This window comes from Coprococcus sp. AM100_B19A, from assembly GCF_027662015.1.
GTDB classification, from domain to species: domain Bacteria; phylum Bacillota; class Clostridia; order Lachnospirales; family Lachnospiraceae; genus Allocoprococcus; species Allocoprococcus comes.
In genome coordinates this window covers 287,143-344,025 of record NZ_JAQDKN010000001.1, presented here as the reverse complement: position 1 = coordinate 344,025, position 56,883 = coordinate 287,143, and the positions used below count along the sequence as shown (strand labels likewise).

Here is a 56,883-nt window from a genome sequence, read left to right as displayed (position 1 = left end):
CGGCGAGAGCATTGAGAGTACGGGTGACCAGCCGGAAAACACAGAGCCGACTGAAAACTTGGCAGAGGAGCCTGTGGCCGAAGCAGAGCCGGATGACACGGCAGAGGATGAGCCGGATGCAGAGGAATCGGAAAGCGAAGAGCAGCCGGAAGCAGAAGAGCAGCCGGAAGAAGTGCCGCTGGATCTGGAACTTGCTTTCCCCACCAGCCAGCATAACGGCGTGAGCCTTCGCAATCTGGTCAACCTCATCTACAGCCGGGGCCGACTCATCAGCAAGGCAACGGGCGGGCACTTCCATGTGGAAACCGATCTGGTCGAAACACTGCGGGATGATAGCTGTACTTACACGGTGGCAAACTTCATCGAGACGCTTAAGAGTTACGAAGCACAGTGCGGAACTGCGATGGAAGGTCTGGTGATCACAGAAGAAAAGGTTTCCTTCACAGGATTCCCGACGGCTTCCGACTATGATCACCTGACGGCTTTTGGCCACCTTGCCATCCTGATGAACCAGCAGGCCATCAGCCAGAAGCGTATCCAGGCAAAGGATGTCAACGATGAGAATGAGAAATACGCACTCCGCACATGGCTCCTGCGGCTGGGGATGAACGGTCCGGATTTCAAAGAGACCCGCAAGATCCTCATGGAGAATCTTTCCGGCCATGCGGCTTTCCGCACGGATGAGGAAGCACAGAAGTTCCTCGCAAGGGAAAAGGCAAAGCGGGATGCCCTGAAAGCCGCGAAACAGGCGGCACAGAACGGCAATCCTGCCACTGGGGAAACGGCCGCACAGGATGCAGCCCAGCCGACACAGCCCGACTGTGGGGCGGATACGGCGCAGATGCTGGAGGCGGGAGCGTAAGCTCCCAAGCCCCAAATGGGGGCCGGAAAATAAGTGATACCCTCTTCCATTATACCGATATTAACTCTGAAAATGTACATTATCAAGCGGATAAACCGCAGAAATGTACACGATCATTCCACCTCATATTTGTCGAATATATGTTCTTTTATATCCTTGCTATTATCCGCACCTGACGGTAATATGCACATACCGAAAGGGAAAACAAGGAAAAAACAAAGGAGAACATACCATGAACGATAAAACAAGAGAGCAGATTGAAGCCATGAAAAACCAGACCATCGGAGTTGAGATCGAGATGAACAACATCACCAGAGAAAAAGCGGCAAGAAAGGTTGCCGAGTACTTCGGAACCAGAGCATGGAATGCCGCCAGCGAGTACGGATATTACAGCTGGGCTTGCAAGGACGGACAGGGCAGGGTTTGGAAATTCCAGAGGGATGTGAGCATCTACGGACCGGACATAGAAAAATGCGAACTGGTCACCCCGATCCTAACCTACGACGACATCGAATCCCTGCAGGAGATTATCCGGCTGCTCCGCAAGGCAGGAGCAAAGAGCAGCCCAAGCCGCGGATGCGGGGTCCACATCCACATCGGCAAGGGCGACCACACCGCAAAGACCATCCGCAACCTTGTGAACATCATGGCGGCGCACGAACAGCAGATCGGCAGAGCCATCCGGATTGACGCGGGGCGCACCGGACATTATTGCCAGGTGGTCAACCACCGCTTCCTTGACCGGCTGAACCGCGAGAAGCCGACCACCATGCGCAAGCTGGAAGACATCTGGTACGAAGGCAACGGTTCAAGCTGGGAAAACCGGAATGCCCACTACAATTCAAGCCGGTACCATATGCTTTATGCGCAGAAAAAAGTTATGCTGAGAATCTTTTAGAACAGACGTTACTTCGAGACTGTTCACCAGAAATCTCAGCATAATTTTCTACAAGGTCTTTAAAAACGCCTTTAAGTCAGGGTCGTCGTTCCAATCCGGCATGGCAGGCGTATTCATCCTCGTGTCCATTGTTTCTAATGCCTTGCGCCGGGCTTCGGGATTAGCTTTTGCGTAAACCTGTGTTGTCTCAATAGATTCGTGCCCTAAAAAGTCACGAATATAAATGAGATTTTTGCCTGCCTCAACAAGATGCATTGCTTTAGAATGCCGGAGACAATGCGGTGTAATCTGCGGAAAAAATGAATCCACCGCAGTATTTGCTTTGTGGCTATATTTTGCTAGCACGTAGGAAACACCGCTGCGAGTCAACTTTTTTCCTTGCGGATTTGTAAACAGCTGGTCATTGCGGCGTTCTGGTATATCAAGATGGTTCTCACAAATGTATTGGCGCAATACCTGTGCACACGGTTTGGTAAGCGGAACATCTCGACTTTTTCGCCCCTTCCCTAATAAATGTACAACCGGTAGTGAATCTATTCGGATATCGCAGATTCTTAAATCGCAAAGTTCCTGCACTCGTGCAGCTGAATCGTAAAGGAGAAGAATCATCGCCAAGTCTCTGCGACCTTTTGGCGTGGAAATATCAGGCTGTTCCATTAGAATATCGATTTGCTGGTTACTCAAATATTGAACCGTCGGCTTTGCTGCTTTTTTGCTGTCAATTGAAAGAATGCGCTGACACAGAATCATTTCATCCGGGCATTCAATTTGTACATATTTTGCAAATGACTTCAGCGCAGCAAGTCGTTGGTTTCGAGAAGATATACTGTATTTGCGTTCAGTTTCAAGATATTGTAGAAATTCAAGAATCAGTTCGCGGGAAAGGTCGTTAAAAAGCATTTTCTCTAATTTAAAGCCACAATACTTTTCAAGGTAGCCATGAAAAATAACAAAGGTGTCCCGGTAAGAGTAAATTGTATTTGTACTGACATTTTTAGTTCCTGCCAGATACACGCTAAAGTATGCGGAGACTAAACCGGCGTAGCTGCATCTATTCCTCATTGCAAAGTACCTCTGTAATGGTATGGAATCGGTCATTGAATGGTTCGGTGACTTCCATGTAGGCTTCCGGGACAAGCCTCAAGTATTTTTCGGTTGTTGTAATTCGGTCATGCCCAAGAGCAGTGCGGAGAATCGGCAAACAGGTATATATGTCTTTTCCTTCGGAACTCCATTTGTTTAGAATGTGGACCGCAAAGGAATGCCTGAGATCATGGAGACGAGGCCCTTTTCCTCGACCTCGGTGTGGAATCCCGGCATCAAATAAGCATTTTCGAAAAATATCGTAAATTGTACTTGTATCATAGAATCCGCCATCAGGAGCAGGGAAAAAGTAAATACTTTTTGCATTTGCCACTAATGGATTACTGCGGTAGGATTTCATGTATGCAAGCATTGAGTCCGAAATTCCTACCAGCCGTTCTTTGTCTCCTTTTGCACCGTATATGGCTAAAACTCCAGCATCCAAATCAACATCTGCAACCTTAAGGTGCAGAGCCTCTGACACGCGCAGCCCACATGTATAAAGCAGGCGAAACAGAACCGGCATAACTAAATGTCGTAGTGGAGATTCTGAAGATTCTTTGGTACAATCCACCGCAGAAAACAATCTCTCGATTTCGTCTTTCGTAAAAATGTAGGGAACGAAACATTTATTTACATGAGGTGCAGGGTGGAATGCACATGGAGCATCATAGCCATTGCTGTGCAAATACTTACAAAGAATTCGCACATACGAAATCCGAAAACATTGCGTGGTTTCGTTTTCGTGAGGTCTCTTTTTCTCCCACTTTTGCAGCAGTTCTTTCGAAATGGCAGGTATACGCAATTGTTGCTCATTGCAAAAGTCATCGAATGCACTGAGTGCCTCAACACCGGCGTTGTATTTATTGCCAAGGGCACGTTTTTGCTCCACAACATCCAGCATATATGGTGCAAGCACACTGGTAAAATGGGGTTCAAGAAATTTTTCCTCAAACACTAATCAGTCACCTCCAATGCGCAGCTGCGAAGCTGACGTACATTTACACCAATATATTTTTGAGTAGAATCGGCATTTATGTGTCCTAATACACTCTGAATCGAGGTAATGGGGATTCCTTCATCTAACATATGTGTTGCGAGGCTGTGTCGGAGCGAGTGAAGCCCGTGGTGCTTTATTGAATCCAAAGGAATGCCCGCTTTTCGCATATGCTTAATAAGAATGTTGTCAAAATTTTGCAGAGAGACGTATGGAGCGACTGCGCGGAGAAAAATTTCCGGGGCATCGCTTACAGGCCTTCCATTTTTCAGATAGTCTATTACAGCCCATCCAACGTCTGTGGGAAGTGGTAAAGTTATCGGCTCTCCTGTTTTGACTTGGGTGAAAGACACCAAATGCTGTTCCCAATTAAAATTGGCAGGGCGAAGATTACGTATATCGCTGGTTCTAATGCCGAGCTTTACTGCAATCATTAAAACTGCATAATCGCGTTTCCCTTGTGGACTTTCACGGTCAACAGATGCAAGGATACTTTCGATTTGGCTAATATCTAATGTTGTAGGAATTCGCGCGGAAGCGGATACTTTTACAATTGGCATCATTTTCAAAGACAAATCTGTTTCCTTGTAGCCACTATGCGCAAGGTACTGAAAAAAGCGTAAAAGGATACTGTAATGGAGCCTTACAACCGAATTGCTGTAATTGCACGAAACAACTTTGACGTATCGATTTACAATATCTGCTGAAAGTAATTTGTAATCCGTGACTCCAACGCTGAACAAATAATCTGTAAAGCGAAGAAGAACATTTCTGTGGCTGCGCAGCGTATTCTCCCTGCGTCCGTGGAGAGATAGCTTTTGCAAGTAGTTGACCGCACCTTCTTGCAGTCCTGCAGGGAACTCTCGATTCAACCTCCGCCGAAGCATAACCGCGTTGAAATGTTGGTAGTCTGACAACAAATCCATTGCACGGTGAACTCGTGAGCATCGCCGTTCTACTGTTCCCGGCTGCACACCGTAGCAATCCAGCATGAACTGCTGAGCCAATTCCGCTGTAAAATATTTCTTTTCATTTTTATTGCAGTACGCTAACAGGTTCCTAAACGTCGAACGAAAGCCTTGAATATAGTTTTCGCTATAGTGCTTTGCAATGATGCAGGGGATAACTCTTTCCACAAGTTCATACACGGTCAGTCGATTTCCATCATCCACAATAACAACCTCCATCATATCTGGAATACTCAAATTATATAGTTATTATGTAGAGAAAAACAGACTGTTTTTATAATTTTTGCCGCTGTACAATTAAAGTTTGGAACGTGGGATACATAATCGCTTTCTTGCCATAAAAAGCATTATGTTGAGCTCAACATAATGCTTTGAACCTCCATGCCACCTTTACAAAAGGAACCATTGAATTCCGCCTTTTCCAATTCGCAGACCCAGCGGACGGAAAGCGTAACGGACTGCATGCCGGTGAGATGAAAGCCTACATCCAGCTTTGCCTCGCAATGAGCCAGCTTGCCAAGATGGTCAGGACAGCAAGCCCAAAGCCCCAGCAGACCGACAACGACAAATACGCAATGCGGTGCTGGATGCTCCGGCTGGGATTCATTGGTGAGGAGTTCGCAACGGCAAGGGAAATCCTTCTGCGGAATATGGAGGGCAACGCAGCATGGCGCAACAAATAAGCGCCAGCTGTACGGGCACCTTTTGGGCGGGCAACCGCCCTTGAGGTGGTAGAAGGAGGTGCAGGTTTATGAAAAGCACGTTAAAAAATGAAAGCACACCGGGCGGCAGGACCTTTAAGGTGACCATCACCGAGACCTACCAGAGAACGGTGACCATTTATGAATCCGAAATGAAAGAGCCGACCGTGGAGGAAGCCCAGCGAGTGGCAGAGGACTGGTGGCAGGACAGCCAGATTGAGCTTGGGACAGATGATTTTCAGGGCGTGGAATTCACTGGCAGGGAGGACGGTGAGGCGGATGTTTGAATTGATCAGCCGAAGCCCATCCAGATATTATCTTGCCTACGGAAGCAACCTCGACATGGAGCGGATGGGAAAGAGATGCCCCTATGCTGTGGTGGTCGGCACGACCGAGATCAAGGGCTACCGGCTTCTGTTCAAAAAGAGCAAGACCGGCTGCTATGCCACCATTGAGCAGGACGCCAATGAAAGCGTACCGGCAGTGGTCTGGAAGCTCTCGGAATATGATGAACTCCTGCTTGACCGGTACGAGGGCTGCCCAAGATATTACTACAAGAAGCAGTTCCAGCTTCCGGTCTGGAACCTGAACGGGAACCGCATGAAAAAGGCAAAGCCCTGCATCGCTTATGTGATGCACGAGGACCGGCGGCTTGGCTGCCCGGATGCCGAGTATTTTGAACTGCTGCGCGGCGGATACAGCGACTGGGAATTTCCGCTGGACACACTGAAGCGTGGACTGACAGCTAGTATCGGAAGGGCGGAAGCCATCCGGTATCTGAAGAAGCAGATGATGTAAGAGTACACGATCAAAAGCAAAAAACATTGTGCAGTATATGATGCTCATCGGCCTTGATAAATCAGGGCAGAAGAGTGATATATACCATACCGCCAGACAAGAGCGGAGAAAACCGAAGGGAGAGATTTAAATGAAGAACAAGAAATATTACATCGCCTACGGCAGCAACCTGTCGGTGGAGCAGATGGCATACCGGTGTCCGGATGCAAAAATTGCAGGGCAGGCGGTGCTGGCAGGCTGGGAGCTTTTGTTCCGGGGCTGCGCCACCATCGCACCGAACCCGAAGAAGAACACGCCGGTTCTGGTGTGGGAGATTTCGGAAAGGGACGAAGGAAACCTCGACCTCTATGAGGGCTACCCGAATTACTACCGCAAGGAAGACCTGAACATCGAACTGCTCCGGGAAGGGGCAGAACCGGAGATGGTGACCGCAATGGTATATATCATGGAGAACGACTTCGGACGCCGCGCACCGAGCCAGTATTACTACAAAGTCCTGCATGACGGCTACAAGGCATTCCACTTCCCGATGCACATCCTCGAAGGTGCGCTGAAGGAATGCATGGATAAGGATGCCGCCCAGCGGATGATTGAGGAGGTGCAGGCATGAATTTCGCAGATCAGAAAATGGTCAAGAAGTTGAGAAAAGAGTTCCCGGTCGGATGCCGGATCGTCCTCGATGAGATGGATGATAGGCAGGCACCGCCCATCGGAACGCAGGGAACCTGCAACGGGGTCGATGATGCCGGAAACATCTTGGTGAACTGGGACACCGGAAGTCATCTGAACATTGCCTACGGCGCGGACAGTTGCCACCGTGTGGCTTTGGAAGCCGAGGTCAAGGTGTCGCTCGACCACCTTGGTAAAACGCGACAGACCGGCCCACGTTGCCCCAGGTGCGGAGCAAAGCCTGACTGCTACGACCATCAGCAGCAGGCACTCAGCCGAAGGGCGGACATCCAGATTTGCAACCGCTGCGGAACGGAGGAAGCATTAGAGGACATTGCATGGGGCGGACAGCAGAAGATGCATCTTGCAGACTGGGCAATCGTGAAAGGGGGATGGGTCGAATGAAAGTTCTTCTGATCAAACCGATGGAGCATCCGCAGGTGGTGGACATTGAAAACTCCTTGAAAGAGTTCTACCGCATCCTCGACTGCGACTGTATCACAGCCACCTACCCGTGGGAAGAACGAGCCGCTCTGGTCACCGATGACAACGGGCTATTCACTGAAAAGTCATTCAGCAGATACATCCCGGAACTGGAGCAGCCCATCAAGGGAAACTTCTTCATCTGCGGATTGGGCGAGGAAGATTTCGCAGAGCTGCCCCAGGATCTGATCCGGAAATTCAGGGAACGCTTCTGGGTGCCGGAGGCATTCGTCAGCATGTTCGGGCAGATGGCAGTCATCCAGATGGATGACGGAACGAAGCCGGAATAAGATACCACAATCAGAAAAATACCCTCTCGGCCAGAAAAGACCGGGAGGGCTTGGTTTAACAGGAGGAGCCTATGGGACACAGGAAGATGCCGGCTTATGGCGAGAGGGAACACGGCGGCAGATACATTCTGGGTGAATACGAATGGTCGAGAAACCACTGCAAGGCGGTGACCATCCGCAGATGGAAAAGGGACCTGAAAAAGAAAGCCAGAGCGCATAACCGCAGGGTGATGCATCAGGCAATGCAGGGCGAAGCCGATTAGATGGAAAATGGGGGCCTCAAAAGAATGGGAACCCCTTTCCAGTTTACTGTATATTACCTCTGGAAAGCAACGATAGCAAGGAGAACCGCCGCCATAATGTACACAAACATCTGGCAGCGGTTTTGTGTATCATATCAAACCAAAACGGGGGATACGAGGCAGAGCCCCAGCATCTGCTGGGGGAGCCTTTTGGGATTCCTTAGAAGAAATCCCTCATGCTCATGCCGACCTCGTTCAGTCGTTCTTCCATGCTGTGGTAGTGCCAATCTTCTTCCTCTTCTTCGTCCTCTTCCTCAAGCTCTTCTGGGAAGGGGTCGTGCCGCCATCCGGCTTTTTGGTATTCTTCTTTCCGGATGTCGTTGCGGTCGTAAATGTCCAGCTCGTATTCTTCTTCAAGCTCTGCGATGCGGTTTTCGATTGCGGTTTCAACTTCTGTAATGGTCTTTTTCATGGTTTTTGTCCTCCGTTTTGGTTTGGTTTTCTTTGCTTTCGTTGTGTGTATAATGCCGCAGAAACACATATATAGCAAGTCAATCAGGGGTTATATATGTACCAAACATGAGGGGCGAAGATCGTTGATAATATGACGTTTTATGGCCTTGCTATCACAGGGCAGTGACGGTAATATACAGCTACAAAAAGCAAAGGAGGACAGCAGAATGACTGATTGGAGAACATGGAAAAAAGGGAGAAAGACAACATGGCACTGGGACGAATTCGATGGAAGCGGAAACCGAGAAGGAATCATCACCGAGGTTCATGAAGACCACGCGATCATGGAAGCAGACGGCATGCACCTCTGGATCGACGATGACACGGCAGAGATGTTCAGCTAAGAAAACGGGGAGGGAAACCTCCCCGGATAAACACATAAATCCACCAGATCAGGGTGCAGATAATCGTGTACTTTAGCCGCTTGATAGTATCCGGCAGTGACGGTAATATACAGCTACCAAAACGAAAGGGGCAAAGAACATGGAACGCTACACTTACGAGATCACCTTTACACGGCTGGATGGACAGCCGGATGAAATCCAGCAGCACACCAGCGAGGAGCTGGCAAGAGAATGCTTCCGGCTTTTCGATGAGCCGGACAGCGCAGAGATGTACAGCAAAATTGAATTTAGCCGCCATGACTGGGAGACAGGCATGGATGAGATTCTGGAAACGATGACATTTTGAGAGGAGAACAAAAACATGACCTACACAAAAATCAACCTTTATCTTGCAAACGGAATTCCAGAGGCACTCAGCAACCTCTGGTACGGAAGCGACAGTGCGGTGGTCGAGATCAGGGATGCCGTTGAGGATGCGAAGAACGGCAAGGACCTTCTGAACCGCATCCAGAAGATGAAGCTCCTTCGGAAATTCACCCTCGACAGGGAGAACGACAAGCGCATCCGCTTCAAGGGAACGGACTGCTGGGGCAACGTAAGCTACCTCGAAATCATCCGCTAAAGGCAAGACCGACAGGCGCAAGGGGCTGGAAATGACCAGCCTTTTGCTCGTGTCTGTCTTCCGAAAGCTGGCATGAAAAGCACATAAATATGACAATTGCAGGGTCAAATGATCGTGTAGGTTAGCCGCTTGATAGTGTTCCGAGGTGACGGTAATATACAGTCACCGAAAGGGGAAAACAACAAAAACGGAGGATACGACAATGACGAAAAACGAAGACCGCATCAATAAACTTTTTAAGGAACTGGTACCGGAGACGGGCAAGGCAGGCAGCCTCGCAGGGGAGCTGGTAAGGGCAATGAGCCGCATCGGATACCGCTTTTACAACGACGGCGACCAGCTGGGCATCGGCTACGGCAAGGAAACCTGCAACCCTGCAGGGCGGTTCCTTGGAGCCAAGGGCAACGACAAAATCGCAAAGCTGACTGCAGATGCCTGGGCAGTCTACAGTGAGGAAGCCTACGAAAAGGTTCTGGACATCCTTTGCGGAGCGGTTGCCGACTATGTTGAGCAGAACCCAGACCTTAGAAACCAGCCGACCGAAGATATGTGGGACTTCAAGGATGAGGAAGAAGACCAGGATGACAGCTGGGATGAAGAGGAAGATGACTGGGGCGAAGAGGAAGATTACGAGGACGAAGAAGACTACTAAGCCAGAGAAACACATGGGGCTTGCCGGTAACGGCAGCCCTTTTCTTCTGCTGTAATACGCACAGTTCCGGGCAGCTATCTTTGTGTAGTATAGCCGCTTGATAGTGTGTGACATAGACGGTAATATGCACATACCGAAACGGAAAACCAAGAAAAACGGAGAAAACCACCATGAAGAAGAACATTACCAAGGAAGAAGAAAAAGCCCTGCTGGAGATCGCCAAGCGCCTGATGGTAGCGGTAGACAGCCGGGGCGACCTCGAAGCCCGCGACAATGACAGCGAGGACTTCATTGAGGTTCCGGTCTGGGGCATCCAGAAAGCAATGGAGGAAGCCTACCTGCTGGGACGGATGAACAGATAAACCGACAGCCCCCGACACAGCCCCACACAGGGGCTTGTGCCACGGGTGGCAAAACAATCCGAATGAACCGACAACGCCCCAGACTGGGGCAGATGTGGGGGTGTGGATGCGCAGGAAGGAAAAGCACATGGGAGAACGGATGATGGATGTCATCGTGGAAATCTACAACCACATGGATGACAGCGATAAGGATGCCTTCACGCTGGAGGATGCAGAGGATATGGTGGAAGACCAGATCAGGATGGATAAGGAAGCCGGACGGGAACCGCTGGCATACGACCCGCAGTTCTTCTACGACACCATTGTGGAACTCATGGAGCAGGACGCAGAGTGACGTACATTCTTCCTGATATTCCGGGCAGAAGATCGTGTACTTTAGCCGCTTGCTATCCTTTGCACCTGACGGTAATATGCACATACCGAAAGGGGAAAGCCCCAAGGGAAAAACGAAAACACGGAGGAATTCACCATGAAAAAGCATTTGATCGACTTTCCAGAAAACAACATCAGCATCGAGAGTTTCTACGACCGGCTCAGACCTTGCTACGACAGCATCATGCAGTTCGGTGACCGGGTTTTGGTTGCCCAGATGAATTGGAACGGCATGTTGGAGGGAGCGGTATACGGATTTGTGGAAGACCCAGAGGAAGGCTGGTCACCGATTGAGTGCCGACTGGAGCTTCTGAAGATTTCCGATGAGACCTACACGGATGCCGGTCACGCGATCGAGTGGTGCATCAAGAACGCACACTGAAAAAGGGCAGAGCTCCTTCGGGGGCTTTTGCTCGTAGTGGCGGATTCTTCCAGTGTGGAAATACACATAAATCCGACAAAAAGAGGTGTGTATGATCGTGCAGCATAGCCGCTTGCTATGTCCGGGCAGTGACGGTAATATACAGTCACAACGAAGGGAAAAGCCCTACGGAAAACAAAACACACGGAGGATACAGACCATGACGAACAAAGCAAAAACCTACCTTAAGAACATTCAGGAAGCTGACACCGAGAAGAAGCTGATCGGCATTGAGATCGCCTTCAAGCAGGACATGACCCTCAGCTGCAACGATCTCGGAAGCCTTTGCAGGGCGGCAGAAGACAAGCGGTACAGCCTGCGGAATAACGAGGAAACGCTGAAGCTGAAGCAGATCCTTTTCTTCCGGACGAAAGCGGAGATGGATACCTACCACGACATGAGCCGCAAGCCGGAAGACTGGACGGAAGCGGAGATCGAGCAGCAGAGAGGCCGCTTCTGCAGCGTCTGGCAGGTCATCGAGGAAGCGGAGCTGGTCGATGAATACGAGGCTTGGAAGGAAGCCAACCCCAACGCCTAACAGCACCCGAAAGGTACACGCCCCGAAAAGGGGCTGTGCCTCGTATCCGATGTGTTTTATATAAAGTTGCCGAAATGGGAAACTATTTGTTAGTTATACAGAAAAGTTTCCTGTTTAGGAAAATGATATTTCGAGGACTTCTTTGGAGGTCCTTTTTCTTTACCCATTTTTGCAGAAAGGAGGAGATGCCAATGGCTACCAGAGGCAGAAAACCAAAGCCGACCGCCATGAAGGAACTGGAAGGTAATCCGGGCAAGCATCCGCTGAATACCAGCGAACCGAAGCCCAATAAGAAAGCACCGGCCTGTCCGAAGTGGCTGGAGCCGGAAGCAAAGAAAGAGTGGCGTAGACTTGCCAAACAGATGGAAGCCATCGGCATCCTGACCGAAGTGGACATGGCGGCCTTTGCTGGTTACTGTCAGGCGTATGCCCGATGGAAGGAGGCAGAGGAGTTCATCACCCAGCACGGCACTATCGTCAAGACTCCGTCCGGGTACTGGCAGCAGGTGCCGCAGGTGTCCATCGCCCAGACCTATCTGAAGATCATGAACAAGTTTGCAGAGCAGTTCGGTCTGACCCCGTCCTCCCGAAGCCGGATCATTGCTTCGGACGGCGGTCCTGCGGATGCAGCTGATGAGATGGAGAATCTGCTGGGAGGAGGTGGAAGCTGATGGCAGAGTGCAGACCCCAAAACTATCCGAAACTGAAGGACTACAAACCCAGCCGGTTCATGCTTCCGACCTGCCATTACGATGCCGCAAAAGCAGACCGGGCAGTGACTTTTATCGAAAACCTGCGTCATACCAAAGGCAAGTGGGCGGGCAAGCGGTTCTGGCTGCTTCCTTGGCAGGAGCAGATCATCCGGGATGTGTTCGGCATCGTGGATGAAAAGGGAAACCGTCAGTTTCGCACGGCTTATGTCGAAATAGGTAAGAAGAACGGCAAGTCCGAACTTGCCGCTGCGGTGGCCTTGTATCTGCTTTTTGCCGATAATGAGCCATCTGCCGAAGTCTATGGTGCGGCGGCTGACCGCCAGCAGGCATCCATTGTTTTTGATGTTGCCCACCAGATGGTGCAGATGACCCCGGCACTTTTGAAACGGTGCAAGATCATGGCAGCCACCAAGCGCATCGTGAACTACGGGAACGCAGGATTTTATCAGGTTCTGTCTGCCGAAGTTGGTACGAAGCACGGTCTGAACGTGTCAGGTCTGGTGCTGGATGAGGTTCATGCCCAGCCAAACCGAAAACTCTACGATGTCCTTACCAAAGGTTCCGGTGATGCCCGTGAGCAGCCGTTGTTCTTCCTGATCACCACGGCCGGCACGGACAAGGAGAGCATCTGCTACGAGCTCCACATGAAAGCCCTTGACCTGCTGGCTGGACGTAAGATCGACCACACCTTTTATCCTGTGGTCTATGGACTGACAGATGAGGATGACTGGCATGATGAAGCCAACTGGTATAAGGCAAATCCCTCATTGGGGCAGACCATTCAGATCCAGCGTGTCCGGGATGCATATCAGGAAGCACTGGATAACCCGGCAGAGGAGAATGTGTTCAAGCAGCTTCGTCTGAACATGTGGGTGTCCTCGCTGACCCGGTTTATCCCGGAACACATCTATGACCTCGGCAATCAGCCAATCGATATGGAAGCACTTAAAGGCCGTGACTGTTATGGAGGACTGGACTTGTCCAGCACTGGAGACATCACGGCTTTTGTGCTGATGTTCCCGCCCAGAGTTCCAGAGGAGAAGTACATCATGCTTCCGTTTTTCTGGATACCGGAGGATACGATCCCCCAGCGGGTGCGCAGGGCATCCGTTCCGTATGATGTCTGGTATCAGCAGGGCTACCTGATGGCGACAGAAGGCAATGTCATCCACTACGGATTTATCGAAAAAGTCATTGAGGAGCTGGGCAAGACCTATCACATTCTGGAGATTGCCTTTGACCGATGGGGTGCGGTGCAGATGACCCAGAACCTTGAGGGGATGGGATTTACGGTCGTGCCTTTCGGTCAGGGTTTTAAAGATATGAGCCCGCCTACCAAAGAGTTCTACAAGCTCCTGATGGAAGGGCGTATTACCCACGGCGGCAACCCGGTCATGGCATGGATGGCGGGGAATGTGGTCGTGGATACCGACCCGGCAGGCAATATCAAGCCGACAAAGGCAAAATCGCCGGAGAAGATCGATGGTATCGTCGCTGCGATCATGGCACTGGATCGCTGCATCCGAAACGAAGGACAGCAGCAGGGAAGCGTCTATGACGAACGTGACATGATCGTTTTTTGATATGAAGATTTGGAGGAAACACAATGAAGTATCTGATGAGTGCAGAATGGTGGAAGGCAGCCGGCATCCGTGCTGCAAAGACAATGTTCCAGACCGGCGCGGCCCTGGTCGTGACACAGATGCCCGGCGGCACGGTGGACTGGATGGCGGTCAGCAGTGCAGTAATCGTGGCGGGTGTTGCGTCCCTCGGTACCAGCCTTGCCGGTCTGCCGGAACTGGAGAAAGGGGATAAGGCTTAATGGGATTCTGGGAATGGATGGGGTTTGAGAACCCAAGGGATTCTCCCAAAACAGAACAACCAAAAGAAGGCCTGCCGAAGGTCACGGATAACGTCCGCGATTCCGGGCAGACCTTTGTATTTGGCCGTTCCAATGCCGGGGAGCAGGTGGATGAAAAAGCTGCCATGCAGATCCCGACTGTGTATGCCTGTGTCCGTCTGCTGGCAGAGTCCATTGCGGCACTGCCGCTGCATCTCTACCGGATGACAGACGATAATGGAAACAAGGAAAAGGCGCGGGATCATCCGCTGTATAAGATTCTGTATCGCCAGCCCAACCCGGAGATGACATCCTTTGTCTTTTGGGAAACGCTGATGACCCATCTGCTTCTCTGGGGCAACGCCTACGCACAGATCGTCCGGGATGGCAAGAACACGGTGCTGGGTCTGTATCCGCTTTTGCCGGAAAATGTCGAAGTTGACCGGGATGAAAGTGGCGAGCTCTACTATATCTACCACGCATACACGGATGAAGTTCCGGGAGAGCAGAACAAGGACATCTACTTCCGCCGGGACGAGATCTTTCATGTGCCGGGGCTTGGCTTTAATGGTCTGATCGGTTTCTCGCCAATCGCCATGATGAAGAACAGCCTCGGTACTTCCATTGCGGTAGATAAATACGGTTCCTCTTTCTTCAAGAACGGCGCACAGCCCAGTGGTGTGCTGGAGCATCCCGGCGTTGTGAAAGACCCGAACCGTATCCGTGATAGCTGGGAAGCGGCTTATGGCGGTGCAGCCAATGCCCATCGTGTGGCAGTGCTGGAAGAGGGTATGTCCTATAAACCAATCTCTCTTCCGCCAGAGGACAGCCAATTCCTCGAAACGAAGCAGTTTTCCGTGACGGAGATCTGCCGCATCTTCCGTGTGCCTCCGCATCTGGTAGCCGATTTGTCCAGGGCGACCTTCTCCAACATTGAATACCAGTCACTGAATTTCGTGATGCACTCCCTGACCCCGTGGCTTGTCCGCATCGAGCAGGGCATCATCAAGGATCTGCTGCTGGAGGAGGAGCAGGATACCTACTTTCCAAAATTCAATGTGGACGGTCTGCTCCGTGGCGATTACCAGAGCCGGATGAACGGTTATGCGACCGGCATCAGCAACGGCTTCCTCTCTCCGAATGATGTGCATCGTCTGGAGAACATGGATCTCATCCCGGCAGAGGAGGGTGGTGACGACTACTACCTGAACGGCGGCTATGTGAAGCTGAAAGATGCAGGAGTGGCACAGCAGAATAAAGCTGCCGCAGTCCAGCAGAATCAGCCCAAACTGACACAGCCAGAGGAACAAGATCCGGAAGAAGAACCTGACAGCGAAAATCGGCTGAGTGAGAGTAAGCCACGAAAGAATGAAAGAAGGAGAACCCGATGAAGAAATTCTGGAACTGGATCAAAAACAGTGACGACACCAGAATCCTCCGGCTGGAAGGTCCCATCGATGAGGAATCATTCTGGGGTGATGAGATCACGCCGCAGATGTTTCGGGATGAGCTGGAATCCGGCGAGGGGGATGTGACCGTCTGGATCAACAGTCCGGGCGGAAATGTGTTCGCCGCTGCCGAGATCTATACCATGCTTAAGGACTACAAGGGCAGCATCACGGTCAAGATCGATGCAATTGCGGCATCTGCTGCATCTGTTGTGGCAATGGCCGGTGATACTGTTCAGATGAGTCCTGTTGCCATGCTGATGATCCATGACCCCAGCACGGTTGCGATGGGCAACACCAAGGACATGGAGAAAGCCATTGAGGTGCTGACCGAAGTCAAGGAGAGCATCATCAATGCCTATGCTGCAAAGAGCGGACTCAGCCACGCTCGTATTGCCAACCTCATGAGCAATGAGACCTGGATGAATGCGAAGAAGGCTGTGGAGCTGGGCTTCGCAGACGAGATCCTCTTTGCAAAGAAAGAGGAGGAGCCGGACAGTGACCCGGCAGACCCGGAGAATCCGGAAGAAGACCCTGACAGTGAACCGGGCGAGGGCGAAGAAAAGAAGCCGTTCCAGAAGGATACGGCAGGGCACCTTTTCTCCAGTCGTCAGATGGATCTAATCGTCCTGAACCGTCTGGGGGTGAAGCCGGAAGACGTAGGTCAGAAGCACACTGAGTCGAAGGAGCCGCCTGCTGACCCGAAACCGTCCGCAGAGCCGACACCTCCGGCCGAACCACCTGCCAATTCCGGCCCTGTCCTTGATCTGGACGGCAGGACCGAGGATGGCAGCATCCCCTACAATATCCTGATGAAACAGCTTGAGTGCATGAAGTGATGTGCATTCAGGCTGTTTTTTATATCACCACAAATCAATCTATGGAGGACAAACACTATGAGTAAGATTCTGGAACTGCGCACCAAGCGCAACACTCTCTGGGAGCAGACCAAGGACTTTCTGGAGAAGAACCGCGGCGAGAACGGTCTGGTAAAGGCTGAGGCCGTGGAGCAGTACAACAAGATGGCACAGGAGGTCAAGGACCTGGGTGCAGAGATCGAGCGTCTGGAGCAGCAGGCACAGATCGAGGCACAGCTGTCTGCACCGACTTCCAGTCCTGTCCACGCCGACCCGAAGAACGGTGCCAAGAAGGATGTCAAGCCGACCGCCACTGCCGAGTATGCCGAGAACTTCTGGAACATGATCCGCAACCGTGGCCATTACGGCGAGGTCCGCAATGCCCTGTCTGTGGGTGAGGACACCGAGGGAGGCTTTACCGTTCCCGATGAGTTCGAGAAGAAGCTGGTGGAGGCACTGGAGGAGAACAACATCTTCCGTGGTCTGGCAACGGTCATCCGCACCAGCTCCGGCACCCGTAAGATCCCCATCGCAGAGGATACCGGTGAGGCAAGCTGGATCGATGAGGGTGAGGAGATCCCGGAGAGCGATACTACCTTCGGCCAGACCATGCTGTCTGCATACAAGCTGGGCACCATGATCAAGATCTCCAATGAGCTGCTGAACGACTCCGCTTTTGACCTCGCCACCTATATTGCCCGCCGTTTCGGTGTGCGTATGGGCAACGCAGAGGAGCGCGCCTTTATCACCGGTGACGGTGTGGGCAAGCCTCTGGGTCTGCTGGCTGAGACCGGCGGTGCCAAGGTCGGTGTGACCGCTGCCCAGAAGGATGCCGTTACCTTCGATGAGATCTTCAAGCTCTACTATGCACTGAAGGCTCCGTACCGCAAGAAGGCACAGTTCCTCTGCAACGAAGCCCTGGTGCTGCAGATGATGACCATCAAAGACAACAACGGCAACTATATCTGGAAGCCGGGTCTGGAGATCGGCAAGCCGGATACCCTGCTGAACCGTCCGCTGAAGACTTCCGCCTTCATGCCGGAGATCAAGGGTGGCAGCAAGGTCATGGCCTTTGGCGATTACAGCTACTACTGGGTGGCTGACCGCCAGAACCGCACCTTCCGCCGTCTGAACGAGCTGTATGCCCGTACTGATCAGGTCGGTTTCCTGACCACCCAGCGTGTGGATGGCAAGCTGATCCTGCCCGAAGCCGTACAGCTTCTGCAGATGGCACCGCAGGGCTAAGAAAGTCTGGAAAGGAGGAGCCGGTTATGGCACTGATTCCGCTTTACGAAGCGAAGACCTATCTCCGCGTGGACAGCAGCGATGAGGATGCCCTGATCGGCATCCTTTTATCTTCTGCGGAGCAGATGTGCAAGGACGTTGGCCGTCTTTCGGAAGACCAGTGGGAGGCAGTCAATGCCGCTGACCAGGATGCCGAGAACGGAGTACAGCCCACAAGGGAACTGGAAGCCCTGCGCAGCACCTGTCGTGTAGCGATTCTGTATGCACTGGGGTATCTCTATGAGCACCGGGACGAAGCTGACCATAAGCAGCTGATGCTGACGCTTCGTTCCATTCTGTTTGCTGTGAGGGAGGGGGTGTTCTGATGATCGAGAAACTGAATGAGCGGATCACAATCGAGAAAAGCACGGTCGTGACCGATAAGGTCGGAAACCATCGGAACACATGGGAGGAATATTTCACCTGCTTTGCCTACGCTTCGACCTATCAGGCACAGGAAGAAGAAGGTGAGGTCACAGCCGAACAGAAGAGCGTGGTGTTTACGGTTCGCTGGTGCAGCGAGACCAGAGGATTAACTTCCACTGGTTACCGCATCCGCTTCCGGGATCAGCTCTACAATATCGAATCCGTTGACCCGATGAACTATCAGAAGAAGATTCTGAAGATTCATTGCAGACTGGAGAGGAGGCAGCCGGATGAGCAGAACCGTCAGCATTGATGAGATGGCTGACGCCATCAACGAAGGCTTAAAAGAATATGCGACCCTTGCTTCTATGCAGGTGAAGAGTGTTGTCCGTAAGTCTGCCAAAACGGTCAAAGACCAGATCTCGGCCAATGCACCGTCCAGAACGGGCGCATACAAAGGAAGCTGGGTGGCGACCAAACAGTCCGAATCCAGCCAGAGCCTTCAGATGGTGGTGCATTCCAAGAACCGCTACCAGCTGGCACATCTGCTGGAAAAAGGTCATGCCAAGCGCGGCGGCGGACGGGTGGCAGGAAGACCCCATATCGCTCCGGCAGAGCAGGCCGGCATCGAGCAGCTCCAGTCTCTCATCGAAAAGGCACTAAAGTAAGGAGGAACCAATGACCCACGAAGAAGTAAAAGCTCTGGTGGAGGAGATGGGGCTTCCTTATGCGTATGACCATTTCGCAGAAGGGGAGAGCCCTGATCCACCGTTTATCTGCTTCCTGTATCCGAAAGCTGAGAACTTTGGTGCGGATAACCTTGTGTACCACCATTTCAACCGGCTGGACATTGAGGTGTACACCGACTACAAAGACCCGGATATGGAAGCAAATATTGAAGAAGTCCTGACCGCACACGAACTCTACTATGAGAAAAGCGAGGTCTGGATCGAAACCGAAAAAATGTATGAAGTCCTGTATGAGCTGACTGTGTGATGCTCACGCAGGATATTTTTATGGGAGGAACACTATGTCGAAGCAAAGCAATAAAGTCAAATTTGGCCTGAAAAACTGCCATTATGCAAAGGCAACCTTTGACGAAGATGGCAGTGTCACTTACGCAAAGCCGGTCCGCATCCCCGGCGCAGTCAGTCTTTCTATGGATGCCAATGGCGAGATCGAGCCGTTCTATGCGGACAATATCGCCTACTATGTCGTGAATAACAACTCCGGCTACGAGGGTGACCTGGAGATCGCGCTGATCCCGGAGAGCTTCCTCACGGACATCATGCACGAGGAGCTGGATGGCAACGGTGTGCTTGCGGAAAACGCCAATGTGGAACTGGAGCATTTCGCCTTCCTGTTCGAGTTCGATGGTGACCAGCGCCATATCCGCCATGTGCTGTACAACTGTGTGGCAAGCCGTCCGTCCATCGAGGGTGAGACCAATGAGGACAGCAAGGAAGTCAAGACGGACACCCTGAACCTGCAGGCAACCCCTCTGGCAAACGGTTATGTCAAGGCAAAGACCGGCACCAACACCACCGATGATGTTTATAACAAGTGGTACGATGCGGTCTACGAGCCGCAGGCAGAAGCTGTGGACACCGAAGACACCAGTCACACCGAGGAGCCGCAGGGCTAAGTGACCGACACACACTGCAGGGCTTCGGCTCTGCTTACATTATTATAAAGAGGTATACGATTATGAAGAAGATTATTCCTTTGTTCGCAGTGATCATCGTTCTGGTACTGGCTGTCTGCTCGTTCCACATCATCCCCACCGGTTACACGGGCGTGAAGACCAGCTTCGGCCAGATTCAGGAGACCACCATTCAGAGCGGCAAGCTCAACTTCTGCATTCCCTTTGTGCAGAGCATCCACAAGGTCAACAACAAGCAGCAGGATAAGCATATCGAAGCACAGGTCTGGGGCGAAGCCGCCGATAAGACCCCTGTGTATGCTGCTGATGTCATCGTGACCTATCAGGTGCTTCCTGAAAAGAGTGCATGGCTGTATGCGAATGTGTCCGACATCAAGAATCTGGTCGGTGACGAGCTGGTGGCATCGGCAATCAAGTCTGCAATGGCTGAACTTGGCCCCAATGAGGTAACCAACCGCACCAAGATCGAGCCTCTGGCACAGCAGAAGCTGGCAGAGTCCCTTGTGCAGAAATATGGTGAGGACGTTGTGTTCGTAAACAAGGTCGTCATCAACGACATGAATTTCGAGGATGCCTATAACGAAGCCATCCAGCAGAAGTCCATTGCACAGCAGAACGCGGATAAGCAGAAGATCGAGAATGAAGCTGCCATTGCCAAGGCAGAAGCGGATAAGCAGGTGGCGATCACCAATGCAGAGGCGGAAGCCCAGAAGACTTCTATTGCCGCAGATGCACAGGCAGAGGCAAACCGCAAACTGGCAGAAAGCCTGTCCGATACGCTGATCGATTACCAGAAGGTTCAGAAGTGGGATGGAAAGCTGCCCACTGTGAGTGGCGGTAATGCACTGGTCAGCATTGACCCGGCAGAGTAAGAAACACGATATACGGCAGGGCTTCGGCTCTGCCAATTTTACATGAAATTTATGGAGGATTACGATTATGGCAGTTACAAAGAAAATCGAGATCGATGGCAAGGAAGTCACCTTTAAGGCAAGTGCCGCTGTGCCTCGCCTGTACCGTATCAAGTTCGGTCGTGACATTTACAAAGACCTGCGTCAGCTGGAAAAGAGCGTGGGGGAGAACGATGAGGACAATTCCAACCTCGATCTGTTCAGTCTGGAGATGTTCGAGGATTTGGCATGGCTGATGGCCCGTCATGCGGACCCCGCAAATGTGCCGGATAGCCCGGAGGAGTTCCTGGATCAGTTCAACACCTTCTCCATTTACCAGATCCTGCCCCAGCTGATCGAACTGTGGGGTCTGAACGTGCAGACGGAGGTGGAATCCAGAAAAAACCTCGAAAAAGTGAGCGGGAAATGACCACCCCGCTCTTTCTGCTGCGCTGTGTACAGCTCGGTATCAGCATCGCCGACCTCGACCTGCTGACCATCGGGTTGGTCAATGATATGTTCACGGAGCGGCAGAACGACGACTATCCGTACAAAGAGCTGGCTTCGCAAAGTGATTTTGACAAATTTTGACAGAATAAAACTCGACGAGCGTGCATATATTAAACATGAAATAAGCACGCTCGTTTGATTTTACTTGACTATCGTGCTTATTTCGATTACAATATAAGCACGGAAGGACGGTGATTCTATGAATGAGATGACAAGATTAGTTCAAAATCATGATTACCTTACGCCGAGAATTGCGGGAAAATCTGGAATTTCAAAATTTAAGTTTTACAAATATGTCCGAGAAAACGGATTGGAGCCGGTCAGCCGTGGTGTTTATTCTACGGGAGCGGATTGGGTCGATGAGTTGTATGTGCTTCATAAGAGATGCCCGAATGCTGTTTTTTCACATGACGAGGCTTTTTATTATCATGGTCTGACAGACAGAGAACCGTTTGTCCACACGCTTACCATATACAGCGGTTACAATGCACACCGGCTTACAGCGGATGGAAGCTGTAAAGTATATACGGTAAAACGGGAATTACTGGATGTCGGAAAGATTATTGTGAAAGACAATGACGGGAATATGATTCCAATGTATGACCTGGAACGAACAATTTGTGATCTGATGAGAAGCCGGAGCAGTATTGAAGCACAGGATTTCAATTCTGTTCTGAAGACATATGTTTCCAGAAGAGACAAGGACCTGAATCGACTTATGGAATATGCAAAGTTGTTTCGGGTTGATAATGTGATCCGCAGATATATGGGGGTATTATTGTAAAATGCAGCTGACACCTGAACAGGTTAAGGGAAGAATTAAGAATGTGGCAAAGGAAAATAAGGCAGATGCCAGAACGCTCATGCGAATCTACATGATGGAGCGTTTTCTTGAGAGAGTTGCCAATTCGCAGTATAAAGATAATTTTATCATCAAAGGCGGAATGCTGGTGACAGCAATGGTTGGCGTAGCATTGCGGTCCACGATGGATATCGATACGAGCATTAAAAATCAGAATCTGTCGGCAGAAGATGCAAAACGGATTGTGGATGATATCAAGGACATCGACCTTGGCGATGGAGTGACCTTTGAGGTTAAGGAAGTTTCCAATATCATGGATGAGATGGAGTATCCGGGTATCCGTTTTACCATGAATGCCGTGATGGGAAAACTTGTGACACCTATGAAAATTGATATTTCTACAGGAGATGTTATCACGCCAAGAGCAATCGAGTACAACTATAAATTGCTCTTGGATGACCGTTCCATCAGCCTTTGGTCGTATAATTTGGAAACAATTCTGGCAGAAAAACTTCAGACGGTTCTTGCAAGAGGTCTTTTGAATACCCGAATGAGAGACTTCTATGACATCAAGACCCTGCTTTCTATTTACGAGCAGGACATCGATGCTGATGTGTTGAAAAAGGCATTTGAGGCAACCTGTAAGAAAAGAAGCACCGAAAATCTGAAAGAGGAAGCACCCAAAATTATGGCTGCCGTCAGTAATGACGCACAGTTACATACACTTTGGAAGTCCTACCAGAAGAAATATCCGTATGCGGCTGATATCAGCTATGAGGATATTATGGAGAGCACAATGCTCTTATGGAGTAAAATTAAATAATCGGTAGCAACCCCGTTGGAGAAATCTGACGGGGTATTTTTATACCCATTTTTTAGCCTGTCTGCCCTGTGCAGATGGGCTTTTCTTATGCCTTCAAGGAGGTGGTTACGCAAATGGCATCCAGAATCCAGGGCATCACCGTTGAGATCGGCGGCGATACCACAAAGCTCTCCAAAGCACTGGAAAATGTAAACAAGTCAATCAAGGGGACGCAGTCCGGACTGAAGGATGTCAACAAACTCCTGAAACTGGACCCCTCCAATACAGAACTGGTCGTCCAGAAGCAGAAGATGCTGAAGGATGCCATTCAAGCAACCAAAGAAAAGCTGGCGACCTTAAAGACTGCGGCACAGCAGGCCAATGAGCAGCTTGCCAACGGTGAGATCACCCAGCAGCAGTACGATGCCCTCCAGCGTGAGATCGTGGAAACCGAACAGAATCTGCGGTCTTTACAGGACCAGGCGGCTACTACCAATGCGACTCTTGCCAAGATCGATGAAGCCGGAGCTAAGCTTCAGAACCTTGGTGCCTCGGTCGAAAATGTAGGCAAGAAGTTTATGCCTGTGACGGCAGCGGTGACGGGACTCGGTACGGCCGCTGTCAAGGTCGCAGCAGACTTCGATGCTGAGATGAGCAAGGTCTCTGCCATTTCCGGTGCAACCGGGGAGGACTTTGACAAGCTTCGTGAAAAGGCTCGTGAAATGGGTGCCAAGACAAAATTCTCGGCATCCGAGGCAGCTTCGGCCATGGAGTTCATGGCCATGGCCGGTTGGAAAACCGAGGATATGCTGGGCGGCATTGAGGGCATCATGAATCTTGCTGCTGCATCCGGTGAAGACCTCGCCACGACCTCGGATATCGTCACGGACGCTTTGACCGCTTTCGGCCTGTCTGCGGCGGATTCCGGGCATTTTGCAGATATCCTTGCGGCGGCTTCGTCCAATGCCAATACCAATGTCAGCATGATGGGAGAGACATTCAAATACTGTGCGCCTATTGCCGGTGCGCTGGGATTCTCGGCAGAGGATACGGCAGAAGCCATCGGTCTTATGGCGAACAGCGGCATCAAGGCTTCGCAGGCTGGTACTTCGCTGCGTTCCATCATGAACAACCTTGCCGGCGAGGTGACCTTCGTCGGTAAGAACATCGGTGAAGTCACGATTGCGACCAGCAATGCAGACGGCAGCATGAGAAGCCTGAACGACATTCTGGCAGATTGCCGCGTAGCATTCGCCGGTCTGTCAGAATCTGAGAAAGCTGCAAATGCAGAAGCACTGGTCGGCAAGAACGCCATGTCCGGTTTCCTTGCCCTGATGAATGCCAGCCAGTCGGATATCGACAAACTCAGCGGTGCCATTGAAAACTGCGATGGTGCTTCTGAGAGCATGGCAGAAACCATGCAGGACAACTTAAACGGTCAGCTCACCATTCTGAAATCTCAGTTGGAAGAGCTGGCCATTTCTTTTGGTGACTTGCTTATGCCGGCCATCCGTAAAATCGTGTCTGCTGTGCAGAGCTTTGTGGACAAGCTCAACAGCATGGATGACAGTACCAGAGAAACGATCATCAAGATCGCACTGCTGGCGGCTTCCATCGGACCGCTGCTTATCGTTCTGGGTAAAACGATCTCGACAGTGGGTACAGCGCTGCGCGGCTTCAGCTCTCTGGCAAAGGGCACCCGATTGCTCATCACCCATGTGGGCAGCGCAAGCGGTGTGTTCGGAAAGCTGGGAGCTGCGCTGGGCGGCTTGTCCGGACCGGTCGTTGCAGTGGTGGCAGTCATCGGTACGCTGGTGGCTGCGTTTATGAACCTCTGGAATACGAATGAAGAGTTCCGCACAGCCATTACCGGCATCTGGAATGACATCGTTTCCAAGGTGAAAGGCTTCTGTGACCAGCTGATCCAGCGCATCAACGGTCTGGGCTTTGATTTCAAGGACATCACCGAGGTGCTGAAGACCATCTGGGACGGCTTCTGTCAGGTGCTTGCACCGCTGTTCGAGGGAGCGTTCCAGAACATTGCTACTGTCCTCAGTGTTGTGCTGGATACCCTGATCGGTCTGTTCGATGTATTCTCTAATCTGTTCCAGGGCAACTGGAGCGGAGCATGGGAAGCAGCAAAGGGGATTTTCTCTGGCATCTGGGAGGGAATCAAGACCATTTTCTCCACGACACTGGATGCCCTGAAAAGCGCACTGGATATCTTCCTTGGTCTGTTTGGTACCGACTGGCAGACTGTGTGGGGCAGTATCAAGAGTTTCTTTGAGACGGTATGGAGTGGAATCAGCAGTTTCTTCTCCAACACGGTTTCTGCCATCCAGACAGTGGCAACTACTGCGTTTACGGCAGTTTCCGGATTCTTTACGACGGTCCTGACCACGATCCAGACGACCTTCAGCACTATCTGGACTGCTATTTCCACAGCAGTTTCTTCTGTGCTGAATACGATCCATACCACGGTGACAACTGTGTGGACGGCGATCTCGACTGCGATCTCTACGGTCATGAACACCATCAGCACGACCATCACTTCGGTGTGGAATGGCATTTACAACACCATCAAGCCTCTGCTGGATGCGTTTAAATATCTGTTTGAGACCATCTGGCAGGCGATCCAGATCCTGGTCGGCGCAGCACTGACCGCAATTCAGACGAAGATCACTTCCATCTGGAACGCCATCGTTGCCTTCGTGACTCCGATGCTGACTGGATTGCAGACGACTTTCTCTACAGTTTGGTCAGCGATTCAGACAGCTATCTCCACGGTGCTGACAGCAATCCAGACTGCAGTGACAACGGTGTGGAACGCCATTGTATCCTTCCTGTCTCCGCTGCTGACTGGCATCCAAACCAGGATGAGTACGGCATGGAATGCAATCAAGACGGTCATCTCGACGGTCCTTTCTGCGATCCAGTCCACGGTTTCTTCTATCTGGACTGCCATCAACAGCAAGATCTCCGGAGTGGTAAATGGCATCAAATCGGTGGTTTCCTCCGGCTGGAATGCCATGAAGTCTACGGTTTCGTCCCTCAGTAACAGCATCAAGAGCGCGGCAACCACAGCCTTTAACTCGATGAAATCCGGGATTTCTTCTACGATTTCCGGTATTAAGACCACCATCACGAACGGCTTTAACAGTGCAGTTTCCTTTATCAAGGGTCTGGCTGGACAGGCATTTTCGTGGGGCTCTGACATGATCGGCAACATTGTGTCCGGTATCCAGTCGAGGATTCAGGATGTGGCAAGTGCTGTATCGGGAGTGGCAGACCGTATCCGTTCCTTCCTGCACTTCTCTGTGCCGGATGAAGGACCTCTGGCAGATATGGAAAGCTGGATGCCGGACTTCATGCAGGGTCTGGCAAACGGTATCACGACCAACACCAGCCTTGTGACTGCGGCGGCGGAGAACCTGTCCACCACGCTGTCTACCTCCATCACCAACTCCATGAGGGGCGTGGAGCAGGCATACAGTAAGGGTTGGGCAGCCATCAGCCAGACGGTGAAAACTGGAACGGCAGGTGTAAGTGCCGCGATGAGATCCGCATGGAGTTCCATTACGACCAGTACCGCCAGCACATGGAATAGCATCAAGTCCAGTATCCAGAACAGCTTTGCGGCGGTGAAATCCAATGTGACCTCTGCGACAGCAGCAGTGAAAACGTCCATGACCAGTGCATGGAATGCGGTGAAGTCGCTGACAACGACCAGCTGGAACGGAATTAAAACGGTCATTACCACAGCGTGGAACGGGATTAAATCCCTTACCACCTCTGCGACCGCTTCTGTAAAAACGTCCATGACCAGCGCATGGAATGCGGTGAAAAACCTGACGAATACCAGCTGGAATGGTATCAAAACAGTCATCACGACTGCATGGAACAGCATCAAGAGTCATACAACTTCCTCTGTATCCGCAGTTCGCAGTACGGTCACAAGCGGCTGGAACACACTGAAATCTACCACGACCTCTGCCTTCAACAGCATCAAGTCCACGGTGTCTTCGGCAATGTCCAGCCTGCGCAGCACGGTTTCTTCTGGTGTTGCAAGTATCAGGAGCAGCTTTAACTCGCTCGGTTCGATTGCTTCTTCGGCATACCGCTGGGGTGCAGATATCTGTTCCCAGATGGCGTCAGGTGTCCGGGCAGCAGCCGGTTCCGTGATCGCAGCGGCAGAAAATGTCGCAAGCAGGGTCAGAAGTCTGCTGCATTTCTCGGTACCAGACGAAGGTCCTCTGTCTGATGCAGACACCTATATGCCGGACTTCATGAAGCTGCTGGCGACCGGCATTAAGAAAAATGTCAAGTCGGTGGTGAAAGCCGTGCAGGGACTTGCTGGGTCTATGAGCAACAACCTTACGACCCCGGTAGATTCTCTGGGCGACTGGATGGATTCCGTGGTCGGCAGTTTTGCTACCACGATCAAGAAAAGTCAGAGCGGTATCGGTAGTGCTGCAAGGGATGTGGGCAGCGGTATCCAGTCCCAGTTGATGTCCGGGCTTTCCGGTCTGAAAACACAGTTCCAGCAGATCTGGACTGACCTGCAGGGTATCACCAAAACCGCAGTCGGCGGCATGAGCGATGAAGTGAAGCAGGACTTTACGGATATGAAGGACTCCATTGGTGAGCTGAGTTCCCAGACCAGTTCCCTTGGAAATGCGATCCGTAGCCTAGGCGATACCTTCAACTCGGACTTCTTAAAGAACCTGGGAAGCGGCATCAGCAAGGTCGGTGACATGGTCAACACGGTCACTGGTCTTGTGGACAGGCTCGGTTCCATGAAAAATACCATCGGAAACCTTGGTAGTACGATGCAGAACCTCGGTAATGCCCTCGGAACAGAGAACGGTGGTGGTCTGCTGTCCAATATCGGTAGTTTCTTGTCGAAGATTGGCAGTGCAGATGGCGGTCAGATTGTGTCGAAGTTTGGCAATTTGATCTCTGGGCTGACCTCCAAAATGGGCGGTCTGGGAGAGGGAATCTCCGGCATCATCTCGAAGCTGGGAAGCCTTGGTTCCAGCGGTGGGGGAATCCTGTCGAATCTGGGCGGGCTGCTTTCCGGTGTAGTGTCGAAGATCGGCGGCTTAGGCGGCAGTCTTTCCGGTATTGTATCGTCTATCGGTTCTTCGCTGGGCGGTATTGCCGGGACAGTCGGCACAACGCTTTCCGGTCTGCTCGGTTCTGTGGGTACGACCGTATCCGGTCTGGCCACCGGCGCAGGTACAGCCCTTGCAGGGGTAGCAAGTTCCGCAGGTGGTTTCCTCGCATCCGCAGGCACAGCACTTGCTGGCCTGGCGGGTCCTGCAGGTATCGCAGTTGCGGCGGTCGGAGGTATCGGTCTTGGACTGACCGCTCTTTGGAAAAACTGCGATGGCTTCCGAGAGGGCGTCACAAATATCTGGAACGGGATCAAGAACACCTTCTCGAATGGAGTAAATGCCATTAAGAACGGAATCTCCAATGCGGCTTCTGCTATTGGCAATGTGGCATCGTCCATATGGGGCGGCATCAAGAACGTGGTTTCCTCGGCGGTCAGCTGGGGCAAAGACATCGTTGGCGGTATCGCCGGAGGTATCAAAAAGGGCGTCAGCTGGGTCGGCAATGCGGTCAAGAGTGTGGCAAGCGGTATCCGCTCGTTCTTGCACTTCTCTGTGCCGGATGAAGGACCGCTGGCAGATGCCGACACCTATATGCCCGACTTCATGAAGCTGCTTTCCGGTGGCATCAAGAAAGGCGAAGGCGGACTGATCAGCCAGATCAGGTCGATGGCAGCAAAGGTACAGCAGGGTATGGAGGGCATCAGCTCCTTCAGTCTGCCGGAACTGACCTTGCCACATTTCGATGGCTCCGGTTGGAACTTCCCGCAGGCGGCTCTGGCCGGAGGTGGCACCACCCGGACGACCAACCTTGGCGGTGTGTATATCACAGTCAACGGCTATAATGCCCGGAACGACGATGAACTCGCACAGACCGTTGCCGATAAGATCAACGGCATGATCCATGAGGATGATTCGGTCTTCAAGTAAAGGAGGAGATGCGTATGGGCTATAACACCCCCAAGCAAACAGTATCACAGTTTCAGTTAAAAGACAGATATGCCAGACAGTATCTGTCGTTTGCTGGGAAGTCCAGCAAAGACTTCCTATTATATTTGTCTGGTCCCGGTGTGTATGATTCCCCGGCTGCGGATGTGGAGAGCACCTCCGTACCCGGCAGGAACGGAGACATCCTTACCGAGAATGCAAAGGCAGGCCGCCGCAGGTATCAGAATGTGGATATCAAGTATAAGGCATTTTTCTTCAACGGACTGCCAGCTAAGACAGCAGCAGTCAAGGCATGGCTTCTGTCGCCGGTGGGGTATCAGAAATTGCAGGATACCTACGACCCGGATTTCTTCCGGATGGCAGTCTGCAAGGATGCCCTTGCCTTTGATGTGACTGCTCAGAAAGCCGCTGAGATGGAGCTGGCATTTAACTGTAAGCCCCAGAGGTGGAGCGTGGACGGGCAGCGGACGATCCGGCTGGATGGCAGGTCGACCTTAAAGAACCCCTTTGCTTTTCCTGCACAGCCCATCTTCAAGGTTTACGGAGACAGCGGCGGCGAGCTGTATGTGGGGGAAGAGAAGATCACCATCCACAGCATCAAAGACTATGTGCTGCTCAACTGTGAGACGCACAACGCTTACAACGCTTCCGGCTTCTGCAATGAGACCATCCTTTCGGATGACTTCCCGGAACTGCCGGAGGGAAAGACACAGATCACATGGACAGGCGGTATCACGGCGGTGGAAGTCATTCCCCGTTGGTGGACGCTCTGAGGGGAGGTGCAGCCAGTGATCCCGTGTTTATATGATTCCAGAGAAATGAAATTTGATAATAACGGCATTGGAAAGCTGGCAGATGCACAGTCTTGTACCGTGACTGAAAAACGAAACGGCAGCTATGAGCTGAAGCTCATCTGTCCGGCAGATGGCATCCACGCTGAGATGCTAGAGGAGGGAAACGTCATCCTTGCCAAACCATCTGATACGATGCAGCCGCAGCCGTTCCGAATCTACAAGATCACGACTCCGATCGATGGAAAGCTGGAAGTTCAGGCACGGCATATTTCCTATCAGCTCAACTTTATCACGGTATCGCCTTTTTCAGTGACCGGCTGCGTCGGGGCAATGCAGGGGCTGAAAAGCCATGCGGCTTCCGACTGTCCGTTCTCAGTTTGGACAGATGTGGCATCCAGTGCGATGTTTACTGTGTCCGTTCCGGCATCTTTCCGTAACTGTCTTGGCGGTATGGATGGCTCGGTATTGGATACTTTTGGAGGAGAGTTCGAGTGGGACCGCTACACAGTCAAGTTTCACAGAGCCAGAGGTGCGGACCACAACGTTCATATCGTCTACGGCAAAAATCTGACGGATTTCAAGATGGAGAAATCCATCGAGAATACCATTACAGGAGTGCATCCGTACTGGGTAGACAACGAAACGCAGGCGGTTATGGAACTGCCAGAAAAAGTGGTCATGGTCAGCCGAAAATCTGTGCCGTATCAGAAGATTACGGTGCTGGACTGCACCAGTGCCTTTCAGGAAAGGCCATCGGAAGCGGCTTTGCGAGAGTATGCACAGGACTATATTGATACGACCAGCCTGACAGAGCCGGAGGTCGACATTAAAATCGACTTCATTCAGCTTTGGAATACACCCGGATATGAGGATGTTGTACAGGCAGAACAGGTCTCGCTCTGTGATACGGTTCATGTGTATATCTCGAAGCTGGGCATTGAAGCCAGTTCCAAGGTTACAGAAACCGAATATGACTCGCTTTTGGAACGGTATAACAGCATCACGCTGTCGAATTCTACGGTCAGCAGCCGAAATTCCTCCCTGACAAGCTCCCTTAACAGTATCCGAAATACAGCAACCGCCGCATACGATACCGCAGTCCGTGTGGAAACAGCAGTGGGAGAGCAGATGGGCGGCATTTCGGCCTCCATTATCTATGATGGTGCGTTGTTTGCAGCACTGTTCGGCCTTCATTATAAAAATGAGACGGACAGTAAGGGGAATACGACTCGGTACGCATTCAACGCAGCAACTCTGAAACAGTCAACGGTTGCGTGGAAGAATAGCCCGGCCGGATTTTTTGTTTCCACAGATGGCGGGAAGACATGGGGATATGGCTGGGAGTCAGATGATTCCGCAGTCAAAACAGCAATCCTGTTGGAGCAGACACTCAAGAAACTGGACGACCGTTACAAGAAAGCAGCCGAGCTTTCCAAGGAGTTGCTGGAGGAACTGGATGAGCGGTACAAAACAGCGACCGCTATTTCTGTAGAACTTCAGAAAACGCTCGATCAGCGGTATGAAACGGCAAAGAAGCTGTCCAAAGAACTGTATGAGGAACTGGACGCGAAGTATCAGCCGTATATCCCTGTGTCCGAAAGTGCGCCGGAAGACCCGGCAGAGGATTCCTTCTGGGTCGATAAGAAGAACCTTCGGTTAAAACTGTGGGACGGAGAACAGTGGCAGACGATTGGATATGAACCGGAAGAACCTGATCCAGAGCCAACGGAACCGACCACACCGACCGAGCCTGAAACCCCGGATACCGAAAAGCCGGGTAGTGAAGATAAGGATACGGAAAACAAAGAGGAAACAGATAATAAGGAGACGGATCAGGAAGGAGGGAGTTCGTAATGGTCACAGGCATTTATCAGGAAGTGGAATTGTCGCTGACGGAGAATCTGATCCCGGTGACGGTTCCGGTCAAGCAGTATGACAACAAGGCGAGAAAAGTTCGCTGTGTTTTGTATAACAACTCTGTGGAATATACCGTGCCGCAGAATTGTATTGTAGCCTGTTCCGGTACCCGTCCGGATGGTACAATCTTCCACTACACGAGTGAAACTGCGCCAGACCTTGTATTCGTTGAGAAGGGGGCAGTCCTCTTTACGATCACGACCTTCATGACGGCGCAGGCCGGACGTTTTCCGTTGGATGTTGTTATGCTCAGCACAGAAGGTGATGTCCTTGGGTCATTCTCTCTTACGTTAAAGGTGGAGAGGGCGGCCATCAATAACGGCAAGATCGCCACTTACACATTTGCAGCATTCCTGAAAGCTGTTCGGGATGGCATCCGAAATCTGTTTATAGACAAGGCAGGCTGCTTTGGCTTTGAGTCGGATGACGGTCTGGGACTGAGTGATAGATCGGAGTCCAGTTCCGTAGAAAAGCTGTGCCGTGAGATCGTGGAAGGATCGATTACGGAGGAGGGCTATTTTGCATTTGAAACAAAATGCGACCTTGGGCTGATATTCACAACCGATGAAGAAGGACATCTGGTCGTGGAATATGGCGAGGATGATGTGTCAGTGTAAGGCTGACAGAAAGGGGTAATATGGCAAAATACACAGGCCGCCGGATCGTTCCCAAACATGCAGGCGAATGGGACATCCGGAAAGAATATGAAGAGCTGCAGATCGTACTGGATGCAGACAGCGGCAACAGTTTTATCTCCAATCTTCCAGTGCCGAAAGGAACGGCTCTGAGTGATGAGAAGTATTGGAGCCTGTTCAGCCTGCATAGTGAGCAGATCGCAGAGGCAGAGGAGCATCTGACCCAGACGGCCGAAGATATCCGCTCAGAGCTTTCGGAAACAGAAAACCGGATCAACAAAAATGTATCCGACACGGAAGGCCGTATCAATGAAAGCCTCTCCAGCACAGAAAGTAAGGTAAACACCAGCCTGTCCGAGACAGAAAACCGTGTGACTGCGCGTGTGGAGAATGCAAAATCGGATCTGACTGCAAAAGTCGCAGCGGCAGAGCGGCAGATGAATCAGAACGCCCAGAATGTCGCACAGACAAACAAGGCTCTGAATGCCCGGATGGACCAGATTGCAAAAGGGAGAACCTCTGACACAGAAGTTCTTGATGCAAGAGTGGATTCGGAGGGGAATACCTTTGACAACCTTGGAGCGGCGATCCGTTCCATCTATCCGAAAGCAAAAGAAGGGCTGGATGCACTGCAGGAATCCAAGGTGGATGCAAACTATGATGCGACCGGCGAACTGACAGAAGGCATTACAGTCAACACGATCAACGGAGAAACGCAGAAGTTTGAGCATGTCCAGACGACAGCACTGATCCCGGTAGATACCGCCTGCCAGAAGGTCTATTATACCGGGCAGGTGTTCAACTGGATCGGAGTTGCAGGCTATGATGCCAATGGTACGTTTGTGGCATCCATTCTGGATTCCAGGGATACGGAACAGCCGCAGGAGTACAAAGAAAAGGAATTGGAGATCCCGGAAGGGGTATTCCAGATCCGGGCAAGCTCCTATGCGAAGGACCTGAGCCTGAAGGTGTGCGGAGAGTCTGCAAAGCTGTGGAATCAGGTTCAGAGGGAGCGACAGAATCAGAAAAAGATGGCAGTCGAGATCGAAGCACTGCGAAGTGCGGATGATGCGCTGGCAAAGGAAACGATGACCAGTTTGAACCTGCCCTTTTTATATGACGGTGTCAGCAATATCTGGGAAGGCAGCAGCCCGGTACTCCAGACCTACTATGTGCCGCTGACTGTTCTGCGAAGTGTGTTTATACAGGAAATCCAGTTCACACTCCGAACCATTGGGGAGACGACCCTGACTGCCATGCTTGAATCGGAAGAAGGCGAGGTGTTCCGCCAGTCGGTAGAACTAGTGAAGGGAGATAACAGGATCACCTTGATTCTGCACCGATTTATAGATGAAGGAGCATACAAACTGCGTGTGCGCAGTACAGACAAGGTGCTCTATTATCCGGTGCGCCCGAATACCGGAAAAGAAATCCGCAACGATTTCTTCAGCAATGAACCGTCCGGGAATGTGGAGTATGATTACAAAAACCGTCTGATCGTCTTTATGGGCAAGATCCTGATTGGTACAGGTAAGGTGGATACGACGCTATCCTATTCCGGCATGGCTGCGGATGCCGCCATTGTAGGACAGGCTTTCAAGGAAGAGCGGGAATACACGGATACCCTGGCATCCGGCAAGCTGGATGCAGTCCGTAGCCGGAACCTGCTCGACCCTTCCAGGTACCGTCCGGGATGGTTTGCTTTTGTACACTCGTCCATCATTCAGTATCATGCAGACAATCTCCGATATGGTTCTACGGATTATATCCCGGTCAGCGAGAAAGGCCTTGTGACAAAAGGCTCCGGCACGAACGGTGTAACCAGCCAGGTCGTGTTTGACAAAGCGAAGAAGGCGCTCCGTTATGTAGATGCCAATGACCAGTACACCTATCAGGAAGGCGATGCCTATGTGATGTTCTTCTATATGGCCTCTTCCGGACAGAAGCTCTGCGTTGTTGAGGGAACGGAGTATGTATACGAAGCATACACGGATTATAAGCCGCTGGATGATCTGAAACAGGAATTGAACTCCCTGCAGACGGAGGCGGATAACCAGAAAAAGCAGCTGACAAATCTGACGACCCGGCTGGATCAGCTGGTGGCCGTGCCGGAAAAGAAAGACCTTCGCCTTGTCCCGGCGGCTCCGGTGTATACGGTCTGCAATAACCTTTCGACCGCCAGAAACTATCATGTTTCAGTCTGGGTGGACCATCTGATTGCTGAGACAGGCTGGAAGAATAGAGCGGCTGGTTTTGGTACGGAGATGGAGGAGCGCTTTGACCTGTACTCACCGTTTACCAACACGGCAGTCAACAGCGGGGAGGATGTTCTGGAACAGACGGTAGAGAAATCGTTTGTGTCAGATGTCTATAAGACGCAGAAACTCAAATTCAAGCACCGCAGCACCTTGGCCAGTATGGGAAAGAACCAGTTCCCGAAGATCCTTGTTATCGGTGACAGTGTGACAGATGGGTATCTGGCCGGTGTTGGGAAAACAGATGCGGATCTTCCGACCCACTATTGGTCGTGGGTGCGCTACCTGTTTGATCTGGACCGCAAGGACGCGAAAGCGGCAGAAACCGAATACCGCTGTCTGATGGTCGGCATGCCGGGAACAGTGAATGGGAAGCATTACGGCTCCTCGTCCTCGTTCAAGCTGGATGGAAAGACGGTTGTGAACTATGCGATGGGTAAGGGCGGCTGGAGTGCAGAAGATCTGAACCTTGCAACTTTTGAGAGCGCATCTAATATTAACCCGTTCTACGATGAAAAGACGAAGGGCTTCTCGCTGAAGGCTTGTCTGGATAAGTACAGGACGTTGGCGGATAACGGCATGACCCGGCTTATCCCCGGCGAAACCGCAGGCACGGAAGTAAAAGATGCCAACGCTTATGACCTGTGCACGCCGACCCATGTGGTGATCAACTTAAACCACAACAGTTCCCTTGCAGAGTACAAAGCCAATATCCCGGATATCGTGAAAACGATCAAGCGTGAGTATCAGGATATCATCGTGATCCTCATGTCCATTGATGAGACCGGCACTTACTTCCCGGCAAAATACCCGGAGTACCGGGCTTCTGAGATCACGCTGGGCGGACTTCACAGCAAGAATGTGAGCATCTACCAGTATTTCTGCGATGAACTGCAGGATGAGGCAAACGGTGTCTATGTATGCAGTGGGCATCTGATCCAGCCTGCCGTGGAGAGTTACCCTACACTGGATTATGTGTCTGCGGATTCGGTCGGCAGACAGAGTGGCAGGGTACTGCACATGGCATACGGCCGGGGTCAGTACGGAGGCCCCAACTGGCATCCGAACAACTACGCACACTGCGCATGGGGCTATCAGCTGTATGCGTTGGTCAAGTATACACTGGCACTACAGGATATGAAGTGAGGCCGGGAATATCCCGGAGAAAGGAAAAGCTATGATGAACCGTAATAATTGTCTGAAAATTCGGGGGGGGGGGTATCGGATTATCTGACCTGTGCAGTAATCTGATCTCTTCTGTGCTGAGGGGAGGTGTGTTCTATGCCTAAGTATGTTGGCAGACGCATCGTCCCGAAGCATGGCGGCATCTGGGATAAGACAAAAGAGTATGAGGAACTGATCATCGTGCTGTGTCAAGAAACTGGTGTCAGCTATATCTCCAAGCTGCCGGTCCCGGCTGGAACGGAAATCTTTAATGAACACTACTGGTCTGTATGCAGTCAGTTCAGTGAGCAGATCAGGCTGGCAGAGGATCATCTGACCCGGACAGCAGAGGACGTCCATACGGAACTGACAGAAACAGAAAGCCGCATCAGTAAAAATGTGTCCGAAACGGAAGAAAGGGTCACCCAAAAACTCACGGATACGGTGCAGAACGTGAATGACAGCCTGAGTGATACGACCACTACGCTGGCGAAGAAGGTGACAGATGCTCAGAAGCAGCTGGAGGATGGACGGACAGCCATGCACCAGAGTGCAACATCCCTGAATTCCAGGATGAACAGCATTGCATCCGGTAAGACTACGGACAAGGAGACTCTGGATGCGCGGGTCGATTCGGCAGGGAAGACCTATGACTCATTTGGTGCACACTTACGGTCCAGAGCCGATAAGTTCTATGCCAACGGTATGCCTTTCTCTTATACAGGAGCAGTCAATCTGAATACCACAGAGCATCAGCTGGAGTTTTCTGGGAACTTTATCTATCTGGGTGCGAAGGGGAATAAGCTGCTTACGAAACCAGAGCCGATTCCATATAACCCGGATGCTCTTTTGACCTATATCTCCTACGATACAGTGGAAGGGACGTTGGTGACAGCGGACTGGTCGGATTCTCCAAAAGAGAATGATATCATCGTTTTTGTAGTGGACTGTAAATATCCGGAACGGTCTTATGGCTACTTTCCGTTCAAGGTGGATGGCAGGATGCCGTTTGGCGACCATACGCTGTCTGGCACGATGCTTCTGGATAAATCGGTGGACGGACAGAAACTTCTGGATGCTACCGTTACAAAGGATAAACTCGCAGATGCCTGTGTAAGCGCGGCAAAACTTGCACGGGATGCGCTGATGTCACAGAGCCTTGAAGTTCCATTCCAGCCCTGTGTCTTTTCAAAAGGAAAATGGGAGATCGTGGATGAAGGAGCCACCATCCATCATTTTTTGACGGAGTATGAGAGCGGGTATTATGGTGGCGGCATTAAAGTTCCCCGTGCGGAGCGGTTTGATAAGCTCTATGTCGAGATGGATTACTGCAACGACCAGCTGATGCACTACTATGTGGTTGGTTCAAAGCTGGTAAACCTTGGGTCGATTGCTTCTACAGATGGAAAACCAAAGAGGATCACGCTTGAAATCCCATCCAAAAAGCTGGAAGATGCCGGGTATAAGGATGACTATATCCAGATCGTGTTCACGAAGAACAGCACCTACGATATGACCATGTCCAACGTAAAGGCACATTACTTCAATGTGAAGGGCAGCTACTTTGGGGAAGATTACAGCCTCCTTCATGAGCAGGCTGACACCAATACAAAGGAGCTTGCTGCCTTGTCGGAAAAGGTCCGTGTAAATGCGGATGCGATCATAACAGCAGATGCGAATATGCAGAACCTTTCCAAAACGATCAGTTCCGTGTCTACGGATATGCAGGTGGTCATGAAGCAGAAATCTGCGTTCACCGGAAAGAAGATCCTGTTTTTGGGAGACAGCATCACGGCACTGAACACATCGGAGCGTGGCTGGGTAAGATACTTCAATGAGATCATCCAGCCGGAGCGGTTTGTAAACCTGTCGGTATCCAGTGCCAGATGGTGCGATTATGAGGACAGCGTTTACGATGGCAACCCGGTCTTTTCCGGACCGGATCAGAACCACAACAATGTCATGGGCAATCAGGTGGAAAAACTCATCCGAGGCAAGGACAAGACCAGCCCTCACTACAAGGAAGTGACTGCCTACGCCGACTTTGATATGATCCTGATCGCCTGTGGTACGAATGATGGTGTTCCTTCCGGCGATATGGAAGGCTCTTTCACTTCAGAGAATGAAATGGTCGCCATCGAAGAGCTGGACCGCAGGGCGTTTGCATCAGCATTCCGGTACAGCATCGAAAAACTTCAGCAGCTGTACCCGGCGGCGAAGATTTATATCTGTACGCCGATTCAGGGCTATATCACGACCCGGAGCTATGCACAGTCCAAGGCGAAAGGCGATTATCTGAAACTTCTTGCCGGCAGGATGTCTCTGGAAGTCATTGATACTTTCTGCTGTGGTATCTGTGACATCTACGAGAAAAAGAATGCCAATGGCCGCTACCTGATTGATGGTCTGCATCCGAATGCGGCAGGCGCAAAGAAGATCGGAGTATTCAATGCCAGTGCAGTGATTGCCAGCTATCGATAATCAAATCCCACGGCTTGTCCGTGTTTTTATATATAATCCATATCAAAGGGCAGCTTCGGCTGTCTATTTTTATTGCCCGGATACGGGCGGAAAGGACGGAATTATGCAGAATGTGATCGACAAGATTGAATGGATGTTCGCAGGCCTGGGTGGTTTCCTGGGCTGGTTCTTCGGCGGGTTTGACGGCTTCCTGTATGCACTTGTAGTGTTCGTGGTCTGTGACTACTTCACCGGAGTGCTGGCGGCAGCAATCAAGCATGAGCTTTCTTCTGAAGTTGGCTTTAAGGGTATCGCCAAGAAGGTATGTATCTTTGTGCTGGTTGGTATTGCCAATATCATTGACACACAGATTCTCCAGAATGGAGCCGCCATCCGCACCGCTGTGGTGTTCTTCTATCTGGCAAACGAGGGCCTGAGCTGTCTCGAGAATGCAGCAGTGATCGGTCTTCCGGTGCCGGAGAAGCTCAAGGAGATGCTGGCACAGCTGAAAGACGAGCGCGATCAGGACAAAATCGACAAGCAGTAATCAACCGGGAGGGGCGATAAGCCTCTCCCATATTTTATTTAGGAGGAACGGACCATGAGTATGAAAGAATATCCCGCAAAGCTGACGACCGGCTACTACCGTGTGCGTGAGGACTGGGAAGATGAAGCATCCCAGCTTGGCGCATACCGTCTGCTGGCGAATGCAAAAGCCAAGTGCGATGAGAATCCCGGCAGCCGTGTGTTTGACAATGACGGCAATGTGATCTACCCGGAGGAGGCTGTGCCGGTGACAGGTGCAGAAGAAGCGGAGGAAAAGCCGGTTATGGACGAGCCGGAAGGGAAAGCACCGGAAGAGGAATCTTCGGAAGAGAAGGACACCCCTGTGACGGATGAGCAGAAAGAGGAAGCCGGAAAGGAAGAGTATCCGACTGCAGAGGAACTCCCGACAGCAATCGCCTATGGCAAGCTCAAGACTCTTATGAATATCCGGGAAATGCCGGATACCAGTGCAGAGGTTGTGACCATCTATAAGAAGAATACGCTGATCGAGATCGTGGAGTTCTGTGCCGGCTGGCTGAAGATCAAATGCCCGGAAGCGACGAGCGGTCTGGCCTATGTTCTCAACAGTGCGGATACCTATGCATTTACCGCCAGCAAGATCTACACCGTTGTTCCGGGCGACAACCTCTGGAAGATTGCAGAGAAGGAACTGGGGGATGGAAGCCGTTGTGCCGATATCCGCGCACTGAACGGTCTGACTTTCAATGCCATCCGGGTCGGTATGAAGCTGCTGATCCCGTAAACGGTGCATTTCGACGCTTTTTTAGGACTTCAATTCCCAACAGCATAACTGTATACTAGGGCTGAGGTGATGAAAATGAACGAAGTGCTCATGGCAGAAGATGTGTTAAGACCGTATGGCATCACATTGTATTACAAGGGCTGCGAATATCTGAGGGATGCAATCATCCTGCACTGGCATCAGCCGAACCTGATACCAGGCCAGCTCATACAGCTTGTTGCAAATCAAAAAGGGGCTAAGAAGAGTAGTGTCCTCGGCACCATTTCTACGATCGCAAACGTAGCGTGGAAAGTCAATGGGACAGGCGGCGAAAAACCGATGTCTGCCATGAAGTTCGTCTGTAGGATGCTAGAAGAAGCAGATGGGATTATAAAATAACAAAATAACCACAGCACGAGACTCGGAGTGATCCGGGTCTCGATTTTTTTAGGAGGAATCGATATGGGATACACCAATAGTCCACTCGTTGTTTACACCAAACTCTCCCCGAACCATTCCGGGCAGAGAACACACAGCATTGACCGCATCACGCCGCATTGCGTGGTAGGCCAGCTTTCTGCAGAGAGCATTTGCGGATGTTTTACCAGTCCGACCCGTCAGGCCAGCTGCAACTATGGCATTGGCACGGACGGCCGTGTTTCTCTGTGCGTGGAGGAGAAGAACCGCAGCTGGTGCTCGTCTAGCAATTCCAATGACCAGAGAGCAGTCACCATCGAATGTGCCAGCGACATGAATGAGCCGTATGCGATGAACAGCGCCGTATATAACTCGCTCGTTAAGCTCTGCATCGATATCTGCAAACGTAACGGCAAGAAGAAGCTCCTGTGGCTGGGCGACAAGAATAAAACCCTCAACTACGCTCCGGCAGCAGACGAGATGATCCTGACTGTTCATCGCTGGTTTGCCAACAAAAGCTGTCCCGGAAACTGGCTGTACGCCCGTCTGGGTGATCTGGCAGCAAGGGTGACGGCGGCACTTGGCGGTTCATCTTCATCCGGCCTGCAGGCATCTTCCCTTAAGAACCTGTCTGAAGCCGAGGCAGTGGCAGAGATCGGTCCATTGTTTACCGAAAACCAGAAGCAGTCCGGCATCCTTGCCTGCGTGTCGATGGCGCAGTTTATTCTGGAGTCCGGCTACGGTAAGAGTGAATTAGCACAGAATGCTAATAACTGCTTTGGCATGAAGACCTCGCTTTCCGGGAACAGCTGGAGCGGCAGCAGTTGGGATGGCAAGTCGGTCTATACCAAGAAAACGCAGGAGCAGAATGCCGATGGCAGCTATGTCACGATCACCGCTGATTTCCGAAAGTACGCCTGTGTGGAGGACTCCATTGCCGACCATGCGGCATATCTGCTCGGTGCGATGAATGGCAGCAGGAAACGTTATGAAGGTCTGGCAGGATGCACGGATTACAAGAAGGCTGTGCAGATCATCAAGGATGGCGGCTATGCCACCAGCCACACCTATGTGCAGAATCTCTGCAATATCATCGAGCGCTGGAACCTGACACAGTATAATGTTGCAACCCAGAACCAGGGGAGTACCATCCCTGGTTGGTATCGTGTGCGTAAGAGCTGGCAGAATGCAGCTTCCCAGAAAGGAGCGTTCCATGATCTGTCCTATGCGAAGCAGTGTGCGGATGAGAATCCAGGGTATACGGTCTTCGATCCGGCCGGCAAGGCGGTTTATCCTTTGACCCAGACTGCATCTGTGCCGTATGCGGTTCGCGTGTCCATCAATGACCTCAACATCCGTAAAGGACCGGGCACGAATTACGGTAAGACCGGTTATTATACCGGAAAGGGCGTGTTCACCATCGTGGCAGAATCTGCTGGTGCCGGTTCTGTGAAAGGCTGGGGCAAGCTGAAATCCGGTGCAGGCTGGATTGCACTCGACTTCGCAGCGCGTATCTGACCTTCATGGGCTTTCCTGAAAAGGAGAGCCTTTTTACATACAACCCAATCGTCAGTTCTGCCCGATTATAGGGGGAGATATTCTACGATTTATAGTTCGGATATCACTTGCTATAAGTGCCGGATAGAGCAAATATGTCACTACCCGAAGATAGGAAAAGGCGGTGGCATTACCACACGTTTTCCTTTCGGAAGGAAAATCTGACGAAAGGAGAGGACGATATGGATTCAAATGCTTTTCTGAATGACTTGATGTCAAAGATGAAGCTGCCGGAAGCAAAAGGAAAGAAAAAGGCAGAACAGAGTGAATCGGTGGCGCAGATTCTTGCCGTCATGCAAAAGGTCAAGACTGAGAAAAAGAAGCCGCCTGTAACCAGCTATGCACCAGTAAAAGAAATGCCGATGAATGAGCCGGAGAGTATGGAAGAATTCTCCCAGCTCGCATCCGATGTGATGCAGGAATGCCGGCCAGCAATGCCGACGGTGAAAACATCAATTTCAGAGAAGGCTGTTCGGGTTGCCGCATATATCCGTGTTTCCTCCACCAATCCGGCACAGGAAGATTCGTATGAAATGCAGGAACGCTACTTTATGTCACTCCTGGCAGGAAATGCAGGGTGGACATCCGCCGGCATTTATTCCGATCATGGCATTTCCGCAACAAGCAGGGAAGGACGGACAGGTTTCAACCGTTTGCTCCGACACTGCAAGCAGGGGAAAATTGACCGTGTGATCTGCAAGTCCATCAGCCGTTTTGCCCGAAACACGCAGGACTTTCTTGTGGCATTGCGGACCTTAAAGGAAAACAATGTCACGATCCTGTTTGAGCGGGAAGCGATGGATACAGCGGATGCTTACAGCGAGTTCATTCTTACTACGCTGGCTGCCATTGCCCAGGAAGAGAGCCGTTCGATTTCAGCAAACATTGCATGGAGCAATCAGAAACGGTTTCCGGCCGGAAATGTCTGCAACAAGGATATCTACGGATACGAATTCCGCAAAGGGGAGTATACAGTGAACGAGAACGGATACCGATACCGGGCAGTGTTCATCATCCCGGAAGAAGCAGAGATTGTTCGGATGGTGTTCCGGCTTTTTACAAAAGAAGAGCTGAGCTTCACACAGATCGCCCAGAAGCTGGATGCCCTGCATATCCCGCCGCCGAACAGCGGATGCAGACAGCGGCAAAAGCGGAAGCCGACTGTGCTGCCAGCTGGCGCACTAAAGGAAGAAGATAAGCGGGGGTGGACGGCAACGGATGTTCGGTACATGATTGCAAATGTTCGTTACTGCGGTTCCGTACTTTGTCAGAAGACCTACACCGATCACAGGAATGGGCATAAACAGAAGGTCAATAAGGGGGAAAAGCCGAAATACCTGATACGAAATCATCATCCGGCTATCATTTCGGAAGAATTGTGGCAGGAAGCACAGGAAGTCTGGAAGGCATACACGGCAAAGTATAGGGGCATCGAAAAGGGAAGAAACGAAAGAAACTATTCCAAGCTCCTGCTGTGTGGAGAATGCGGACGGTATTTTCAAGGCCATTCCACAACAAGGACAACCATCTGGCGGTGTGCGACGAAGCTCGCCCAGCAGGGACAGAAGCGCTGCCGAATGGAACCGATTTATGAAGAGCAGATCCAGACGCTGCTTTGCAAAGCATTTGCCGAAAAATTCAAGCTGGGTGAGAAGATGGATGCAGAAGTCCATGAGGTCATGCAGATGATCTCCAAAGCACCCATTGATAATGCGAGAAATCAGGCATTAAAGAACCTGACTGAGAAGCTGAGAGAGATCCATGATTTCGACCAGATGGAGCAGGAAGGGGATTTTCTGAAACGCCAGCTGTCTGCAGTGAACTATAGCATTCGGGATGTCCACCAGCACATCCGGGATATTCAGGCGGAAAAAGAAGCATTGAAAGTGCGATGTGAGGTGCTGGGAGAACCGAGAGATAAAGAAGCAGTCACAGAGTTAGAAAACCGACTTCTCAATGAAGAAGAACAGCTGGAGAAGCTGGAACATGAAGCCCAGCAACAGGCCGAACAGGTCCGGTACATGGAAGATTACTGGAAGAAGCTGGAGCAGACCCATGAAATCCGGGAGAAAACGCTGCAATGGCTGGATTCTCTGGCGGGAGGGACGCAGATGTTTCTGGATGAAGCAGTTGGAACGTATGTGAAAGCCTTTGTGCTTTCCGTTACCATTTTTTCACCGAAACATTTTAGAATCCACTGGTTTGATGACACCTGTACGGAAGTGGAGTGTGACAGCGTATTTGAGGGCTATCAGCAGCCTGGCATGATAAGGAGGAAGTATTGATGAACAGACAAATGACACAAGGGACGGTTGCAAACAATGTGCAGGTGATTCCGGCAACGAAGCGGAGAGTGTCTGCCGGCGGTCAGCTGAAAAAGGCAAAGGACATCCGGGTTGCCGCTTACGGCCGTGTTTCAACCGATGAGCTTGCCCAGCAGACTTCGTATGAGGGGCAGAAAAGCTATTACACGAAGCTGATCAATGAAAAAGAAGGCTGGACTTTTGCCGGAATGTATGCAGATGAAGCAATCTCCGGCACCAACCGTAACCACCGCACCGAGTTTAATCAGATGATGCAAGATGCGCTGGACGGGAAGATCGATTACATCATTACAAAGTCCATTTCCCGATTTGCACGAAATACGGTCGATACGCTGAACTGCGTGAGACAGCTTCGGCAGTGTGACCCGCCAATCGGTGTATACTTCGAAAAGGAGAACATCGACACGCTGGATGCGTCTGGCGAACTGCTCCTGACCATCCTTTCAGCATTGGCACAGGAAGAAAGCAATTCGATCTCCAAGAATATCAGCTGGAGTATTCAAAAGCGGTTTCAGGAAGGGATTGCCTTTGGAAATCCACGGTCGGTCTACGGTTATACGGACGGTGAGACGAATAAGGACTGGGTCATTGTAGAAGAACAGGCCAAGGTGGTGCGGTTCATCTTCGATGAGTTCCTTCTGGGAAAATCTTCTTACAAAATCAGCAATGAACTGAATGAAAAGGGAATCCCTTCATCCAAAGGGACAAAATGGCAGAGCGAAAGTGTGGATTTTATCCTCCGGAATGAAAAATATGTTGGTGACTGCGAAATGCAGAAAACGGTTACCGTCGATTTCCTGAGCCACAAGACGATTCCAAACAATGGAGAAGCCCCGAAATTTTATGTGACGGACCACCATGTCCCGATTATCAATCGCGCGGTATGGATGCGGGCACAGGAAATCCTGGCACACAGAAAGAAAAACCGAACGAAAAAGAAGGATGAAAAGCGGGAAAAACGAGTGGGCAAGGATGTCTTTGATAACCTGGTATGCGGAAAATGCGGAGCCCCCTTTTACCGCAGAACCCTGCAGGCAAGAGCCACACACTTCGAGGATGACAGGTGCCTGGATGCTTGCCGCAGTGAGCTGTTGGCACAGGGGAGTTCGCCGGATGACTACTATGAACGGTATTATTACACCTATCCCGTTTGGCGGTGCTCAAGTCTAAAAGATACCTCACCGACCAACGATGGGCCATTTATGGGAAAAGCAGACCCGGATGTTGCCTGGCATCCGATTTATATTGGCGAAGGAGATGCAAAGTGCCCTTCCCATTTTGTATACGAGACGGCGGTCAAGCAGAGCTTCATGGAAATGTTGTACGCCATCAAGCGCGACCATGAAGAAAACGGGGAGAACGCATGGATCGATTCGGAATTCCGTATGGTCTACCAGAAGGTGCAGGAGCATGTCGCAGAACGGGATTCTTCCAGAAAAACAGAGCTGGATGAGCAAATTCTGCAGCTGGAGGAAAAAATGGCTCAGATGCAGGGGCGTCTGAAAGAAGCAGTAGAGCGTGGCCGCCAGAAAGCCAGCCCGGAGATTGATACCTACGAAAGACTGGTGGATGATCTGCGGGAGCGTTTGAATGAGAAAATGGACGAACGGCAGCAACTCAGTCAGGAAGAACAGCTTCTTTCGGAGATGAAGCACAACTACGACTTTTTCATCCGCTGCCTGGAAGCCCTGCCCGAAATCAACAAGGCCGGCATGAAGCTGAATGTCAATGGTCTGGATACAGATGGAAGCTGCCTGCGTGACTTTGGCGGCAAGGCAAGGAGCAAAATCCTGAGTGACATCCGGCGTGGAAAAAGAAAGATGGGTGCAGACCGGGTGGAACAGGCTCCGGATTTCTTGGAATTTGAAAAGGGCGTTTACTTCGCATTCATCAAGGAAGGAATCGTTGACGGTGATGTGATCACCTACACGACGAATTTTGGAGTCAAGCTGACCAGCACCGGAAACAGCCGAACGCTGATGGCTTTCATCGGATTCCGTAGATGCAATCCGAATAAAACGGTCGAGGTGCTGATGGACGGCTGGCAGGTCAACGGACTCTGCATTCGGTACCATAGAGAAAAGAGAAAGGAAAAAACGGCACACACGCTGATGATCCGGAAACGGAAAGCACAAGAGCGAGCATTGCTGGAGCAGGAAGCGTGATTTTGGGAACCCCACTGGATGAGACATTTCGTCTTGTCTGGTGGGGATTTTTTTGTTTTTGGAGGATTTTTCTTCCGAACCCATTGCTATGTGCAAAATTCTGCTATATGTTGAGAGTACAGAAATACACATAGCAGGAGAGAACGACATGAAGAGATTAGCATGGCTTTCAGTAGAAGATTATGCAGCGACCCAGATGGAGCTGGTGGTCGTGAGTGCAATGAAAGGGTATCTGCGGCGGATGCCGGAGAAAGAAGCATTTAAAAAAGTAGAGGCTATCCTTGACCCGAAGGTAATCCGGTTGGCCGGTGATGATGGCGCACCGATGCCTATACAAAGCAATGTTGACGGAGCAAAGCTCGCTGCGTTCATCGATGCGGCCGTGGCAGACAGCATTAGGGAGCTGGAGAAGAGAGAAGATGACTTGTCAAAAGCTGGTGTGACCATGCTGGAGAATGTGGATGGCAAGAGCATGGTGGAGCAGATGAGTCCCCAGTTTTTGGAATTCGTGCTGGATGCGTATCGAAGTTTGAAATACACGCAGTGAGGTTGTACATTTTGGGGAGAAAAGGCGGAATTCAAGTTGATATTTTGGCCTGAGTTGAGTATAATATAAATGAATAAGTTCCGTGTGGCGACACGTTAAAGCTGTACTCCGGCTGGGGAGGTTAATTACCGACACTTTGTGATGCTCGGCAGGGCATTGAGGCTGACGACCAGCATAAAACACGCGATTTAAAAAGATGCGTCGGATAACTTGGGTTGTCCGGCATTTTTTTGTTATAAAAATATTGATGATAGGATAAATATAATGAGTAATAAAATAGACAAGCCGATGATGACCTCAGAACAGCTTATTGCAAAAATGAGGGATGAGAAAGGAATTACTTTTAAGTATACTTCTGAAGAAAAAGCGAAAACATACCTGATGGATATCAATAATTATCTTCGCACAGCCGCATATCGGCAGAATTACCAGAAGCACACCTGTGGAAAAAATAAAGGAAAATACATAAAACTATAAATGAGCAAATTTGAAAAAATGCACAAAATTATCCTGCTAATTTCATAAATGCTTCAAAATCATCACTTGCTTTTGCACATAGGAATAGATACTGATACTTTTCCTGATGAACGGCACTACAGATTCGATGATATCCATCTTGAAAAGACCGATATCCGCCAGTTCCTGTGACACAAATATAATGTGTCAGTGACATCAACAGCCAGTACCTCTGTATTCCCTTTGAGGAGCGTATCTGGTATGTATCCAGGGCCAGATGGTTTTTGCATTGCCTGAAAAATATCTCAATCGGCCATCGACAAACATAACAGGAAAGGATCTCCTGTGTAGATAAGGATACATTTGTGCTAATGAAAGCACGTAGTGCTTTAGGATTACCAAATGCTTTTTCAGGATAGCTTAAAAGAACAACTGCATTTTCTATGCCGCTGAGGTTTCCCTCATACCGGTACACATAATAGTTGCGTTTTTTGACTGTGACGAGGTCAAATCCTTTATGTGTTGTGGATCGTTCAGCAGCCAGTTCACTGAGTTTCTTTTTCATTCCTGATGGATACAGCAGACGGTTTGTTTTCAAAGCACCAATGGTATGGAACCCTTTCTGTACAAAAGTATTGATTATTTTTTCAGAAACATACCAGCAGTCACAAAGGAAATAAGACATTACTGGTGGAACAGGCAGTTCCTTTGCAATATTTTGTACAATATCAATCTTGGAAATTGATTTATTGTACATTACAAAAGCATAGTTCAGGACAATGCCGTTACAGGAAAGCATAACAGCTACTGCCTGATGTCCGTAGTCCTGTTTCCCCTTTAAATGGGATTGGTGAAAGTACGCATCTTCAATCGGATGCAGAGCCTGTGACGAAGGCTTTGTCTTTGAAGCTATCGTATCGTCTACAATGCAGAAAACAGGCTTTCCGGTGCGTGCTGCTTCTGAATAAATAATCTCTATAACAGAACGTTTTAACGTATCTGAAAGTAGAGAATCATCCCATTTCCCTGAATTAAGGAAATGTGCAATCGTAGTTCTGTGACAGGAACTGTTTTTAGCAAAATCCGTGGTTTTTCCATGATATCCTGAAATGAAAATGCTGATCAGGATACTTATAAGGTGGTTTATCACCCGGTTCGAATAAAATTTGCATAAATTTAATTTCTTAAGCTGGTTGTATATGAATGCGGAATGATGTATAGTATTTGCGAGAGACACCTTCTTTCGTAAATGTTGCAAATGTTTGTTTAGGCACTTTCATTATACAACACACGGAATCGAGGTGTCTTTCTTTTATGCAAAATCACGAACTTGCTCATTTATAGACATAAAACTTGATTTTGCATATCTACAAGAAATGTCAACGGTTGATATGCATTTTCGATTTATTGTTAACAGAATGTGTTTGGATATTGAACAGGCGTTAAAGGTGAAACTGATAAGGGATGTTTCAAATGACGCAAATGCAGATGCTTATAAAATAGTTGAGAATTTTTTGCTAAAAAATTCCTATATCGTAAAGGGATTGGAATCAAAAGTCACATCCCCATTTACCGGCGATTTAATACAAAAGTATTTCGATGTACAGAGGGTGTATAATTCGTTTAGAGGGCGGTATGAACACATAATCCAAGGCTATGATGATTGCCCGATATGGGTTTTGTGTGAAATCCTAACATTTGGAGAATTTTTGAGACTGTATGAATTCTATTATGGAAATACAGCAGTGGTTTCTGGGGCGATTCTTGGATTGGTGAGAAGTCTAAGAAATGGGTCAGCGCATAATAATTGTCTGCTGGCAAACTTATCGCATGGAACTTCTATACCGCCACGTGAGATTAAGGACTATGTTAAAAAGATGGGATCTATAACAACATCCCAAAGACAGAAGAAACTCTCCTGTAGACCTATGCTAGAGTTTGTTTCATTGATTTATACATACGAGTTGGTTGTGACACCAAAAGTAAAACTTCATAGAAGTGAAGAACTATATAACGTGTTCTTTAAAAGAATGGTTGAGAAAAAAGCCTTTTTTGAAGACAATGATTTGATAAGAACGAACTATGAATTTGCTGGAAAAGTATTACGTGAATCATTGTGCAAGCAAAAATAATTCTTTTGAAAATGTTGCACAGGGGTTGACTTTGAAAACAAAAGCGCATATAATAAGAGCAACATCAAAAAACTGATTACAGTTTTTGTACGGGGCGACGTTACGACGGCGTCCTAGTTTTTTTATGTAGAAAAATCATCACAGAAACGAATCCTTCTGTAATGATGGTAGCCCACTGGCGTACTGTGTAAATCCTACATGGTACGCTGGTGGGCTTCTTTTTTGCCTCATCCCGCATGAACCACAGACAGCACCCCGGCATGCTCCGAAGTGCAGTTGTGGCTTATGCGGGTTTTTGTGTTATGTGGTCAACGGGTTACAAAATCATACTCCCAATCCGTATAAAATCGCTTTCAGTTCCTTTACCATCCGGGTAAGAATCTCTTGCTCCAGTGTGTTGCAGTCCAAAAGCAGACGGTGAATCTCGGAATCGGCAGTGGAAGCCGAGTGTGTCAGACTGTCTACGAGAAGGTCGTCTGCTGATACGTTCAGTGCATTTGCGATATCAACCAGAGTATCCAGGCTCGGACGGTTGATAGCTGCTTCAATAACACTGATGTGTTTTCGGGTCATGTTAAGCTGTTCCCCAAGAGCCTCTTGCGTGATACCAGTTTGTCTGCGGGCGTTTGAAATACGCTTGCCCAAAGCTTCATAATCTATGGCCATGTGTGGTCCTCCTTATGTTTACCCGCATAAGGCTGTAACAATTATCCCGTAGAGAAAAATACATAGCAACTGGTTATAGAAGAGTTTAAGACCGCAAAAGCTCACACCCCTATCTGCTGTGTGGTCTTAGCCCACTTTGCTACCTGCTATGTAGCAGAACATGAAACGTGCTACATGATAGGTAGCAGTCAAATCATCAATCAAACCTTATAATATAAATGTAGAAAAGACTGCACATGGAAAGGAACGATGATGACGAGCAAAGGAGAAAAAGGGATTCTTACATTATATAGTGATGTACAGGCGACTTCTGTTCGTTGGCTGTGGTATCCGTTCATAGCAGTTGGGAAGATCACATTGCTGCAAGGCGACCCCGGCGATGGTAAGTCCACAATGATGATGAATCTGATAGCAGAGTTATCTAAAGGCGGAAAGCTGCCGGATGGCAAAGCAGTTGGATTATCGCAGAGGGTCATTTACCAGTGTTCAGAAGATGGTGTGTCAGATACCATCAAGCCCCGGCTGGAAAAGTGTGGGGCAGATTGTGGGAATGTGGCTTTTATAAATGAAGAAACATACAGTGACCTGACACTGGATGATGAACGCATCCGACAGGCTATTATAGAATTTCGGCCACGGCTTGTGGTTATTGACCCGATACAGGCATATCTCGGAAGTGATTCTGACCTTCAGATTGCAGGCAGAGCAAGAAAGCTGATGCAGCGTCTTGGAATGTGGGCATCTGTATATGATTGCGCCATTGTGCTGATCGGTCACCTCAACAAAAAAGAGGGAACAAAAGGCCTGTATCGGAGCCTTGGCAGTATTGATGTGGTGGCGGCTGCCCGGAGTGTCCTGCAGGTGGAGCGAGATCCAAAGAACACAGATGTCCGTATCGTCCGGCAGATAAAAAACAGTCTGGCTCCGTCAGATGGAGAAATCAAATTTTCGATAACAGCGGAGCAGGGCTTCCAATGGCTGGAATGTGAAATAGCACAGGACCCGGCAGCAGAGCCGGAAACACCAGTATTTGAATCAAAGTCTGAAAAAGCAGCCTACCTGATTAAGAAGCTGCTTTCAGAAGATGATATGAGATCCAGAGAAATCTATATGCGGTTGAGCGATGAAGGTATTAGCCGTAGAACAGCAGAAAACACAAAGAAAGAACTCGGCATCCGAAGTTATCGGAAGATGCGCCAGTGGTATTGGAGCATAAAACCGGGGGAATGAGAGGAACTATAGAATGAGCAGTGGAACAGAAGCGATAGATCGTAAGCAGAGAATTAGAGACCGATATAGAGGCGTGGATACTTCCGAACTGGAGGTTATCCCGGCCAAAATTGTGGAGGGGCTTGGAGAAAGCACCTCTATTCGTCGTGTCGCTGCCTATGTACGTGTTTCCACTGACAATGATGAACAGACCTCCTCGTATGAGCTTCAGAAAAATTATTATACGGATTACATTAAGGCACAGCCCGGCTGGGAATTTGTTGGCATCTATGATGATGAAGGCATTAGTGGCACTTCGCTGGCACACCGCAAAGGAATGCAGCAGCTGATCGAGGATTGTAAGGCGGGAAAGATTGACCTGATCCTTACAAAGTCCATCGCCCGTTTTGCCAGAAATATCGTTGACTGCCTTTCTGTTATCGAAACGCTGAAAAATCTTGACCCGCCTGTAGGGGTGAAATTTGAAGCGGACAATATCTACACCCTGGACAGTAACGGACGCATGATCCTGACGATTCTGGCATCCGTGGCAGAGGAAGAATCCCATTCCAAATCAATTATCATGAACTGGTCGATTGATCGGCGGTTCAGCCGTGGACTTTTCCTTACGCCGGCGTTGCTTGGATATGACCAGGATGAGGATGGTAACCTTGTGGTGAATCAGGATGAGGCCCAGACAGTAAAGGTTATTTATTACCTGTACCTGAATGGATTTTCGCTAAAGGATATTGCGGAACTTCTGACAGATTACGAGCGGAAGACGAAGCTGGGAAACACGGAATGGAATCCGGGCACGATTGCCGGCATCATTGCAAATGAACGCCATTGTGGGGATGTGCTGGCGAGAAAGACTTTCACACCAAACTTCCTTACGCACAAGGCAAAGAAGAACAACAATGATCGAACGCAGTACCGTCAGCGGGACCATCACGAGGCGATTGTTTCCAGAGATGTTTTCAATGCGGCCAATCATCTGCGCGCATCCCGGACGTATAAAAAGAAAAATCATCCGTTGCCAGTTTTGAGTGTGGTAGATGATGGCGTCCTTCGCGGATATGTGCCTTTTGATAAGGATTGGACAGGTTTCTCGGCAGAGGAATACCGGGAAGCATCCGAAAGCGTCATGCGGGAAAAACAGTCCAACACGGTAGAAGTAAGGAAGCGTCTGGATCTTACTGGCTATGAAGTAGTCCGGGCACAGTATTTTGCAACCTTGCAGAATCCGGCGATGACGATTTCAAACGGAAGGCTGCGGTTTAATGCTGCCTGTCTGAAAAAGTTTGATGATGTGGAGTATGTAGAATTGCTTCTGAATTCGGTTGACAGATGTATTGCCATTCGGCCGTGCGAAAAGAGCAATCCGAATGCAATCCGCTGGGGTAGATTGAAAGAAGGACGCTGGTGTGCAAGTACCCTTGGGTGTCGAGGACTGGCAAAGGCTCTTTTTGATATCATGGAGTGGGACGAAGATTTGAAGTACCGCTTCCGTGGGCAGCTTGTGGAGCAGGGAGGCGATAAGCTGATGCTCTTTGAACTGGATGAGCCGGAGATGATCAAGGTGGAGGAAATCGTCCTGCCACCTAAGGAGGAAGAATCGGAAGGCGAAACAGTTAAAAAGACGATTTATATTTTCCCACCGGAATGGGCGGGGACTTTTGGCCAGCCAATCACGAGTGTCGCACAGATTGGTATTTTGCAGCAGGAGCATTATGCCGGCAATTGGGATGTACTTCGGCCGGCATCAGAAATTAAGGAAATGAACATTTTTACCGCAGATGGTCTAAATACACTGCTCCATGAAGCGGAAGAAATAATGGAAGGATGGATTGACATAGATGGAGGAAAACAAAACGTTAATGCCGCCGAAGGAGCAGGCATTGGAGACTGAAAGAGATGCAAAGGCTGAAGAACTGGAGAGCACTTTTTCATATGATGGATATCAAGTGGTGCGAAAAGAACTGTTCGCTCACCTCCGGGACCCGGCAATTGTGATTCGAAAAGACAGCATCACATTTAACACAGCCTGCATCAGTGGGCTGGAAGATGTGGTTTATGTACACGTCATGTTCAACAGTGATTTGAAGCGCATCGTTGTACGCGGCTGTGATGAAAATGATAAGGACGCTTTGCGCTGGTGTATTGCGAAGCCGGACAAGCGGAAGAGCAGAAAAATGTCCTGTAAGCCTTTTTCAGAATTGGTTTATAACGAGATGGGCTGGGATAGTGACTGCCGCTATAAGATACTGGGGTATCGAATCAACTTTGAAGGGGAGACCTTGTATGTTTTTGACCTGCTTGTGCCAGAAATTTTCCACGAAGGTCAGAAACGGAAGAAAGGGGAAAGTGCGCCGCAATCAGAAGAAACAAAGCCTGTGAATACCAGAAAGGGATTTTACCCGGATGATATTGCGGGTACTTTTGGCGTGCCTGTAGAAGAACACCTGAAAGAATCAGAAGTGAAGCAAATAGATGGATATGTGTCGATGGGCATCCTGACGGGGACGGCCCCCGGTGCCAGTGCGGATTAGAATGATAAAAAGAAACCAAGGGGGAAGTGCGCCCATTTTTAGGAGGAGGTGAGTAGATTGCAGGAACAGAAAATATGGCACGCCGGTGTTCTCGGTATGACATTAAACGTGGATGAAGGACGGATCACCATTTTTCGCAGCACACTTGAAACGCTCGGCTGGCCGTCACACTATCGGTTTTTATACAATCCCCAAATGAATCAGATCGCCGTGCAGGTATGCAGTGCGGCAGATGCAGGAGCTCATCGAGTGGGAAAACTGAATGAGTTCAGCAGCTGTGAGATCAAGTGCGTGGCCTTCGTGCGAATGGTTTATAAAAATGCCAAATGGAATAAATGCAGATCTTATCGTATGATTGGAAATCTGTTCCCGGAGCAGAGGTTGGTCAGCTTTCAAATTCAAGAAGCACTGCCGATTGAAAATGGGAGAGTGCTGGACGGAACAGTAAGCCCCACGTTTGCCCTGTGTCGGGCAGAAGGCTCTCCATCGCAAAACAATCCCACCCCGGAAGAAAAAGCCGACAGTGGGGAAATGTGAGGGGCGTGTGGCGAAGCAAAGGAAGAGCCCAGCACTGAAAAATAGAATATCCGAAATTAAAGAAGCCCACTTGGTTACCATCCGGCTTGCTTAAAGCATAGCAGGCAGGAACGGAAACCAGGTAGGCTTTTTTCAATAATCAAATAAGTGAGCTTTTTGCACCGATATTTAGGTCATCAATTTTCGAGTTGATGACCTATTTTTTGCGTCTAAAAACGTAGAAACACTATATGTAGTGGTTAATGATTATTTTATACCGACATATTGTATTTTGCCGAAGAAATGAGTAGTAAAGGAATCTCCTCTAACCGAACGCAGGTAGTGAGATGTACATGGTGAAAACGCCGTAAAAATAGCGTATTTGCGGCACATTTTGAGAGATGGGTAGAGTTGCGAGAGCGGTTTTTATCTCGCTACCTAGGTTCAGTAACAGCAGATGATTTTATCATAAGAACTTTCAGTATCACCTGAACAATTTTAATTACCAGCTGACACCTTCCATCATCCTAGAAATGCACAACTTCATCGACAAGGTGGATTGGAAAGAAACGGAGAAGAAGGATTACGTCCTCTACTTCGGCCGCTTCTCTGAGGAGAAGGGCATCGGCACACTCATCAAGGTCTGTAAGGAGTTGTCGGATGTGCAGTTCATCTTCGCCGGTAAAATGGATTCCATGAACAGCTTTTATTAACAAATTCTCTAAATGCAGCAACAAATTGATTTTTTTCATAGACCTTCAATGACTTAGGTGTGACCTGTGCACCACCCATTGGTCCCCAAATCACCTTTGCACCTTTAGCCTTATACATCTCACTTGGAATCCTGTAATCATTCATAGTAACATGATGGATTACATCAAAACGGATTCCTGAATGTTTAACCCAAAGCCATGCCCAATGCTGCCATAAAATATAATACATATGATGAAAAGCGGAATGCTTTGCTGCACATAATACCCAATCATATATATATCCATTCCATAATCACCTAGCAGCATCCATAACTTTTCTCCACAATGGTAATGTTCAATCTGCACGGCAATAACAAAAAGCAGAAAGACACCAATAACGGTTACTGCGGTTGCCAAAATCCAAGACTGAGACTTATAGATCCTAACAAACGCAAGCATCATATATCCCACAGAAACAACCGCTATTATCACTATTCCTTTTACTGACATCAGTAGTTCGGAATTCTTTATTTTTTCATAAATATGCTTTCTCACAGCACCACCCATAAAGTAAATCCATGCGTAACTAAGGAAAAAACCAACAACATATCCAGACTGTTTGAAGACAATAGTGTTTAGCATATATAGTACAAACATAGTACCCGTAGGTATTGAATGTGAGCCGATTCGTGTTGACGATTATACCGGCAAGAAGATGACCTTCTTCCATGATCCGGATGGTCTGCCACTGGAGCTGCACGAATAAGCATGGGAAAGAAAAGAGCGTATAAATCTCGGAAGCCCGGTGGAGGACGAAAGAAGCTGAAGCCGGAGTACGATGCCGGGAAAAATCTGAAAGAGCAGATGGAAAGTGCTGTGGCACTTTATGATTCTGAGATGTCCTTGCAGGCCATCGGCGAAGAACTGGGATTAAATCCAATCAAAGTAAGAAAGCTGCTCATCACGGCCGGTGTGTATGAATCAGAAGTGGCGGGGAAGGTGCAAGCTACCTTTCAAGAATACCGTGAAACACAAGACTACAAAACCTCCATACTCTCAACTGCAAACACCCTGAAACTTTCCAAAGCCTCCGTCACCTCGTACCTGCCATATCGGAAAGGTGTGTACTTCACAAGCACTGCAGAAAAAGGGAAGATCAGTGTCGGAGCAGAGCGGCAGCGGAGATATAGAGCAATGAAGCGGTGGAGGGATGAGCCAACAGAAGAAAATTTCTGGGGTGTGGTTCTGGCCTATACTGGAGTAAAATTTAAGACCTACTCCGGGTTGCCATTCTCTTACGAAATTAAAAAGGGCAGGAACGGCGAGTACACAAAAGAACTGTGGATTGACCGCCGGGAGAAGAGTAAGAGTTTGGCATGGAGTTCAGTACTGCTGGCACTGAAGAATATTAAAGAAGAAGTAGTAGAGAGACCCAAAGCTCTGGGCGATATCCGGGGAGTGACCTACATATACGGAATGTTCTATCGGTTCGGGCTAATCGATGTGCCGGACGAAGTGAAGGAGAAGATGGGTCATCCGAAAAACCGCAAAAAACAGGTTGCTATGTACAGAAGTGTGCGGTAATATGTGCCATAACTGAGGATGTGAATCTCAGTTGGGAAGGATGGCAGCCTTCCTATTGAGCTGAGTGAAATCAGCCAGTGGTGGGGGACAGACCCGAAGAAGAAAAAGCAGATACAGATTGATATCGTCGGAACTCCTGTTGAGGGCAAAGACTATATCATCGGTTCATGCAAATACCGGAATGAGGAAATCGGTGTGGATGAACTCGATTTGATTCGGGATTATGCTTCAGTTTTTGGAAAGGGCAACAACTATCACTACTATATCTTCTCGAAAGGCGGATTCACGGATGGGCTTTTCTTATGCCTGCGAGGAGGTGGTTACGCAAATAGCATCCAGAATCCAGGGCATCACCGTTGAAATCGGCGGCGATACCACAAAGCTCTCCAAAGCACTGGAAAGTGTAAACAAGTCAATCAATGGGACGCAGTCCGGACTGAAGGATGTCAACAAACTCCTGAAACTGGACCCTTCCAATGAGAAGCCTGAACGATATCCTTGCGG

At 49.9% G+C, this 56,883-nt stretch carries 62 protein-coding genes and 3 pseudogenes (2 of these 65 cut by a window edge); 57 read left to right on the top strand and 8 right to left on the bottom strand.

What is annotated here, in order from left to right; all coding sequences use genetic code 11:
- Positions 1-862, top strand: the 3' portion of a protein-coding gene (locus tag PGQ33_RS01690) for a hypothetical protein (RefSeq protein WP_270205133.1). 215 nt of this gene lie to the left of the window's left edge; 862 of the gene's 1,077 nt are visible here — the last part of the coding sequence; its start codon lies beyond the left edge, outside the window; it ends in the stop codon at positions 860-862.
- Between the two features lie 103 nt (positions 863-965).
- Complete coding sequence (locus PGQ33_RS01685) at positions 966-1,760, top strand: amidoligase family protein (protein WP_330663207.1); 795 nt, start codon at positions 966-968, stop codon at positions 1,758-1,760.
- Positions 1,761-1,808: 48 nt separating this feature from the next.
- Here the strand turns inward: PGQ33_RS01685 and PGQ33_RS01680 are convergent, their stop codons facing one another.
- The 3 genes from PGQ33_RS01680 to PGQ33_RS01670 are packed head-to-tail and all read right to left on the bottom strand — an operon-like array spanning position 1,809 to position 5,012.
- Positions 1,809-2,822, bottom strand: coding sequence for a tyrosine-type recombinase/integrase (locus tag PGQ33_RS01680; protein WP_270205132.1), 1,014 nt, complete (start codon positions 2,820-2,822; stop codon positions 1,809-1,811).
- Positions 2,812-3,801 carry a tyrosine-type recombinase/integrase gene (locus tag PGQ33_RS01675; RefSeq protein ID WP_270205131.1) on the bottom strand — a complete coding sequence of 330 codons (990 nt, stop codon included), beginning with the start codon at positions 3,799-3,801 and terminating at the stop codon, positions 2,812-2,814. Before PGQ33_RS01675 ends, PGQ33_RS01680 begins: the two co-directional genes overlap by 11 nt.
- A complete protein-coding gene (locus PGQ33_RS01670; protein WP_270205130.1) occupies positions 3,801-5,012 on the bottom strand; it encodes a site-specific integrase in 1,212 nt (403 codons plus the stop codon). The genes PGQ33_RS01675 and PGQ33_RS01670 overlap by 1 nt, the downstream gene beginning before the upstream one ends.
- A gap of 152 nt (positions 5,013-5,164) precedes the next feature.
- On the opposite strand from PGQ33_RS01670, the pseudogene PGQ33_RS01665 reads away from it, so the two are divergent.
- The 7 genes and pseudogenes from PGQ33_RS01665 to PGQ33_RS01635 form a co-directional block, all read left to right on the top strand.
- A pseudogene (locus PGQ33_RS01665) lies at positions 5,165-5,491 on the top strand (amidoligase family protein); the annotation flags it as partial.
- Positions 5,492-5,559: 68 nt separating this feature from the next.
- Positions 5,560-5,796, top strand: coding sequence for a DpnD/PcfM family protein (locus tag PGQ33_RS01660; protein WP_107000236.1), 237 nt, complete (start codon positions 5,560-5,562; stop codon positions 5,794-5,796).
- Positions 5,789-6,307, top strand: a complete 519-nt coding sequence (locus PGQ33_RS01655) for a gamma-glutamylcyclotransferase family protein (RefSeq protein ID WP_181357161.1) — start codon at positions 5,789-5,791, stop codon at positions 6,305-6,307. Before PGQ33_RS01660 ends, PGQ33_RS01655 begins: the two co-directional genes overlap by 8 nt.
- Positions 6,308-6,437: 130 nt before the next feature.
- A complete protein-coding gene (locus PGQ33_RS01650) occupies positions 6,438-6,917 on the top strand; it encodes a gamma-glutamylcyclotransferase family protein (RefSeq protein ID WP_270205129.1) in 480 nt (159 codons plus the stop codon).
- Positions 6,914-7,381, top strand: a complete 468-nt coding sequence (locus PGQ33_RS16755; protein ID WP_330663205.1) for a DUF4314 domain-containing protein — start codon at positions 6,914-6,916, stop codon at positions 7,379-7,381. The genes PGQ33_RS01650 and PGQ33_RS16755 overlap by 4 nt, the downstream gene beginning before the upstream one ends.
- Positions 7,369-7,749, top strand: a complete 381-nt coding sequence (locus PGQ33_RS01640; RefSeq protein ID WP_270205128.1) for a DUF3846 domain-containing protein — start codon at positions 7,369-7,371, stop codon at positions 7,747-7,749. The genes PGQ33_RS16755 and PGQ33_RS01640 overlap by 13 nt, the downstream gene beginning before the upstream one ends.
- 71 nt (positions 7,750-7,820) lie before the next feature.
- On the top strand, positions 7,821-8,012 hold the full coding sequence (locus PGQ33_RS01635) for a hypothetical protein (protein ID WP_270205127.1): 192 nt from the start codon (positions 7,821-7,823) through the stop codon (positions 8,010-8,012).
- Between the two features lie 199 nt (positions 8,013-8,211).
- Here the strand turns inward: PGQ33_RS01635 and PGQ33_RS01630 are convergent, their stop codons facing one another.
- A complete protein-coding gene (locus tag PGQ33_RS01630) occupies positions 8,212-8,463 on the bottom strand; it encodes a hypothetical protein (protein ID WP_270205126.1) in 252 nt (83 codons plus the stop codon).
- A gap of 208 nt (positions 8,464-8,671) precedes the next feature.
- On the opposite strand from PGQ33_RS01630, the gene PGQ33_RS01625 reads away from it, so the two are divergent.
- From PGQ33_RS01625 to PGQ33_RS01440, 39 genes and pseudogenes are all read left to right on the top strand, one after another.
- Positions 8,672-8,848 carry a hypothetical protein gene (locus PGQ33_RS01625; protein ID WP_270205125.1) on the top strand — a complete coding sequence of 59 codons (177 nt, stop codon included), beginning with the start codon at positions 8,672-8,674 and terminating at the stop codon, positions 8,846-8,848.
- Positions 8,849-8,987: 139 nt separating this feature from the next.
- Entirely contained in the window at positions 8,988-9,194 is a 207-nt protein-coding gene (locus PGQ33_RS01620; RefSeq protein WP_107000229.1) for a hypothetical protein, read from the top strand.
- A 15-nt stretch (positions 9,195-9,209) separates the two neighbouring features.
- Complete coding sequence (locus PGQ33_RS01615; RefSeq protein WP_107000228.1) at positions 9,210-9,470, top strand: hypothetical protein; 261 nt, start codon at positions 9,210-9,212, stop codon at positions 9,468-9,470.
- Positions 9,471-9,615: 145 nt separating this feature from the next.
- Entirely contained in the window at positions 9,616-10,122 is a 507-nt protein-coding gene (locus PGQ33_RS01610; RefSeq protein ID WP_270205124.1) for a hypothetical protein, read from the top strand.
- Positions 10,123-10,292: 170 nt separating this feature from the next.
- The gene (locus PGQ33_RS01605) at positions 10,293-10,484 is read left to right on the top strand and encodes a DUF6900 domain-containing protein (protein ID WP_270205123.1); all 192 of its coding nucleotides are present in this window, start codon (positions 10,293-10,295) and stop codon (positions 10,482-10,484) included.
- A 127-nt stretch (positions 10,485-10,611) separates the two neighbouring features.
- Positions 10,612-10,818 (top strand): hypothetical protein, encoded by a 207-nt coding sequence (locus PGQ33_RS01600; RefSeq protein ID WP_270205122.1) that lies wholly within the window; start codon positions 10,612-10,614, stop codon positions 10,816-10,818.
- A gap of 147 nt (positions 10,819-10,965) precedes the next feature.
- On the top strand, positions 10,966-11,238 hold the full coding sequence (locus PGQ33_RS01595; protein WP_147397789.1) for a hypothetical protein: 273 nt from the start codon (positions 10,966-10,968) through the stop codon (positions 11,236-11,238).
- A 199-nt stretch (positions 11,239-11,437) separates the two neighbouring features.
- Complete coding sequence (locus tag PGQ33_RS01590) at positions 11,438-11,815, top strand: hypothetical protein (protein ID WP_270205121.1); 378 nt, start codon at positions 11,438-11,440, stop codon at positions 11,813-11,815.
- A 191-nt stretch (positions 11,816-12,006) separates the two neighbouring features.
- Positions 12,007-12,486 (top strand): phage terminase small subunit P27 family, encoded by a 480-nt coding sequence (locus PGQ33_RS01585; protein WP_107000223.1) that lies wholly within the window; start codon positions 12,007-12,009, stop codon positions 12,484-12,486.
- A gap of 59 nt (positions 12,487-12,545) precedes the next feature.
- Complete coding sequence (locus tag PGQ33_RS01580) at positions 12,546-14,111, top strand: terminase large subunit (protein ID WP_118574778.1); 1,566 nt, start codon at positions 12,546-12,548, stop codon at positions 14,109-14,111.
- 23 nt (positions 14,112-14,134) lie between these two features.
- Complete coding sequence (locus tag PGQ33_RS01575; protein WP_270205120.1) at positions 14,135-14,350, top strand: holin; 216 nt, start codon at positions 14,135-14,137, stop codon at positions 14,348-14,350.
- Entirely contained in the window at positions 14,350-15,759 is a 1,410-nt protein-coding gene (locus PGQ33_RS01570; protein WP_107000222.1) for a phage portal protein, read from the top strand. The genes PGQ33_RS01575 and PGQ33_RS01570 overlap by 1 nt, the downstream gene beginning before the upstream one ends.
- Positions 15,756-16,655, top strand: a complete 900-nt coding sequence (locus PGQ33_RS17115; protein ID WP_330663204.1) for a head maturation protease, ClpP-related — start codon at positions 15,756-15,758, stop codon at positions 16,653-16,655. The genes PGQ33_RS01570 and PGQ33_RS17115 overlap by 4 nt, the downstream gene beginning before the upstream one ends.
- Positions 16,656-16,712: 57 nt before the next feature.
- The gene (locus PGQ33_RS01560; RefSeq protein ID WP_270205119.1) at positions 16,713-17,918 is read left to right on the top strand and encodes a phage major capsid protein; all 1,206 of its coding nucleotides are present in this window, start codon (positions 16,713-16,715) and stop codon (positions 17,916-17,918) included.
- A 26-nt stretch (positions 17,919-17,944) separates the two neighbouring features.
- Positions 17,945-18,283, top strand: coding sequence for a head-tail connector protein (locus tag PGQ33_RS01555; RefSeq protein ID WP_270205118.1), 339 nt, complete (start codon positions 17,945-17,947; stop codon positions 18,281-18,283).
- Positions 18,283-18,636, top strand: coding sequence for a phage head closure protein (locus PGQ33_RS01550; protein ID WP_270205117.1), 354 nt, complete (start codon positions 18,283-18,285; stop codon positions 18,634-18,636). Before PGQ33_RS01555 ends, PGQ33_RS01550 begins: the two co-directional genes overlap by 1 nt.
- Positions 18,614-18,991, top strand: coding sequence for an HK97 gp10 family phage protein (locus PGQ33_RS01545; protein ID WP_270205116.1), 378 nt, complete (start codon positions 18,614-18,616; stop codon positions 18,989-18,991). The genes PGQ33_RS01550 and PGQ33_RS01545 overlap by 23 nt, the downstream gene beginning before the upstream one ends.
- Positions 18,992-19,001: 10 nt before the next feature.
- Positions 19,002-19,319: a hypothetical protein gene (locus PGQ33_RS01540; RefSeq protein ID WP_118578283.1), complete on the top strand. Its 318-nt coding sequence runs from the start codon at positions 19,002-19,004 to the stop codon at positions 19,317-19,319.
- Between the two features lie 34 nt (positions 19,320-19,353).
- The gene (locus PGQ33_RS01535) at positions 19,354-19,968 is read left to right on the top strand and encodes a major tail protein (protein WP_107000215.1); all 615 of its coding nucleotides are present in this window, start codon (positions 19,354-19,356) and stop codon (positions 19,966-19,968) included.
- Positions 19,887-20,858 carry an SPFH domain-containing protein gene (locus PGQ33_RS01530; protein ID WP_270205115.1) on the top strand — a complete coding sequence of 324 codons (972 nt, stop codon included), beginning with the start codon at positions 19,887-19,889 and terminating at the stop codon, positions 20,856-20,858. Before PGQ33_RS01535 ends, PGQ33_RS01530 begins: the two co-directional genes overlap by 82 nt.
- A 67-nt stretch (positions 20,859-20,925) precedes the next feature.
- Positions 20,926-21,306 carry a hypothetical protein gene (locus PGQ33_RS01525; protein WP_173702802.1) on the top strand — a complete coding sequence of 127 codons (381 nt, stop codon included), beginning with the start codon at positions 20,926-20,928 and terminating at the stop codon, positions 21,304-21,306.
- Positions 21,303-21,467, top strand: a complete 165-nt coding sequence (locus PGQ33_RS01520) for a hypothetical protein (protein WP_173769484.1) — start codon at positions 21,303-21,305, stop codon at positions 21,465-21,467. The genes PGQ33_RS01525 and PGQ33_RS01520 overlap by 4 nt, the downstream gene beginning before the upstream one ends.
- A gap of 118 nt (positions 21,468-21,585) precedes the next feature.
- Entirely contained in the window at positions 21,586-22,170 is a 585-nt protein-coding gene (locus PGQ33_RS01515; RefSeq protein WP_144095669.1) for a type IV toxin-antitoxin system AbiEi family antitoxin domain-containing protein, read from the top strand.
- Between the two features lies 1 nt (position 22,171).
- Complete coding sequence (locus PGQ33_RS01510) at positions 22,172-23,011, top strand: nucleotidyl transferase AbiEii/AbiGii toxin family protein (RefSeq protein WP_270205114.1); 840 nt, start codon at positions 22,172-22,174, stop codon at positions 23,009-23,011.
- Positions 23,012-23,124: 113 nt separating this feature from the next.
- Positions 23,125-29,034 carry a phage tail tape measure protein gene (locus tag PGQ33_RS16745; protein WP_330663203.1) on the top strand — a complete coding sequence of 1,970 codons (5,910 nt, stop codon included), beginning with the start codon at positions 23,125-23,127 and terminating at the stop codon, positions 29,032-29,034.
- Positions 29,035-29,048: 14 nt separating this feature from the next.
- A complete protein-coding gene (locus PGQ33_RS01500) occupies positions 29,049-29,825 on the top strand; it encodes a hypothetical protein (protein ID WP_118574001.1) in 777 nt (258 codons plus the stop codon).
- 15 nt (positions 29,826-29,840) lie between these two features.
- Positions 29,841-31,700 (top strand): phage tail spike protein, encoded by a 1,860-nt coding sequence (locus tag PGQ33_RS01495; protein ID WP_107000206.1) that lies wholly within the window; start codon positions 29,841-29,843, stop codon positions 31,698-31,700.
- On the top strand, positions 31,700-32,380 hold the full coding sequence (locus tag PGQ33_RS01490) for a hypothetical protein (protein ID WP_107000205.1): 681 nt from the start codon (positions 31,700-31,702) through the stop codon (positions 32,378-32,380). The genes PGQ33_RS01495 and PGQ33_RS01490 overlap by 1 nt, the downstream gene beginning before the upstream one ends.
- 20 nt (positions 32,381-32,400) lie before the next feature.
- A complete protein-coding gene (locus PGQ33_RS01485; RefSeq protein WP_270205113.1) occupies positions 32,401-35,799 on the top strand; it encodes a hypothetical protein in 3,399 nt (1,132 codons plus the stop codon).
- Positions 35,800-35,934: 135 nt separating this feature from the next.
- Positions 35,935-38,298 carry an SGNH/GDSL hydrolase family protein gene (locus PGQ33_RS01480; protein ID WP_270205112.1) on the top strand — a complete coding sequence of 788 codons (2,364 nt, stop codon included), beginning with the start codon at positions 35,935-35,937 and terminating at the stop codon, positions 38,296-38,298.
- Positions 38,299-38,401: 103 nt separating this feature from the next.
- Complete coding sequence (locus tag PGQ33_RS01475) at positions 38,402-38,824, top strand: phage holin family protein (protein WP_107000202.1); 423 nt, start codon at positions 38,402-38,404, stop codon at positions 38,822-38,824.
- Between the two features lie 54 nt (positions 38,825-38,878).
- The gene (locus PGQ33_RS01470) at positions 38,879-39,586 is read left to right on the top strand and encodes a LysM peptidoglycan-binding domain-containing protein (protein ID WP_270205111.1); all 708 of its coding nucleotides are present in this window, start codon (positions 38,879-38,881) and stop codon (positions 39,584-39,586) included.
- 75 nt (positions 39,587-39,661) lie between these two features.
- Complete coding sequence (locus PGQ33_RS01465) at positions 39,662-39,964, top strand: sporulation initiation factor Spo0A C-terminal domain-containing protein (protein ID WP_195488626.1); 303 nt, start codon at positions 39,662-39,664, stop codon at positions 39,962-39,964.
- Positions 39,965-40,027: 63 nt separating this feature from the next.
- A pseudogene (locus PGQ33_RS16930) lies at positions 40,028-40,453 on the top strand (peptidoglycan recognition protein family protein); the annotation flags it as partial.
- Positions 40,454-40,462: 9 nt separating this feature from the next.
- Positions 40,463-41,500, top strand: a complete 1,038-nt coding sequence (locus PGQ33_RS01460) for a glycoside hydrolase family 73 protein (protein ID WP_330663201.1) — start codon at positions 40,463-40,465, stop codon at positions 41,498-41,500.
- A gap of 221 nt (positions 41,501-41,721) precedes the next feature.
- Positions 41,722-43,824 carry a recombinase family protein gene (locus tag PGQ33_RS01455; protein ID WP_270205110.1) on the top strand — a complete coding sequence of 701 codons (2,103 nt, stop codon included), beginning with the start codon at positions 41,722-41,724 and terminating at the stop codon, positions 43,822-43,824.
- Positions 43,824-46,028: a recombinase family protein gene (locus PGQ33_RS01450; protein ID WP_161283998.1), complete on the top strand. Its 2,205-nt coding sequence runs from the start codon at positions 43,824-43,826 to the stop codon at positions 46,026-46,028. The genes PGQ33_RS01455 and PGQ33_RS01450 overlap by 1 nt, the downstream gene beginning before the upstream one ends.
- Before the next feature lie 148 nt (positions 46,029-46,176).
- Positions 46,177-46,575, top strand: coding sequence for a hypothetical protein (locus PGQ33_RS01445; RefSeq protein ID WP_270205109.1), 399 nt, complete (start codon positions 46,177-46,179; stop codon positions 46,573-46,575).
- 264 nt (positions 46,576-46,839) lie between these two features.
- Entirely contained in the window at positions 46,840-47,052 is a 213-nt protein-coding gene (locus tag PGQ33_RS01440) for a hypothetical protein (RefSeq protein WP_270205108.1), read from the top strand.
- A 28-nt stretch (positions 47,053-47,080) separates the two neighbouring features.
- Here the strand turns inward: PGQ33_RS01440 and PGQ33_RS01435 are convergent, their stop codons facing one another.
- Entirely contained in the window at positions 47,081-48,181 is a 1,101-nt protein-coding gene (locus PGQ33_RS01435; RefSeq protein ID WP_243097413.1) for a transposase, read from the bottom strand.
- A gap of 151 nt (positions 48,182-48,332) precedes the next feature.
- Between PGQ33_RS01435 and PGQ33_RS01430 the strand changes: the two genes are divergently transcribed.
- Positions 48,333-49,163 carry an Abi family protein gene (locus PGQ33_RS01430; protein ID WP_270205107.1) on the top strand — a complete coding sequence of 277 codons (831 nt, stop codon included), beginning with the start codon at positions 48,333-48,335 and terminating at the stop codon, positions 49,161-49,163.
- Positions 49,164-49,487: 324 nt separating this feature from the next.
- Here the strand turns inward: PGQ33_RS01430 and PGQ33_RS01425 are convergent, their stop codons facing one another.
- Positions 49,488-49,829 carry a helix-turn-helix domain-containing protein gene (locus PGQ33_RS01425; protein WP_270205106.1) on the bottom strand — a complete coding sequence of 114 codons (342 nt, stop codon included), beginning with the start codon at positions 49,827-49,829 and terminating at the stop codon, positions 49,488-49,490.
- Between the two features lie 249 nt (positions 49,830-50,078).
- Between PGQ33_RS01425 and PGQ33_RS01420 the strand changes: the two genes are divergently transcribed.
- From PGQ33_RS01420 to PGQ33_RS01405, 4 genes are read left to right on the top strand one after another with little or no spacing between them, the layout of a single operon-like run.
- Entirely contained in the window at positions 50,079-51,059 is a 981-nt protein-coding gene (locus tag PGQ33_RS01420; protein WP_270203369.1) for an AAA family ATPase, read from the top strand.
- A gap of 13 nt (positions 51,060-51,072) precedes the next feature.
- Complete coding sequence (locus tag PGQ33_RS01415) at positions 51,073-52,947, top strand: recombinase family protein (protein ID WP_270203368.1); 1,875 nt, start codon at positions 51,073-51,075, stop codon at positions 52,945-52,947.
- Positions 52,895-53,587: an integrase gene (locus PGQ33_RS01410; RefSeq protein ID WP_270203366.1), complete on the top strand. Its 693-nt coding sequence runs from the start codon at positions 52,895-52,897 to the stop codon at positions 53,585-53,587. Before PGQ33_RS01415 ends, PGQ33_RS01410 begins: the two co-directional genes overlap by 53 nt.
- Positions 53,588-53,635: 48 nt before the next feature.
- The gene (locus tag PGQ33_RS01405; RefSeq protein ID WP_270203365.1) at positions 53,636-54,124 is read left to right on the top strand and encodes a hypothetical protein; all 489 of its coding nucleotides are present in this window, start codon (positions 53,636-53,638) and stop codon (positions 54,122-54,124) included.
- A 506-nt stretch (positions 54,125-54,630) separates the two neighbouring features.
- Here PGQ33_RS01405 and PGQ33_RS16735 read toward each other — a convergent pair.
- Positions 54,631-54,855: a hypothetical protein gene (locus PGQ33_RS16735; protein WP_330663200.1), complete on the bottom strand. Its 225-nt coding sequence runs from the start codon at positions 54,853-54,855 to the stop codon at positions 54,631-54,633.
- 120 nt (positions 54,856-54,975) lie between these two features.
- Positions 54,976-55,362 (bottom strand): hypothetical protein, encoded by a 387-nt coding sequence (locus PGQ33_RS01395; RefSeq protein ID WP_270205105.1) that lies wholly within the window; start codon positions 55,360-55,362, stop codon positions 54,976-54,978.
- 100 nt (positions 55,363-55,462) lie between these two features.
- Here PGQ33_RS01395 and PGQ33_RS01390 point away from each other — a divergent pair.
- The 4 genes and pseudogenes from PGQ33_RS01390 to PGQ33_RS01375 all read left to right on the top strand — a co-directional run.
- Positions 55,463-55,561, top strand: a pseudogene (locus PGQ33_RS01390) (VOC family protein); the annotation flags it as partial.
- Between the two features lie 2 nt (positions 55,562-55,563).
- The gene (locus tag PGQ33_RS01385; protein WP_270205104.1) at positions 55,564-56,379 is read left to right on the top strand and encodes a hypothetical protein; all 816 of its coding nucleotides are present in this window, start codon (positions 55,564-55,566) and stop codon (positions 56,377-56,379) included.
- Positions 56,380-56,403: 24 nt separating this feature from the next.
- Positions 56,404-56,739: a DUF234 domain-containing protein gene (locus tag PGQ33_RS16925; RefSeq protein WP_270205173.1), complete on the top strand. Its 336-nt coding sequence runs from the start codon at positions 56,404-56,406 to the stop codon at positions 56,737-56,739.
- Positions 56,669-56,883: the 5' portion of a hypothetical protein gene (locus PGQ33_RS01375; RefSeq protein ID WP_270205103.1), read on the top strand. 25 nt of this gene lie beyond the right edge of the window; only the first 215 of its 240 coding nucleotides appear in the window; the start codon lies at positions 56,669-56,671; its stop codon lies beyond the right edge, outside the window. The genes PGQ33_RS16925 and PGQ33_RS01375 overlap by 71 nt, the downstream gene beginning before the upstream one ends.

Bases quoted from the DNA above. Each gene is read 5' to 3' on its own strand.
- PGQ33_RS01455 (WP_270205110.1), top strand. From the start codon at position 41,722: ATGGATTCAAATGCTTTTCTGAATGACTTGATGTCAAAGATGAAGCTG.
- PGQ33_RS16735 (WP_330663200.1), bottom strand. From the start codon at position 54,855: ATGAAAAAAATCAATTTGTTGCTGCATTTAGAGAATTTGTTAATAAAA.
- PGQ33_RS01625 (WP_270205125.1), top strand. From the start codon at position 8,672: ATGACTGATTGGAGAACATGGAAAAAAGGGAGAAAGACAACATGGCAC.
- PGQ33_RS17115 (WP_330663204.1), top strand. From the start codon at position 15,756: ATGAAGAAATTCTGGAACTGGATCAAAAACAGTGACGACACCAGAATC.
- PGQ33_RS01410 (WP_270203366.1), top strand. From the start codon at position 52,895: ATGGAGGAAAACAAAACGTTAATGCCGCCGAAGGAGCAGGCATTGGAG.
- PGQ33_RS01535 (WP_107000215.1), top strand. From the start codon at position 19,354: ATGTCGAAGCAAAGCAATAAAGTCAAATTTGGCCTGAAAAACTGCCAT.
- PGQ33_RS01540 (WP_118578283.1), top strand. From the start codon at position 19,002: ATGACCCACGAAGAAGTAAAAGCTCTGGTGGAGGAGATGGGGCTTCCT.
- PGQ33_RS01660 (WP_107000236.1), top strand. From the start codon at position 5,560: ATGAAAAGCACGTTAAAAAATGAAAGCACACCGGGCGGCAGGACCTTT.
- PGQ33_RS01445 (WP_270205109.1), top strand. From the start codon at position 46,177: ATGAAGAGATTAGCATGGCTTTCAGTAGAAGATTATGCAGCGACCCAG.
- PGQ33_RS16755 (WP_330663205.1), top strand. From the start codon at position 6,914: ATGAATTTCGCAGATCAGAAAATGGTCAAGAAGTTGAGAAAAGAGTTC.
- PGQ33_RS01480 (WP_270205112.1), top strand. From the start codon at position 35,935: ATGCCTAAGTATGTTGGCAGACGCATCGTCCCGAAGCATGGCGGCATC.
- PGQ33_RS01395 (WP_270205105.1), bottom strand. From the start codon at position 55,362: ATGGGTGGTGCTGTGAGAAAGCATATTTATGAAAAAATAAAGAATTCC.
- PGQ33_RS01620 (WP_107000229.1), top strand. From the start codon at position 8,988: ATGGAACGCTACACTTACGAGATCACCTTTACACGGCTGGATGGACAG.
- PGQ33_RS01640 (WP_270205128.1), top strand. From the start codon at position 7,369: ATGGGTCGAATGAAAGTTCTTCTGATCAAACCGATGGAGCATCCGCAG.
- PGQ33_RS01605 (WP_270205123.1), top strand. From the start codon at position 10,293: ATGAAGAAGAACATTACCAAGGAAGAAGAAAAAGCCCTGCTGGAGATC.
- PGQ33_RS01465 (WP_195488626.1), top strand. From the start codon at position 39,662: ATGAACGAAGTGCTCATGGCAGAAGATGTGTTAAGACCGTATGGCATC.
- PGQ33_RS01460 (WP_330663201.1), top strand. From the start codon at position 40,463: ATGATCCTGACTGTTCATCGCTGGTTTGCCAACAAAAGCTGTCCCGGA.
- PGQ33_RS01550 (WP_270205117.1), top strand. From the start codon at position 18,283: ATGATCGAGAAACTGAATGAGCGGATCACAATCGAGAAAAGCACGGTC.
- PGQ33_RS01590 (WP_270205121.1), top strand. From the start codon at position 11,438: ATGACGAACAAAGCAAAAACCTACCTTAAGAACATTCAGGAAGCTGAC.
- PGQ33_RS01580 (WP_118574778.1), top strand. From the start codon at position 12,546: ATGCTTCCGACCTGCCATTACGATGCCGCAAAAGCAGACCGGGCAGTG.
- PGQ33_RS01585 (WP_107000223.1), top strand. From the start codon at position 12,007: ATGGCTACCAGAGGCAGAAAACCAAAGCCGACCGCCATGAAGGAACTG.
- PGQ33_RS01475 (WP_107000202.1), top strand. From the start codon at position 38,402: ATGCAGAATGTGATCGACAAGATTGAATGGATGTTCGCAGGCCTGGGT.
- PGQ33_RS01615 (WP_107000228.1), top strand. From the start codon at position 9,210: ATGACCTACACAAAAATCAACCTTTATCTTGCAAACGGAATTCCAGAG.
- PGQ33_RS01630 (WP_270205126.1), bottom strand. From the start codon at position 8,463: ATGAAAAAGACCATTACAGAAGTTGAAACCGCAATCGAAAACCGCATC.
- PGQ33_RS01570 (WP_107000222.1), top strand. From the start codon at position 14,350: ATGGGATTCTGGGAATGGATGGGGTTTGAGAACCCAAGGGATTCTCCC.
- PGQ33_RS16745 (WP_330663203.1), top strand. From the start codon at position 23,125: ATGGCATCCAGAATCCAGGGCATCACCGTTGAGATCGGCGGCGATACC.
- PGQ33_RS01525 (WP_173702802.1), top strand. From the start codon at position 20,926: ATGGCAGTTACAAAGAAAATCGAGATCGATGGCAAGGAAGTCACCTTT.
- PGQ33_RS01440 (WP_270205108.1), top strand. From the start codon at position 46,840: ATGAGTAATAAAATAGACAAGCCGATGATGACCTCAGAACAGCTTATT.
- PGQ33_RS01555 (WP_270205118.1), top strand. From the start codon at position 17,945: ATGGCACTGATTCCGCTTTACGAAGCGAAGACCTATCTCCGCGTGGAC.
- PGQ33_RS01470 (WP_270205111.1), top strand. From the start codon at position 38,879: ATGAGTATGAAAGAATATCCCGCAAAGCTGACGACCGGCTACTACCGT.
- PGQ33_RS01415 (WP_270203368.1), top strand. From the start codon at position 51,073: ATGAGCAGTGGAACAGAAGCGATAGATCGTAAGCAGAGAATTAGAGAC.
- PGQ33_RS01680 (WP_270205132.1), bottom strand. From the start codon at position 2,822: ATGAGGAATAGATGCAGCTACGCCGGTTTAGTCTCCGCATACTTTAGC.
- PGQ33_RS01490 (WP_107000205.1), top strand. From the start codon at position 31,700: ATGGTCACAGGCATTTATCAGGAAGTGGAATTGTCGCTGACGGAGAAT.
- PGQ33_RS01485 (WP_270205113.1), top strand. From the start codon at position 32,401: ATGGCAAAATACACAGGCCGCCGGATCGTTCCCAAACATGCAGGCGAA.
- PGQ33_RS01420 (WP_270203369.1), top strand. From the start codon at position 50,079: ATGATGACGAGCAAAGGAGAAAAAGGGATTCTTACATTATATAGTGAT.
- PGQ33_RS01635 (WP_270205127.1), top strand. From the start codon at position 7,821: ATGGGACACAGGAAGATGCCGGCTTATGGCGAGAGGGAACACGGCGGC.
- PGQ33_RS01655 (WP_181357161.1), top strand. From the start codon at position 5,789: ATGTTTGAATTGATCAGCCGAAGCCCATCCAGATATTATCTTGCCTAC.
- PGQ33_RS01575 (WP_270205120.1), top strand. From the start codon at position 14,135: ATGAAGTATCTGATGAGTGCAGAATGGTGGAAGGCAGCCGGCATCCGT.
- PGQ33_RS01510 (WP_270205114.1), top strand. From the start codon at position 22,172: ATGCAGCTGACACCTGAACAGGTTAAGGGAAGAATTAAGAATGTGGCA.
- PGQ33_RS01685 (WP_330663207.1), top strand. From the start codon at position 966: ATGTACACGATCATTCCACCTCATATTTGTCGAATATATGTTCTTTTA.
- PGQ33_RS01425 (WP_270205106.1), bottom strand. From the start codon at position 49,829: ATGGCCATAGATTATGAAGCTTTGGGCAAGCGTATTTCAAACGCCCGC.
- PGQ33_RS01520 (WP_173769484.1), top strand. From the start codon at position 21,303: ATGACCACCCCGCTCTTTCTGCTGCGCTGTGTACAGCTCGGTATCAGC.
- PGQ33_RS01450 (WP_161283998.1), top strand. From the start codon at position 43,824: ATGAACAGACAAATGACACAAGGGACGGTTGCAAACAATGTGCAGGTG.
- PGQ33_RS01600 (WP_270205122.1), top strand. From the start codon at position 10,612: ATGGGAGAACGGATGATGGATGTCATCGTGGAAATCTACAACCACATG.
- PGQ33_RS01385 (WP_270205104.1), top strand. From the start codon at position 55,564: ATGGGAAAGAAAAGAGCGTATAAATCTCGGAAGCCCGGTGGAGGACGA.
- PGQ33_RS01650 (WP_270205129.1), top strand. From the start codon at position 6,438: ATGAAGAACAAGAAATATTACATCGCCTACGGCAGCAACCTGTCGGTG.
- PGQ33_RS01560 (WP_270205119.1), top strand. From the start codon at position 16,713: ATGAGTAAGATTCTGGAACTGCGCACCAAGCGCAACACTCTCTGGGAG.
- PGQ33_RS01545 (WP_270205116.1), top strand. From the start codon at position 18,614: ATGAGCAGAACCGTCAGCATTGATGAGATGGCTGACGCCATCAACGAA.
- PGQ33_RS01515 (WP_144095669.1), top strand. From the start codon at position 21,586: ATGAATGAGATGACAAGATTAGTTCAAAATCATGATTACCTTACGCCG.
- PGQ33_RS01500 (WP_118574001.1), top strand. From the start codon at position 29,049: ATGGGCTATAACACCCCCAAGCAAACAGTATCACAGTTTCAGTTAAAA.